General features: G+C 62.3%; 48 protein-coding genes (2 of these 48 running past the window's edge). 38 read left to right on the top strand and 10 right to left on the bottom strand.

What is annotated here, in order from left to right:
* The 6 genes from mtrB to secA form a co-directional block, all read left to right on the top strand.
* Positions 1–1,211, top strand: partial view of an MtrAB system histidine kinase MtrB gene (mtrB, locus tag ACX80T_RS12210; RefSeq protein WP_019481713.1) — the 3' portion only. The gene continues 463 nt to the left of window position 1, outside the view; the window shows 1,211 of its 1,674 coding nt (coding positions 464–1,674); its start codon lies beyond the left edge, outside the window; the stop codon is at positions 1,209–1,211.
* Complete coding sequence (locus ACX80T_RS12205; RefSeq protein ID WP_459304554.1) at positions 1,201–2,937, top strand: LpqB family beta-propeller domain-containing protein; 1,737 nt, start codon at positions 1,201–1,203, stop codon at positions 2,935–2,937. The genes mtrB and ACX80T_RS12205 overlap by 11 nt, the downstream gene beginning before the upstream one ends.
* Positions 2,938–3,041: 104 nt before the next feature.
* On the top strand, positions 3,042–3,920 hold the full coding sequence (locus ACX80T_RS12200) for a ComF family protein (RefSeq protein WP_459304552.1): 879 nt from the start codon (positions 3,042–3,044) through the stop codon (positions 3,918–3,920).
* A 167-nt stretch (positions 3,921–4,087) separates the two neighbouring features.
* On the top strand, positions 4,088–4,822 hold the full coding sequence (gene hpf / locus ACX80T_RS12195) for a ribosome hibernation-promoting factor, HPF/YfiA family (protein ID WP_459304551.1): 735 nt from the start codon (positions 4,088–4,090) through the stop codon (positions 4,820–4,822).
* 35 nt (positions 4,823–4,857) lie between these two features.
* A complete protein-coding gene (locus ACX80T_RS12190) occupies positions 4,858–6,069 on the top strand; it encodes a winged helix-turn-helix domain-containing protein (RefSeq protein ID WP_459304550.1) in 1,212 nt (403 codons plus the stop codon).
* Between the two features lie 95 nt (positions 6,070–6,164).
* On the top strand, positions 6,165–8,906 hold the full coding sequence (secA, locus tag ACX80T_RS12185) for a preprotein translocase subunit SecA (RefSeq protein ID WP_459304549.1): 2,742 nt from the start codon (positions 6,165–6,167) through the stop codon (positions 8,904–8,906).
* 3 nt (positions 8,907–8,909) lie between these two features.
* Here secA and ACX80T_RS12180 read toward each other — a convergent pair whose 3' ends face one another.
* Both ACX80T_RS12180 and ACX80T_RS12175 read right to left on the bottom strand, forming a co-directional pair.
* Positions 8,910–9,386 (bottom strand): Rv3235 family protein, encoded by a 477-nt coding sequence (locus ACX80T_RS12180; RefSeq protein ID WP_459304548.1) that lies wholly within the window; start codon positions 9,384–9,386, stop codon positions 8,910–8,912.
* A 16-nt stretch (positions 9,387–9,402) separates the two neighbouring features.
* Positions 9,403–10,137, bottom strand: a complete 735-nt coding sequence (locus ACX80T_RS12175) for a LysM peptidoglycan-binding domain-containing protein (RefSeq protein ID WP_459304547.1) — start codon at positions 10,135–10,137, stop codon at positions 9,403–9,405.
* A 154-nt stretch (positions 10,138–10,291) separates the two neighbouring features.
* Here ACX80T_RS12175 and ACX80T_RS12170 point away from each other — a divergent pair, with 154 nt between their 5' ends.
* Positions 10,292–10,843, top strand: coding sequence for a hypothetical protein (locus ACX80T_RS12170; RefSeq protein ID WP_019481721.1), 552 nt, complete (start codon positions 10,292–10,294; stop codon positions 10,841–10,843).
* Between the two features lie 5 nt (positions 10,844–10,848).
* Here ACX80T_RS12170 and ACX80T_RS12165 read toward each other — a convergent pair whose 3' ends face one another.
* Positions 10,849–11,088, bottom strand: coding sequence for a helix-turn-helix domain-containing protein (locus ACX80T_RS12165; RefSeq protein WP_024476745.1), 240 nt, complete (start codon positions 11,086–11,088; stop codon positions 10,849–10,851).
* A gap of 225 nt (positions 11,089–11,313) precedes the next feature.
* Between ACX80T_RS12165 and ACX80T_RS12160 the strand changes: the two genes are divergently transcribed.
* Genes ACX80T_RS12160 through ACX80T_RS12145 form a run of 4 tightly spaced genes read left to right on the top strand, consistent with a single transcriptional unit; the run spans position 11,314 to position 19,701 of the window.
* A complete protein-coding gene (locus tag ACX80T_RS12160) occupies positions 11,314–11,973 on the top strand; it encodes a hypothetical protein (RefSeq protein ID WP_459304546.1) in 660 nt (219 codons plus the stop codon).
* Positions 11,970–13,343, top strand: coding sequence for an AAA family ATPase (locus ACX80T_RS12155; RefSeq protein ID WP_459304545.1), 1,374 nt, complete (start codon positions 11,970–11,972; stop codon positions 13,341–13,343). The genes ACX80T_RS12160 and ACX80T_RS12155 overlap by 4 nt, the downstream gene beginning before the upstream one ends.
* Positions 13,344–13,367: 24 nt before the next feature.
* Complete coding sequence (locus ACX80T_RS12150; protein WP_459304544.1) at positions 13,368–18,212, top strand: NAD-glutamate dehydrogenase; 4,845 nt, start codon at positions 13,368–13,370, stop codon at positions 18,210–18,212.
* Positions 18,213–18,225: 13 nt separating this feature from the next.
* Positions 18,226–19,701 (top strand): sensor histidine kinase, encoded by a 1,476-nt coding sequence (locus ACX80T_RS12145; RefSeq protein WP_019481726.1) that lies wholly within the window; start codon positions 18,226–18,228, stop codon positions 19,699–19,701.
* Between the two features lie 158 nt (positions 19,702–19,859).
* On the opposite strand, the gene ACX80T_RS12140 is transcribed toward ACX80T_RS12145, so the two are convergent.
* Positions 19,860–20,108 carry a WhiB family transcriptional regulator gene (locus ACX80T_RS12140; RefSeq protein ID WP_019483052.1) on the bottom strand — a complete coding sequence of 83 codons (249 nt, stop codon included), beginning with the start codon at positions 20,106–20,108 and terminating at the stop codon, positions 19,860–19,862.
* A gap of 423 nt (positions 20,109–20,531) precedes the next feature.
* Between ACX80T_RS12140 and ACX80T_RS12135 the strand changes: the two genes are divergently transcribed.
* The gene (locus ACX80T_RS12135; protein WP_024475680.1) at positions 20,532–20,972 is read left to right on the top strand and encodes a membrane protein; all 441 of its coding nucleotides are present in this window, start codon (positions 20,532–20,534) and stop codon (positions 20,970–20,972) included.
* Here ACX80T_RS12135 and ACX80T_RS12130 read toward each other — a convergent pair.
* Positions 20,883–24,941: an FtsK/SpoIIIE domain-containing protein gene (locus ACX80T_RS12130; protein ID WP_459304543.1), complete on the bottom strand. Its 4,059-nt coding sequence runs from the start codon at positions 24,939–24,941 to the stop codon at positions 20,883–20,885. The genes ACX80T_RS12135 and ACX80T_RS12130 overlap by 90 nt on opposite strands.
* 191 nt (positions 24,942–25,132) lie before the next feature.
* Here ACX80T_RS12130 and ACX80T_RS12125 point away from each other — a divergent pair, with 191 nt between their 5' ends.
* The 5 genes from ACX80T_RS12125 to ACX80T_RS12105 are packed head-to-tail and all read left to right on the top strand — an operon-like array spanning position 25,133 to position 30,328.
* On the top strand, positions 25,133–26,422 hold the full coding sequence (locus ACX80T_RS12125) for a nucleotide sugar dehydrogenase (protein WP_019483055.1): 1,290 nt from the start codon (positions 25,133–25,135) through the stop codon (positions 26,420–26,422).
* Between the two features lie 39 nt (positions 26,423–26,461).
* Positions 26,462–27,097 (top strand): acyltransferase, encoded by a 636-nt coding sequence (locus tag ACX80T_RS12120; RefSeq protein ID WP_459304542.1) that lies wholly within the window; start codon positions 26,462–26,464, stop codon positions 27,095–27,097.
* Complete coding sequence (locus ACX80T_RS12115) at positions 27,094–28,194, top strand: DegT/DnrJ/EryC1/StrS family aminotransferase (protein WP_459304541.1); 1,101 nt, start codon at positions 27,094–27,096, stop codon at positions 28,192–28,194. The genes ACX80T_RS12120 and ACX80T_RS12115 overlap by 4 nt, the downstream gene beginning before the upstream one ends.
* Positions 28,195–28,196: 2 nt before the next feature.
* Positions 28,197–29,183 carry a Gfo/Idh/MocA family oxidoreductase gene (locus ACX80T_RS12110; protein WP_459304540.1) on the top strand — a complete coding sequence of 329 codons (987 nt, stop codon included), beginning with the start codon at positions 28,197–28,199 and terminating at the stop codon, positions 29,181–29,183.
* 2 nt (positions 29,184–29,185) lie between these two features.
* A complete protein-coding gene (locus ACX80T_RS12105) occupies positions 29,186–30,328 on the top strand; it encodes a glycosyltransferase family 4 protein (protein WP_459304539.1) in 1,143 nt (380 codons plus the stop codon).
* A gap of 19 nt (positions 30,329–30,347) precedes the next feature.
* Here ACX80T_RS12105 and wecB read toward each other — a convergent pair whose 3' ends face one another.
* Positions 30,348–31,400 carry a non-hydrolyzing UDP-N-acetylglucosamine 2-epimerase gene (gene wecB, locus ACX80T_RS12100; RefSeq protein ID WP_459304538.1) on the bottom strand — a complete coding sequence of 351 codons (1,053 nt, stop codon included), beginning with the start codon at positions 31,398–31,400 and terminating at the stop codon, positions 30,348–30,350.
* Between the two features lie 120 nt (positions 31,401–31,520).
* Between wecB and glf the strand changes: the two genes are divergently transcribed.
* The 4 genes from glf to ACX80T_RS12080 are packed head-to-tail and all read left to right on the top strand — an operon-like array spanning position 31,521 to position 36,327.
* Entirely contained in the window at positions 31,521–32,708 is a 1,188-nt protein-coding gene (glf, locus tag ACX80T_RS12095) for a UDP-galactopyranose mutase (protein ID WP_019483060.1), read from the top strand.
* A complete protein-coding gene (locus ACX80T_RS12090; protein ID WP_459304537.1) occupies positions 32,705–34,705 on the top strand; it encodes a glycosyltransferase in 2,001 nt (666 codons plus the stop codon). Before glf ends, ACX80T_RS12090 begins: the two co-directional genes overlap by 4 nt.
* Positions 34,706–34,708: 3 nt before the next feature.
* Positions 34,709–35,599: an ABC transporter permease gene (locus ACX80T_RS12085; protein WP_459304536.1), complete on the top strand. Its 891-nt coding sequence runs from the start codon at positions 34,709–34,711 to the stop codon at positions 35,597–35,599.
* Between the two features lie 2 nt (positions 35,600–35,601).
* Complete coding sequence (locus tag ACX80T_RS12080) at positions 35,602–36,327, top strand: ABC transporter ATP-binding protein (protein ID WP_459304535.1); 726 nt, start codon at positions 35,602–35,604, stop codon at positions 36,325–36,327.
* 10 nt (positions 36,328–36,337) lie between these two features.
* Here ACX80T_RS12080 and ACX80T_RS12075 read toward each other — a convergent pair whose 3' ends face one another.
* Together ACX80T_RS12075 and ACX80T_RS12070 are read right to left on the bottom strand one after the other, a co-directional pair.
* On the bottom strand, positions 36,338–38,299 hold the full coding sequence (locus ACX80T_RS12075; protein WP_459304534.1) for a DUF6541 family protein: 1,962 nt from the start codon (positions 38,297–38,299) through the stop codon (positions 36,338–36,340).
* Between the two features lie 22 nt (positions 38,300–38,321).
* Positions 38,322–39,476, bottom strand: a complete 1,155-nt coding sequence (locus ACX80T_RS12070; RefSeq protein WP_019483065.1) for a glycosyltransferase — start codon at positions 39,474–39,476, stop codon at positions 38,322–38,324.
* A 107-nt stretch (positions 39,477–39,583) separates the two neighbouring features.
* Between ACX80T_RS12070 and ACX80T_RS12065 the strand changes: the two genes are divergently transcribed.
* From ACX80T_RS12065 to ACX80T_RS12050, 4 genes are read left to right on the top strand one after another with little or no spacing between them, the layout of a single operon-like run.
* Positions 39,584–40,249, top strand: coding sequence for a glycosyltransferase family 2 protein (locus ACX80T_RS12065; protein ID WP_237715291.1), 666 nt, complete (start codon positions 39,584–39,586; stop codon positions 40,247–40,249).
* Positions 40,250–40,254: 5 nt separating this feature from the next.
* Positions 40,255–40,662 (top strand): DUF2304 family protein, encoded by a 408-nt coding sequence (locus tag ACX80T_RS12060; protein ID WP_459304533.1) that lies wholly within the window; start codon positions 40,255–40,257, stop codon positions 40,660–40,662.
* A 13-nt stretch (positions 40,663–40,675) separates the two neighbouring features.
* Positions 40,676–42,475: an ABC transporter ATP-binding protein gene (locus ACX80T_RS12055; RefSeq protein WP_459304532.1), complete on the top strand. Its 1,800-nt coding sequence runs from the start codon at positions 40,676–40,678 to the stop codon at positions 42,473–42,475.
* Positions 42,476–42,522: 47 nt separating this feature from the next.
* Complete coding sequence (locus ACX80T_RS12050; protein ID WP_459304531.1) at positions 42,523–43,707, top strand: glycosyltransferase family protein; 1,185 nt, start codon at positions 42,523–42,525, stop codon at positions 43,705–43,707.
* A gap of 102 nt (positions 43,708–43,809) precedes the next feature.
* Here the strand turns inward: ACX80T_RS12050 and ACX80T_RS12045 are convergent, their stop codons facing one another.
* Positions 43,810–45,726: a GH25 family lysozyme gene (locus tag ACX80T_RS12045; protein WP_459304530.1), complete on the bottom strand. Its 1,917-nt coding sequence runs from the start codon at positions 45,724–45,726 to the stop codon at positions 43,810–43,812.
* A 247-nt stretch (positions 45,727–45,973) separates the two neighbouring features.
* Here ACX80T_RS12045 and ACX80T_RS12040 point away from each other — a divergent pair, with 247 nt between their 5' ends.
* From ACX80T_RS12040 to ACX80T_RS12005, 8 genes are all read left to right on the top strand, one after another.
* Positions 45,974–47,200: a CpaF family protein gene (locus tag ACX80T_RS12040; protein ID WP_459304529.1), complete on the top strand. Its 1,227-nt coding sequence runs from the start codon at positions 45,974–45,976 to the stop codon at positions 47,198–47,200.
* Entirely contained in the window at positions 47,197–48,054 is an 858-nt protein-coding gene (locus ACX80T_RS12035; protein ID WP_459304528.1) for a type II secretion system F family protein, read from the top strand. The genes ACX80T_RS12040 and ACX80T_RS12035 overlap by 4 nt, the downstream gene beginning before the upstream one ends.
* Complete coding sequence (locus ACX80T_RS12030) at positions 48,051–48,992, top strand: type II secretion system F family protein (protein ID WP_459304527.1); 942 nt, start codon at positions 48,051–48,053, stop codon at positions 48,990–48,992. Before ACX80T_RS12035 ends, ACX80T_RS12030 begins: the two co-directional genes overlap by 4 nt.
* A gap of 83 nt (positions 48,993–49,075) precedes the next feature.
* Complete coding sequence (locus ACX80T_RS12025) at positions 49,076–49,267, top strand: hypothetical protein (RefSeq protein ID WP_459304582.1); 192 nt, start codon at positions 49,076–49,078, stop codon at positions 49,265–49,267.
* Between the two features lie 58 nt (positions 49,268–49,325).
* On the top strand, positions 49,326–49,688 hold the full coding sequence (locus tag ACX80T_RS12020; protein WP_019483075.1) for a TadE family protein: 363 nt from the start codon (positions 49,326–49,328) through the stop codon (positions 49,686–49,688).
* Positions 49,654–50,097 carry a TadE/TadG family type IV pilus assembly protein gene (locus ACX80T_RS12015; RefSeq protein WP_024476772.1) on the top strand — a complete coding sequence of 148 codons (444 nt, stop codon included), beginning with the start codon at positions 49,654–49,656 and terminating at the stop codon, positions 50,095–50,097. Before ACX80T_RS12020 ends, ACX80T_RS12015 begins: the two co-directional genes overlap by 35 nt.
* Positions 50,094–50,570 (top strand): pilus assembly protein TadG-related protein, encoded by a 477-nt coding sequence (locus ACX80T_RS12010; protein WP_459304526.1) that lies wholly within the window; start codon positions 50,094–50,096, stop codon positions 50,568–50,570. The genes ACX80T_RS12015 and ACX80T_RS12010 overlap by 4 nt, the downstream gene beginning before the upstream one ends.
* An 89-nt stretch (positions 50,571–50,659) precedes the next feature.
* Positions 50,660–52,249, top strand: coding sequence for an FG-GAP repeat domain-containing protein (locus tag ACX80T_RS12005; protein WP_459304525.1), 1,590 nt, complete (start codon positions 50,660–50,662; stop codon positions 52,247–52,249).
* On the opposite strand, the gene ACX80T_RS12000 is transcribed toward ACX80T_RS12005, so the two are convergent.
* The gene (locus ACX80T_RS12000) at positions 52,184–53,323 is read right to left on the bottom strand and encodes an NAD(P)-binding domain-containing protein (protein ID WP_459304524.1); all 1,140 of its coding nucleotides are present in this window, start codon (positions 53,321–53,323) and stop codon (positions 52,184–52,186) included. The genes ACX80T_RS12005 and ACX80T_RS12000 overlap by 66 nt on opposite strands.
* A gap of 220 nt (positions 53,324–53,543) precedes the next feature.
* Here ACX80T_RS12000 and ACX80T_RS11995 point away from each other — a divergent pair, with 220 nt between their 5' ends.
* The 5 genes from ACX80T_RS11995 to ACX80T_RS11975 all read left to right on the top strand — a co-directional run.
* Positions 53,544–54,674: a carboxylate-amine ligase gene (locus ACX80T_RS11995; RefSeq protein WP_459304523.1), complete on the top strand. Its 1,131-nt coding sequence runs from the start codon at positions 53,544–53,546 to the stop codon at positions 54,672–54,674.
* 57 nt (positions 54,675–54,731) lie between these two features.
* Positions 54,732–55,850 carry a peptide chain release factor 2 gene (gene prfB / locus ACX80T_RS11990; RefSeq protein ID WP_019483080.1) on the top strand — a complete coding sequence of 373 codons (1,119 nt, stop codon included), beginning with the start codon at positions 54,732–54,734 and terminating at the stop codon, positions 55,848–55,850.
* A gap of 159 nt (positions 55,851–56,009) precedes the next feature.
* A complete protein-coding gene (gene ftsE / locus ACX80T_RS11985; protein WP_019483081.1) occupies positions 56,010–56,714 on the top strand; it encodes a cell division ATP-binding protein FtsE in 705 nt (234 codons plus the stop codon).
* Positions 56,711–57,625 (top strand): permease-like cell division protein FtsX, encoded by a 915-nt coding sequence (gene ftsX / locus ACX80T_RS11980; protein ID WP_024476767.1) that lies wholly within the window; start codon positions 56,711–56,713, stop codon positions 57,623–57,625. The genes ftsE and ftsX overlap by 4 nt, the downstream gene beginning before the upstream one ends.
* 28 nt (positions 57,626–57,653) lie before the next feature.
* Positions 57,654–57,671, top strand: the start of a protein-coding gene (locus ACX80T_RS11975; protein WP_019483083.1) for a M23 family metallopeptidase. 1,494 nt of this gene lie beyond the right edge of the window; 18 of the gene's 1,512 nt are visible here — the first part of the coding sequence; its start codon is at positions 57,654–57,656; the stop codon falls past the right edge of the window.

The following is a 57,671-nucleotide window of genomic DNA, read 5'->3' as shown; positions in this document are numbered from 1 at the left end:
GGTCCGCCACGTCGATCGAGTCGACTTCAGGGGAGAGGGTGCCGGGGCTGGCGTTCGGCACCAAGGTGACCCTGCCGCCAGGGCAGACCGAATATGCGCTTTACCTGATCTACGACCTGTCCTCGATGCAGGCCACCCTTGACTACATTCACGGGGTGATCTGGATTGCTGGCATCGTCCTGTTGCTGATCATTGGGGCGATCGCCTGGTTCGTGACCCGGAGCCTGGTCGGGCCAGTCAGCCATGCTGCAGTGGTGTCCGAAAAGCTGGCGGCCGGCGAATTGCAGGAACGGATGGATGTGAAGGGCGAGGACGAGGTGGCGCGGCTTGGTGCGTCGTTCAACCATATGGCGGAGAGCCTTCAGGATCAGATCACCCAGCTCGCACAACTGTCGCAGATGCAGCAACGCTTCGTTTCGGACGTCTCCCACGAACTTCGTACCCCGTTGACCACGGTGCGGATGGCCGCCGAGGTGCTCCACGACGCGCGCGCCAATTTCGACCCGGTCAACCGCCGATCCGCCGAAATCCTGTACAACCAGGTGGAACGATTCCAGGCGCTGCTCGCCGATCTACTGGAAATCTCGCGGTTCGATGCCGGCGCCGCGGTGCTTGAAGCGGAATCCGTCGACATTTTCCAGGTGGTTCGGCACGTGATTGACGGCGCCCAGCCGTTAGCGGATGCGTGCGGCTCCGAGCTGAGCATTATCTCCCGCGAAACCGAATGCCTGGTCGAAGTGGATCCCCGCAGGATTGACCGGATTCTCAGGAATCTTGTGGTGAACGCGCTGGAGCATGGCGATGGGAAGCCTGTCTCGATCTATATTGCCTCGAATCCGGACGCCGTCGCCGTCGCAGTTCGTGACTACGGCATCGGCATGACTCCGCTTGAAGCGTCCCGGGTGTTCGATCGGTTTTGGCGGGCCGACCCGGCCCGGGCCCGAACCACCGGCGGGAGCGGCCTTGGATTGTCAATTGCCACCGAGGATGCCCATCTCCACGGAGCCTGGCTGCAGGCCTGGGGCTCCCCGGGTAAGGGCGCCTGTTTTCGGCTGACGCTTCCCAAGCTCAGGGAGTCCGTTCTCAAGGTCTCACCGTTGCCGCTGCCGCCAAGGATGGGCGGGCTGCCCGACCGTCCGTCGGTCGGAACATCCCCGGACTCGCTGCCGCAGCTAACCACACTGCCAAAGGAGTCCCACGATGCCCGCTAACAGGCGTCCGCTGAGCCGGTCACTGGCCCTTTTACTGTTGCCGATCGTGCTGGTGGTCAGCGGCTGCTCGTCCATACCTACCTCTGGTCCAGTGGGAGTCATCACCGCTGACACCGGGTCCGACACCACTGACCCACTGATTTTCAATCCACCCGGCCCCCGGCAGGATGCTGATCCGGAATCCCTCCTGAACTCCTTCGTGGACGCCGGCACGGGTGCCGCCGGCGACTACGAGATCGCACGGGACTACCTCACCGACGAGTTCGCCGCCCAATGGCGGCCAGAAGAGCGCATCATCATCTACGGAGCTGACCCGCAGATTTCTGCGTCACCGACTGACGGTGTCTACCAGATCCAGCTCGAAGTCGAGGGGACCATCAACGCCGAAGGTATCCGTACGGGGGCTCCTGCTACCACCACTGAAAGCCTCACCGCGAAGCTCGAGCAAAATGCCGACGGGCAGTGGCGTATCACCTCGATCCCCAACGGCATCATGATTTCTTCGAGCCAGGCTGAGCTGTTGCTTGAAACATACAGCCTGTACTTCTACAGCAGTTCCTTCGAACATTGGGTGCCCGACGTCAGGTGGTTCGTAAACCGGGCAGCCATTGCCACGAATATTGTGGAGGCGATGCTTGACGGTCCGGCTCCATACTTGCAGGGGTCGGTGACCAGCGCGTTCCCGGAAAGTACCACCCTCGGCGTCGAATCGGTGCCCATCGTGTCGGGGACGGCAACCGTCGAGTTGTCCCCCGATGTGTTGCAGGAAACCAGTGACCTGATCCGACAACAGATGCAGCAGCAACTCCGGGAGAACCTGGCCGGGTTGAACACGGTCAATTCGGTGCAGATGACTGTCGAAGGGCAGCCGGTGTACCTTGGCGACGAGGGCAATGTCCCCCACCCGAACCTGGTAATCCCAGTCGGCGATCCGGCTGTCGGCAACAAACAGATTGTCGTCTCCGGCAACGAGCTATTCCTGTACCAGACGGAAGAGACGGTTCCCATTGAAGGCGTCCCATCGGTGGCGGCACTGGATCCCCAGGACCCGGCAATGACCCTGTCCGGGGCGGACTTTGCGTTCCTCAACGGAAACCGGACACGGCTTTACACCACCGGGCAGGATCAGGAAATCATCACCGCTGCGACCGGACGAAGGCTGACTTCTCCCAGTTTCGACCCGAACAACTGGGTTTGGACGGCCAGCACCGGGCCTGAAGGCCTGGGATCGACGGTTACCGCGGTTCCTCCCGGCGGGTTGCAGGACAGCGCGGTGTCGGTGACGGCACCCTGGCTAGCTGATTCAGTGGTGCTGGAACTCAGGGTGTCGAGGGATGGGTCCCGGGCCCTGGTCGTGACCGAGCAGGAGGGGCTAAGCCGCGTTTTCCTTGCCGGGATCGTGCGCAGCAACGACCGCACCCCGCAGAGTCTTGGTACTCCGCGGGAGCTTTTCGCCAGCGGTCCGGTCAATACCGCGAAGTGGGTCAACGAGGACACCGTCATCGTCGCCGAGGCCTCCGCAGAGGAAGTGGTGACCCCTGAATTTCTTGGTCTTGACGGGACTGTCGATGCGCTGTCGTCCCTTGAGGGCATTCTGCACATCAGTGCGGGCACCGGGCCGACGGCCATCTTCGCCGGCACCTCGGAGGGGGTCCGGAACCGGGTTGGGGATACCTGGTCGAACGAGCCGGTGGAAGGTGTCCAGGATCCGGCGTTCCCGGGCTGAGCTCTGCACACGGGCGCCGATCTGCCCAGGCTCGGCGACTGATTTTGTCCACACTCGGCTACGAAGGCGACGTCGGGGACTGGCCGAGGTGGCAAAGTCAGGGCATGAACGGATTCCGATCCGCGCCGCTGTGGAGGGGCGTCGCCGGCCGCCTCGATGCGGTCCGGATGAGGCCGGACGTGCAGGGCTTCACCGGTGCCATCGTGGGCTTCTGGTCGCTCCTGTTCCCTACCGAGTGTGCTGTATGCGGGCGCCTCTTGATCCCACTTTGCCCCGAGTGTCTCACCGCAATCCGCAAAGCGACGGTCCGCCCCCTCAGGGTTGAACGAGGTGCGCCCGCCTTGCCTCAGGTGCCGGGGCGCATGGAGTCAGCCACAGGTTTCGGTGACCCACTGCCGGTCACAGCAGGAGGCCATTACCGGTCCGCACTCGCGCGGTTGGTGCTTGCCTACAAAAACCATCACCGCACCGATGTGGGCAGACCCCTGCAAACGGCGCTCGCTGGAGCGCTGCACTCGGCCGTGGAGGGGCTCCGCCATGGCGGTGAAACGGCACAGATTCTTCTGGTGCCGGTGCCTGCAAAAGGAGCGTCGCTGCGCCGCCGCGGGTACGATCCTCTCGGCCTGCTCCTTGACGGGCTGGTTCGAAGAGGTGAGCTGCCCGCAGGCTGCCGGCCCGCCAGGTTGGTGGGGTACCGGGGCATAACCGTCCGACTGGGGTCAGCGCTCGCTGGCCGAGGTGGGCAGCAGCAGCAAAAGGGTCTCGGATCGGCCCAGCGACGCGCCAATGTCCGCCTCACCATGACCCTGCGGCGGGGCCAGCATCTGGTCCCCGGGGCGGTGTGCCTGGTGGTTGATGATGTGCTGACCACCGGGGCGACGATTGCCGAAGTGACGCGGGTTCTGCGGTTGGCCGGAGGGGAGGTGGCCGGGGCGGTAGTGGTTGCCGCCACCGAGCCGCCGTCGCGTGCCGAAGGAATGTAACGAACAAAATTTGCGGAAAAAAACAACCGCCGAAGGATGAATATCAGGGGTGGGTGAACTAACGTGAGGTATGGGTATCTCGAGGACAATTAGATATCCGTCGACAGCGGCTGGAAGCACGACTCCCCGGCCGCTGTTGTGTCACCTAAGGGATTTTGGAGGACACCATGGAGTTTTTGATCAGTGGTCGAAATCTGGCAGTTTCGGACCGTTTTCGTGAGTACGCCGAGGACAAGATCGACAAGATCGAGCAGCTTGGCGACAAGGTGCAGCGGCTAGAGGCGAAAGTTACCAAGGAGCCCAGCGCCCGTAATGCGGATAGCGCGCTCACCGTCGAACTTACCGTCCTGGCGAAGGGCCCCGTGATCCGGGCCGAGGCATCAGCAGCCGACAAATTTGCAGCCTTCGACCTTGCCTACAGCAAACTGCTGGAGAGACTACGCCGTGCCAGAGACCGGCGGAAGGTCCACCACGGCCGCCATACCCCCATGGCCGTTCGTGAAGCCACAGCTGATCTTGAACCCGCCAGCACCACAGCCCCTTTGTACCTCGAAGTGCAGTCCACCCAGGCCCCGCAGGAAGCCCAGGACAGCGTCGTCGACAGCTACGAGATCGAGAATGACATCCCGGCCGGCGACTCGCCGGTACTGATCCGCCGGAAGGTCTTCTCCGGCACTCCAATGACACTCGAGGATGCAGTCGACAACATGGAACTGGTGGGGCATGACTTCTACCTCTTCGTCGACTCGGCAACCGGTGCACCCTCAGTTGCCTACCGCCGGCAGGGCTGGACCTACGGCGTCATCACCCTCGACGCTCGGTGCGCTGAGGGAACTGAAGATCCGCGCGAGGAACTCCTTGCCTACCGGGCACGGGAAGCGGCGGCCTCGGCGTCGGCCTGAGCCGGCAGGGGAGAGGACCCCAGTAAGGTCAAAGAGTGACCACAGTCCTCTCCCTGTCCCAAGCCCGACGCATCGCGCTTGAGGCACAGGGACTGGCACGGGTAAGGCCCGTCGGCCCCGCTACGGCGAGGCAGGTGGGCCTTGCCTTTGCCCGGCTGCAGCTGCTGCAGATCGATTCGGTCAATGTCCTCATTCGCAGTCACTACCTTCCCCTGTTTGCCCGGCTGGGTCAGTACGACCGCGACCAGCTCGATCGGCTAGCCAGCACACACCCCCGCCGGATGGTTGAATACTGGGCGCACGAAACCAGCTTCATCAGACCCACGCTCTTTCCCTACCTTCGTCCGTTGCAGGAGCGCCGGTGGGTTGGGGCTCATTCAGTGCCCGAGGGGCTGAGGGAATCGCTTCGTTCCCGCATTCGCGACGTCCTCGCAGTCAGCAGTCCTCTAACCGCTCCACAACTGCAACAACGGTTGGGACATATTGAGACTCGGGCCACGGACCAGTGGGGCTGGAACTGGAATTCGGTGAAACGGGTCCTGGAGGACATGTTCGAACGGGGTCAGGTTTCTTCGGCCGGGCGTAGCGCGTCATTCGAGCGCAAATATGCACTTACGGAGCGGGTCTTCCCGGACCCCGGCGCGGCGTTGGCAATCGTCCACCGAACCGAGGCCCACCTCCACCTGACCGAGCTATCGGCCCGCGCGCTCGGGGTCGGGACGTTGAAATGTTTTGCCGACTATTTCCGGCTCCCGCTGAAACCGACAGCGGGTGCCATCGAATCGTTGATTGCCAGTGGAATCCTCAAGCCCGTCACCATCACAGGGTGGAACAGGCCAGCCTTCCGCCATGTGAACTCGGTATTGCCACGGAAAGCCGAGGGAAGGGCGTTGCTCAGCCCCTTCGATTCGATGGTGTTCGAACGCCGGAGACTCTCGGAACTGTTCGGATTCCATTACCGGATTGAGATCTACACTCCCGCTTCCGCGCGACGATACGGCTACTACGTGTTGCCGTTCCTATTACGTGAAGCGATGGTAGCGCGGGTGGATCTCAAGGCCGACCGGGCTGCGGGAAAGCTTCTGGTGCGCGGCAGCCATAGCGAGTCCGGCGCGCCAGCAGATACCGTCGTCGAACTGGCGGCCGAGCTACGGCTCATGGCCACCTGGCTTGGGCTCGATGACGTAGTCGTCGAGCCCAATGGTGATCTGGCCGAGGCCCTGAAACTGGCAGTTTCCCACGAATAGCACCCTCTGGCGGCACCAGTTCGACAGGATAAGTCGTCTCTCCCGTAGACTGAACAGGCCAGATTTCGGCGCACCTAGATTGGGAGCAAATACCAGTGCCATCACTTCTTGAACGAGTCCTCCGCACCGGCGATAAGAAGACACTGAAGAAACTCCGAAATTATGCTGACGCCATTAACGTCCTGGAGGACGAGTTTCGCGAGATGAGCGACGACGACCTCCGGGGGGAGGCCGACAAGCTCAAGCAGCGTTATGCCGACGGTGAGACACTCGACGCACTACTGCCCGAAGCGTTCGCGGCCGTCCGTGAGGCATCGGCGCGCACGCTGAAGCTGCGGCAGTTCGACGTACAGCTGATGGGCGGTGCGGCCCTGCACCTGGGCAATATCGCCGAGATGAAGACCGGTGAAGGTAAGACGCTGGTCGCGGTGGCCCCCGCCTTCCTGAACGCGCTCACTGGCAAGGGCGTTCACATTGTCACCACCAACGACTATCTCGCCGAGTACCAGTCCGAGCTGATGGGACGTGTCTTCCGGTTCCTCGGGATGACCAGCGGTTGCATCCTTTCCAAGCAGGATCCCGCGACCCGCCGCGAGCAGTACAACGCCGACGTCACTTACGGCACGAACAACGAATTCGGGTTCGACTATCTGCGCGACAACATGGCGTGGAGTGCGTCCGAACTGGTGCAGCGCGGCCACAACTTCGCCATCGTCGATGAGGTTGACTCAATCCTGATCGATGAGGCGCGTACCCCGCTGATCATTTCGGGACAGGCCTCCGGGGACGTCAACAGGTGGTACACCGAGTTCTCCAAGGTGGTCAAGAAGCTCACCAAGGACACCGATTATGAGGTCGATGAGAAGAAGCGCACGGTCGGAGTGCTCGAAGACGGTATCGAAAAGGTCGAGGACTACCTCGGAATCCAGAACCTCTACGAATCGGCCAACACCCCGCTGATCGGGTTCCTGAACAACGCCATTAAAGCCAAGGAGTTGTTCAAGAAGGACAAGGACTATGTGGTCCTCAACGGTGAGGTCATGATCGTCGACGAGCATACCGGCCGTATTCTCGCGGGGCGGCGCTATAACGAGGGCATGCACCAGGCCATCGAGGCCAAGGAGGGTGTGGAGATCAAAGCCGAGAATCAGACCCTCGCCACGGTCACCCTGCAGAACTATTTCCGGCTTTACGGAAAACTCGCGGGGATGACCGGTACAGCCGAAACTGAGGCCGCCGAGTTCATGGCCACGTACAAGCTTGGGGTCGTGCCCATCCCCACCAATCGGCCCATGGTGCGTGCCGACCTGTCGGACCTGATCTACAAGAATGAGATTGCCAAGTTTGACGCCGTCGTCAAGGACATCGTCGAACGCCATGAGACTGGTCAGCCGGTCCTGGTGGGTACCACGAGCGTGGAGAAAAGCGAGTATCTTTCGAAGCAGCTCGCGAAAGCTGGCATCCGGCACGAGGTGCTGAACGCCAAGAACCACTCGCGTGAAGCCTCGATTGTGGCCCAGGCCGGCCGTAAGGGGGCCGTTACGGTGGCGACGAACATGGCCGGTCGTGGCACCGACATCATGCTCGGCGGCAACGCCGAGTTCAACGCCATCGCCGAACTGGAGAAGCGGGGGCTGAGCCCGGCGGAAAACCCCGACGAGTATGAGAACCAGTGGCCCGACGCGCTGATCGCCGCTCGGGACTCGGTCGAGGCAGAGCACAACGAGGTCCGGGAACTAGGTGGCCTGTATGTGCTCGGCACGGAGCGCCACGAGTCGCGTCGTATCGACAACCAGCTCCGCGGTCGCTCCGGACGCCAGGGCGATCCCGGGCGGTCGCGTTTCTACCTGTCGCTGACCGATGACCTGATGCGGCTGTTCAACTCCGGTGCAGCCGAACGAATCATGAATTCGTCAACCATGCCCGACGACGTCGCCCTGGAGTCCAAACTGGTCTCCAAAGCAATCGAGAGCGCTCAGGGACAGGTGGAGGGACGGAACGCCGAGCAGCGCAAGAACGTCCTGAAGTACGACGACGTCCTCAATCGTCAGCGCGAAGCCATCTACGGGGACCGGCGCCGCATCCTCGAGGGCGGTGACCTGCATGAAAAGGTCAGTTTCTTCCTGGAAGACGTCGTGACAGCGATGGTTGACGAAGCAACAGCCCAGGGACACGGCGATGACTGGGACTACGAGCAGCTGTGGACCAACCTCCGTACGCTCTACCCGATCAGCCTCACCATTGACGAGGTACTTGACGAAGCTGGCGGCCCGTCCAAGGTCACCCGGGATTTTCTTCACGCCGAAATTCTGTCGGACGCGAAGGTCGCCTACCAGGCCCGCGAAGAGGCCCTCGGGGAGCAGACCATGCGCGAACTGGAACGCCGGGTGGTCCTTTCGGTTATCGGTCGGAAATGGCAGGAACACCTGTATGAGATGGACTATCTCAAGGAAGGCATCGGACTGCGGGCGATGGCCCAGCGCGATCCGCTGGTCGAGTACCAGCGTGAAGGGTTCATCCTGTTCCAGGCGATGATGGAAGCGATCCGGGAGGAAAGCACCGGTTTCCTGTTCAACCTGGACGTTGAGGTAGCTGCTCCCGCGCCCACCGGGCTCCCGGGAGTGGCTGATGGTCGGGGCCTGGTGCAGGGCCCAACCATCAAAGCAGCTGGCCTCGACGCCCCGGAAAGGCCAGCAACCCTGAACTTCTCGGCGCCGAACGCGCAGGGCGAGGTCGAAACGCGGGTGGAGCGGCGCTCCGGTACGGCGAAGACGGCCGAAGCCAATGGCGGTAACCGGGCCGAAGCCCGTGCGGCTTCGAAGCGCAAAAAGAAGTAGCACCTAGCCGATCTCGAGGGCAGTCACCCTCCAGTGCCCGCGTCGTCGCTCCAGTCTGAGAGCGACGGCGCGGGCTCTGTGGTTTTCACAGGCAACCGCGGACGCTTCGTAGACGGTTTCAGTGATGCGACAGATCCGCACGGAGCGCACCGAAACATTCCGGTGCAGCAGATGGTCGGGGCGCCCAGTGGATGCGCCCCGGTTGAGGCTACGGACCAGATTGGCGCGAAGTTGGAGACGTTCGTAGCTGGGCGGATCCAGCCATTCGGCCAGCTGCTGTAGTGGCCGGGAGCCACCGAGGACTTCGAGGGATGCCTGCACCACTGAACGGGTGATGCGTTGTACCTGGGTTGCTGCAGCGAGCTCCTCAATGGTTGGTGTGGGGGCAGAGACCTGGCGATCGGGACCGGATCCGGTGAGTGAATCGGAGGTCGGGTCGGGGGCCAGGGGAGGACGGACTGGTTGGGTCTGGGTTAACATGATGCTCCTGGCGTGGCTACCGCGCGGTGGGAGGGACCCGGAGCAACTGGCCGGGAATGAGTAGATGGGGATCGTCGCCGATCACTCCACGATTCTCGAGATGCCATCGCGGCCAAGCGTCGGCAATCTCGACATCTGTGGCGAACGGTCCGAGGTGGGCCGCAGCGATAGTCCACAGCGAATCACCGGGGCGAACGGTGATCACCGGAAGGCCGGAATCCGTGCCCGCTGGTGCTGCGGCCCGAGTCTGGCCCCGCAGCAACGGGAGGCCGTCGACGGGTGCCGGGAGAGGTTTCCACTGTGGTCTGACGGTGGGCGGTTCATCCCGCCGCGGCTCCGCACCGGATGTAAGTACCGAATCGCCCGGGGCAGACGCGATCGGCGCAGTGAGTAGGCGACCTGGAAGTTCTCCGCCCAGCGCCGCTGGTACTCCGCTGAGAACGTGCAGACCCATCATGGCGGCGGCAAGCCTTCGCATGAAGCCAGGGGTGAAAAGCCCAGCCACCCTTGCAGCCTTTCGGAAGCCCGCTCCTATCAGCAGCTCACTCAGAAGGGCGAGAGCCAGCGTGACGACCCACCACCCAACCACCAGCACCCCAGCGCTGGCCGCTGCCAGGCCGAGCAGCCCTTCAATTCGCTGGTACCCGGTGAGCGGTCCGGCGTTGGCGAGAATCACTTGACCGCACGCGTAAAGCCCCACCCCCAGCAGGGGGATGCTCGCTGCAACAGCTTTTTCGCTGAAAGTTTTCACCTTTTCTCCTGAACGCTGGGCTACCCTCAGTAGGTTGTTTGTTGTTGTTTGATGCTGTTTAGTCTTATTTAAATCTGCATAGGTAGTTTGTACACCTTAATGTTGTTCGGTGTCTATCCTTGACCCGGCTTGCAGGGAGTCCTAGGCTGGCCCGGTGCGGTGGGAATCCTTGTTCCAGGACCTTGAGGCCCAGTTCGCTGCGGCCCGCTTGATCGCCGTGGAGGGCGAAATTACCGAGCGGTCTCGACTGGAATTTGCGGCTCTTACGGCGATGGACCGCCTCCGGGGACAGCAGGGTGTCACCCTGCGAATTCGGACTCCCAGCGGAGCCTTGTTCAGTGGCATCGTCCGGCAGGTCGGATCTGAATGGCTAGTATTGGCGACCGGATCCGGCGCCGCGATGATTCCAGCCATCGCGCTGAGTACCGTCGAGGGTATGGGCAGACAGGCCGTCGCCGAGCCCTCCGTGGTGGCTACGAGGCTGGGATTAGGCTCTGTCTACCGGGCCTTCGCCAGGGACCGAACCCTGCTCACGCTGCAGCTTGCTATTGGTGGGGTTCGGTTAGACGGCACTATTGACCGGGTGGGGAAGGACTTCCTTGAGCTCGCAACGGTGCCGCTCGGGGAACAGCGGCGCAAGGGCAGCGTCGCGGGTGTGGTCCTGATTCCGTTCAGTAACGTTGAGGCGGTGCTGTCCCGCCCCTGATAGCACTAGTGAGTGCTATCTTCCCGGGCGTGGCCGAAAGAGCTCTCCCGCACCGCGGCGGCCGACTTTTGATAGGCGCGGGCGATGAATTCTTCGAGGATGTGAGACTCCACCCGCCACTGACCGCGGCCACCGATCTGGATGGCCGGTAGCTCCCCGGACCGGACCAGGGCGTACGTCTGAGACGACGAAATGTTCAGCACCTCACCAACATCAGCGAGGGTTAGGAACCTCTTCTCGGCCACGTCTTCCGCCTTTCGTCCCATGTTTCGCAGGACCTTTGCACCTTCGATACCGCTGACTTCCAATCTTGCCATCACCGCCCGCGATTTCACCGGATTATCCACAGTTTGGAAGCATTTGGCTCCAAAGGATTTATTTTGCGGCAGTCGTCCACGAGAATTGCTGGATCAGGTCAAAAATATCCGGGGGCTGGACGGTTGGGCGGCCGGAGTCTGTAGGAGGCCATCGTGAGCCTATTGGCAGTTACCCCGGAACGAGATGAGCCCCCGGTCCGGTTGAGGAAGCCGTCGTGGAAGGATCCGCGGCTCCTGGTAGGCGTCCTGCTTGTGCTGGCGTCCATCGCCGCTGTTACCGCCGTGGTGAGCAGCGCCGATCAAACCACCGGCGTCTACGCGGCCCGCTCGGATATACCAGTGGGTGCGGTGGTAACCTCCGCCGACCTGACAGTTGTTGCGGTGCGGTTGGATGATCTCCAGCTGGCCTATCTCGGGGTCGATGAGGGGGTCCCCGAAGATGCAGTTGCCACCCACTTGCTGCGGGCGGGTGAGTTGGTGCCGCGGGCCGCCCTGGGCGCCGCCGATGAGCTGGACCGCAAACCAGTGGGCCTGACCATTGACGATCCGCTGCCGGCCGGAACCGCCACCGGGTCACGGGTCGATGTCTGGGTGTCGCTTGAGGGGGAGGGGGGCACCTGGGAACCCCCTACCCAGTTACTGGAAGCTGCTGAAATCTCGGAGTTGACGGTGTCCGAGTCAGCGCTCGGCGGGGGAACCGGATCAACCCTGGTTCATGTTCTCGTAGGCGACGAGACGCTACCCGAGCTGCTGGCCGCACTGCTGAACGAGGCGCGAATTGCCATCGTCCTCAACCCTGGCGGCTCGCCGTGAATCTTCCCGTGGTTACTGGCGGGAGCGCTGCCCGGGAGTGTGTCACCGGGTTGGAGAACCTGCGGGGCCCGGTCACGGTGGTCCGTTGGTGCAATAACCTCGCGGAGGTCATCGCGGTATGCCAGACCGGGCTTGCGCGCGCAGTCATCCTGTCGGCGGACGCCGGGGAGCTGACCTCTTCACTGATCGATCGGTTCGATAACGCAGACGTCGTCGTCGTCGCCCTGGCTGACGACGACGACAGCCGGAGCCGCCTCGAAGCGCTGGGCATTCGCCACACAACAAGCGATGTCGCTGCCGTCACCCTCGCATCAATAATTGAAGCAGCCGTGGAGGCTGCCGGTGATCAGCAGCGTGGCTCCCGCAGCCTGCAGGCCGGTGGGATGTCCTACACCGATCCCACGCCTGCGCTCGATTCCGACGTCGATCCCGAGGGCTCCCCCACGGCGGAGGTGACGGCTACCGGCACCGGGCAGATTTTCGCGGTCTGGGGGCCGGCGGGGTCGCCCGGCCGCACCACGGTGGCAGTGAATCTTGCGGCCGAGCTCGCGGCTGACGGACGGTCGGTGTTGCTGATCGATGCGGATACCTATGGAGCCAGCGTTGCTGCATCCCTGGGCCTCCTCGACGAATCTGCAGGAATTGCGCAGGCCTGCCGGCTCGCGGATCAGGGGTCGCTTGACCGGGCAGGGCTACGCCGGGCCATCACGGTGGTAGCAGTGCGGGGCTCTCGGCTTGGCGTCCTGACGGGCGTTACCCGGGCCGACCGCTGGACCGAACTGCGGCCGGCGGCGCTGGCCCGGGTGCTTGAGCTCGCTCGCGAAGTTGCCGATGTGACGGTTATCGATTGCGGGTTCTGCCTTGAAACTGATGAGGAGTTGAGTTTCGACACCGTCGCACCCCGCCGGAATGCGGCCACGCTCTGTTGCCTGGAAACGGCAGACACGATCTTCGCCGTGGGCGCGGCAGACGCCGTCGGGCTGCCACGCCTGGTCCGCGCGCTCGCGGACCTGACAGCTTCCGTGCCGGGAACTGTCCCACGGGTGGTCCTGAACAAGGTTCGGGCGGCCGCCGTCGGCCGGGGACCGGAGCGTCAGCTCCGCGAAGCCTGGGACCGGTTTGGTCCAGCCCAGCAGGTGGAAGCCTTCCTGCCAGCGGACTTCACCACGGTCGACGCTGCGCTTCTGGGAGGTTCAGTATTGCTGGAATCTGCACCCCGATCACCCTTACGCCAAGGGATCGCAGCGCTTGCCGGTGTACCGATTGAACAACTGCGGCGCTGGCCATTTGGAGCAGGCCACAACGAAGTGAAGTTTTCCCGCAACGGCGTTAGGCTCATGGGTAACGGGCCGCAACGGAGCGGCCTTTAATATTCGTTTTATGGAGGCGTTTTCATGTCGTCTGGATCCAGCATGACGGACCAGCCAAGTTCCGACACTTCTACCGGAGAGTTCATCAGTCACTACTATGAACATCTCGCTGAAGAGGACGCCAAGGCACACACAGCTGAAGCGCTCAAAGAGCGCGCCCTGCGACACCGTGGCCTCGCCGAAAACCGCCAGGTTGGTGAAGCGGCGGTAGACATCTTCGACCAGTCCGACGCCAGCGTCATCATGATCGTGACCGATGACATGCCGTTCCTGGTTGACTCGGTGGCCGCCGAGCTGGTGCGCCATCAGGTGGCCATCCGGCTCGTCATGCACCCCACCTTCATCGCCACCCGGGACCGGGCAAGTGCTGCGCTGCACAAATTGCAGCGGGTACCGTCCTCGGCAGGTGTGTCCAGCGGTGATACAGCAGCTCTGCCCAACGTCTCACACTTGATCGCCGACGGCGACGTTGCAGCCCACATCGAGTCATGGATTGCCGTCGAAGTAGGCCGGATCCTCGACGACAACCGTCGCCAGAAAATCATTGCCGGGCTGACCAACGTTCTCGGCGATGTACGCGCAGCGGTAGAAGACTGGCCCGCCATGCGGAGCAAGGTCCGCGAGATCGCCGCGTCCCTCGACTCCGTTCCAGGTGGCGCCGACATCCCCGACCTTGACCAGGCCCGGGAGTTGCTTACCTGGCTGGATGCCGGAAACTTCACCTTCCTGGGGTTCAAGGAATATGACCTCCTGACCGACGACGACGGCCAGGACGTTCTGCGGATCGCAGACGGGAACGGACTGGGGCTGTTGAGGCACCCCGTCGGCGGACGTCAGGTCCAGCAACTTACCAGCGCCGGCAAAGCCAAGGCCAGGGAGAAGCGAGCCCTGGTCATCACCAAGGCGAACTCCCGCTCGACGGTCCACCGTGCCGCCTACCTCGACTACATTGGCGTCAAACGATTCGATGCGCAGGGGAACGTCAATGGCGAACGCCGGTTCATCGGACTCTTCGCGACCAGTGCGTACACCGGCTCGGTGCGCGGCGTGCCGATTGTGCGTGACAAAGTCAATGCTGTCCTGTTGCAGTGCGGCTTCCCACCCGACTCGCATTCGGGCAAGGATCTCCTGTCCATTCTCGAGACCTACCCGCGCGACGAGCTTTTCCAGATCGAGGTCCAGGACCTGATCACGACGGCGATGGGGATCCTGAAGCTCCAGGAACGTCGCCGTACACGGCTCTTTCTGCGACCAGATATTTACGGCCGATTCATGTCGGCACTGGTCTTCCTGCCACGTGACCGGTACACCACCGGGGTGCGCCTGCGGATTGAGCAAGAACTGCGACAGACTTTCAAAGCCGAATCCATCGACTACGAGGCGCGGATCAGCGAATCTGCCCTTGCGCGGCTGTTCTTCCGTATCAGGCTGCCGCGGGGCGTTGAGGTTGCACCGGTGGAACCGGCAGCGCTTGAGCAGCGGCTGGTGGGCGCCGCCCGGTCCTGGTCCGAAGGTATCGATGAGGTGGTCCGTGGACGGTTCGACCGGCGGACTGCCGAGGACGTCTCGGGTTTGTGGGCTGAAGCTTTTCCGGCCAGCTACCGGGTCGACTACGAGGTGGAGGACGCCCTTCAGGACATCGAACGTTTTGAACGGTGCGAGAAGAACTCCCCAGCCGCGCCGGTCATGCACGTGTATGTCCCCGAGGGAGCAGGCGAACGACTGGAGGAGGACGCCCGACTAAAGCTCTACCTGACGGAGCCCAAAAGCCTGAGTCAGATCCTTCCGTTCCTCCATAACCTCGGACTCGAGGTGCTGGATGAACGCCCATTCGAGGTTGAGCGCTCCGACGGCAAGGAATTCTTCCTGTATGACCTGGGCCTGAAGTACCCGGCGGGCATTGACCCTGTTCGCACCGGCCGGCTGCTCGAGGAATCGTTCGCCGCAGCTGTGGCCGGGTCTTCCGAGTCTGACCCGTTCGACCGGCTGGTCCTTCGCGAAAACCTCCACTGGCGCCAGGTGGTGATCCTGCGCAGCTATGCCAAGTACATGCGGCAGATGGGCAACACCAACTCCTACGGTTTTGTCGCGGACACCCTGCTCGCCAACGCAGCGGTCAGCCGCGCACTGGTGATGCTCTTCGAAGCCCGGTTCGACCCCGACCTCAGCGAAGCCGAACGGGAGTCACTCACCGACAGTGCGCGGGCCACCCTGGAGTCCGGGCTGGAACAGGTTCCCACGCTCGACGCCGACCGGGTCCTGCGCACCTTCGGAAACCTGATCGGCGCAACCCTGAGAACCAATTACTTCCAGGACAAGCGCCACGTCAGTTTCAAGTTCGACACCTCGGCCATCGACGGGGCACCCCACCCTCGGCCGAAGTTCGAAATCTGGGTGTACTCACCGCAGGTCGAAGGTGTCCATCTGCGGTTCGGCAAGGTCGCCCGCGGAGGGTTGCGCTGGTCTGACCGTCGCGAGGATTTCCGGACCGAGGTGCTCGGTCTGGTGAAGGCGCAGACGGTCAAGAACGCGGTGATCGTTCCGACTGGCGCCAAGGGTGGTTTCTTCGCGAAGCAGCTTCCCAATCCTGCGGTGGATCGTGCTGCCTGGCTGGCTGAAGGACAGGCAAGCTACCGCACTTTCATCCGGGCATTGCTCGATATCACCGATAACCTGGTGACAGGCGACGACGGCGAAACCGTCGTCCCTCCGCCCCGCGTGGTGAGGCATGACAGCGACGACAGCTACCTGGTGGTGGCAGCTGATAAGGGCACAGCCGCGTTCTCCGATATCGCCAACGAGCTATCGGCCGAATATGGTTTCTGGTTAGGGGACGCCTTCGCCTCAGGCGGGTCGGTCGGCTACGACCACAAGCAGATGGGCATCACGGCCCGCGGCGCGTGGGAATCGGTGAAACGGCACTTCAGCGAGTTCGGCGTCGACACCCAGGCCGAAGAGTTTACGGTGGTGGGCGTCGGCGACATGAGCGGTGACGTCTTCGGTAATGGCATGCTGCTGTCCGAGCACATTCGGCTCGTTGCGGCGTTTGACCACCGGCACATCTTCCTCGACCCGACCCCAGACGCGGCAGCATCATTCGCCGAGCGGAGTCGGCTGTTTGACCTCCCACGGTCAAGCTGGGAGGACTACGACGCGGCACTGATCAGCGAGGGCGGTGGGATCTACCCACGGCAATCCAAGACTGTGCCCATCTCGGCCCAGGTACGTGCGGCTCTTGGGCTGGATGAGTCAGTAACCACGCTGAGCCCGCCAGAGCTGCTCCGTGCCATCCTCTGTGCGCCGGTGGATCTCCTGTACAACGGCGGCATTGGCACATACGTCAAGGCATCCAGCGAAACCCATGCAGAAGTCGGGGACAAGGCCAACGACGCGATCCGCGTCAATGGCAACCAGTTGCGTGCCCGGGTTGTGGGTGAGGGCGGAAACCTTGGGATGACCCAGTTGGGGCGCATCGAGGCTGCACTGGCTGGTGTGGTGCTCAACACCGACGCGATCGATAACTCGGCAGGCGTCGATTGCTCGGACCATGAGGTCAACATCAAGATCTTCGTTGACCGGATGGTCCGGACTGGTGCGCTACCCGCGGCGGAACGCGCTGAATTCCTGCACTCGATGACTGACGAGGTAGGACGGCTGGTCCTGAAAGACAACATCGACCAGAACGTTCTGCTCCTGAACGATCGGCAGCGTGTTCTGGAATGGAGCCCCAGCTTTGAACGCCTCATGGATTGGCTGGAGACGAACGCGGACCTGAACCGGGAACTTGAAGCGCTGCCCACCACGCAGGAACTGCGGACCCGCGTGGAGAGCGGACAGGGGCTTACCTCACCCGAGCTGTCGGTGCTGGCAGCCTACGTCAAGATTGAACTGACCAAGGCCCTCACCAATAGCGATCTGGCCGACGACCCGTGGTTCGGCAGCACTCTGAGGGAGTACTTCCCCAAACAGCTGGCAGAGCGCTTCGACAGCCAGCTCGATACTCACCCGCTGCGGCGCGAGATTATCTCGACGGTGATCGCCAACGACATGATCAACCTGGGCGGTATCACGTTCGCTTTCCGGGTGATGGAGGAGACCTCGGTATCAGGGCCGGTGATTGCCCGGGCGTTCGTTGCGCTGCGCGAAATCTACGACCTCGATGCTTTGGTGGACGCGCTGGGCGAACTTCCGGCGAGTTTCCCGACCGAACGATGGGCAGCCGTGCATCTGGACATGCGTCGGCTACTCGACCGGGCCGTCAGATGGTTCGTCAACAATGTCGGGCAGGGCACGTCAGTGGCCGACGACATCGAGACATTCAAGCCGCTGATGGACCCGCTGCGTACCCATCTTGTTGACTACGTGCGTGGGAGGGACAAGGAGCGGGTCAACGAGTGGTTTGCCCGCGCAGAAGAGTGGGGTTTGCCGGACGATATTGCCCGGCACTGGGCCGAACAGTTCGAGTCTTTCGGTCTGCTCGATGTCGCCCTGATCACCCAGCAAATCGACGAACCAGTCGAACGCATTGCCCAGGTCTACTACGCCGTCTACGACAGGTTTGCTGTCGACAACCTGTTGGAGCGGATTACCACCCTTCCGCGCAGGGACAGGTGGCAGGCACTGGCCAGGGCAGCATTACGGGACGATCTGTACTCGGCGATTGCCGATATGACCGTCTCGGTGATGAAGGCTTCGTCGAGCATGGAGGGGGCAGAAGCAGGGGATCGGCTCGTCGCCTGGGAACAGCAGAACGCCGAAATGCTTGAGCGCGCCCGTCACATGTTCGCCGAGATCAACCGCCTCGAACGCGACGACATGGCGTCGCTGTCGGTTGCGCTCCGGTTGCTCCGGTCGATCGTCCGACGGTAGGGCCGGGAAGCTCGTGGCAATATTCACTGATCCGATCCGTGAGTACGCGCATTTCGGACCAGGCGATGCGGAATGGTTGCATCTTCTGGTCGGGGATTGGCAGATGGTTGCTGATCTAGCCTTCGCCGACCTTGCGCTCTGGTTTCCCCTGGACGACGGTGGGTACGTAGCGTTGGCCCATGTAAGGCCGTCCACCTCCCACACCGTCTTTCACACGGACTTCGTGGGGGAGCGGATCCGGGCCGATCTGCTTCCGCTGGTCGACAAAGCGTGGATGAGCCAAAAGATGGAACGGTCCGGGGATACGAACTGGACCACCGAAATGGCTATGCGGGTCGAAGCGGTGCCGATGGTGCGGAACGGTCGGACCCTCGCGGTGGTCACCACACATATGGACCTCTCCAGTTCCCGAATGCCGTCGCGGCTTGAACTGACTTACCGCCAATGCGCTCACGATCTCCTCCGGATGGGCACGCTCGGACTGTGGCCGGATTTCGCAACCCCCACCGGTTCCCGGCGCGGGGCCCCACGCGTTGGCGATGGTTTGATTCGGCTGGACGTCGAAGGAGTTATTCAGTATGCGAGCCCGAACGGCGTCTCGGCATTCAGGAGGCTCGGCGATGTTGAGACACTGGAAGGCAGGTCTTTAGCGGAGATAGTCACCTCGCTTCTCACCGACCGGCGCATGGTCGATGAAACCCTCCCGCTGGTGGTTACTGGCAGGATGCCCTGGCGGACGGAAATCGAATCACGTGGTGTGAGCCTGTCGCTGCGGGCCATTCCCCTGCGCGACGAGAAGGACCGGTTCGGCGCCTTGGTGCTGTGTCGGGATGTCTCTGAGCTGCGCCGCAGGGAGATGGAGCTGGTTTCCAAAGACGCCACCATCCGGGAAATCCACCACCGGGTGAAGAACAACCTGCAGACCGTTGCCGCATTGCTGCGGATGCAATCCCGGCGCATGGTGAGCGACGAAGCCAAGCAGGGGCTGGAGCAGGCGATGCGCCGGGTAGGGACTATCGCCCTGGTGCACGAGACCCTTTCGCAGGGACTATCCCAGAGCGTCGACTTCGACGAGCTGATCGCACGGCAATTCCGGCTGTCGGCTGAAGTAGCGTCCCCCGCCCACGTAGTGCGTACCGAACGCGCCGGGTCATTCGGCGAACTGCCCAGTGATTTCGCCACGCCGTTGGCCCTGGTGATCAATGAACTGGTCACCAATGCGGTGGAGCATGGGCTCGCGGAACGAACCGGTACGGTGTGGCTTCTCGCCAATCGACGGACGGGCAGCGACGGCGACGAAATTCTGAACGTCACGGTCGCCGACGACGGGATCGGCCTGCCCTACGAAAACCACAAGGAGGGCCTTGGCCTTCAAATCGTCAGGACCTTGGTCACCAGCGAGTTGGATGGCACCATCGAGTGGGCGCCACGGGAGGGCGGCGGGACAGCCGTGTCTATTGAGCTGGGATTGCATGACAACCGCTCATGACAGCAGTCGCTCATAGCAGCAGTCAGCCCATCACAGCGGTGATTCTCCACAGCATTGATTTTCCACAGCATTAGGTAATAGGAACGGATCGCCACCCCGGGGGTGGCGATCCGTTCCTATTACCTAATGCTGGTCAGCGTTCGTGGCCCCGACGGCAGTTAGGACGCGCGACGAGCCCGGGCGGCGCGACGTTTGAGAGCGCGGCGCTCATCTTCACTCAGTCCACCCCAAACACCGGCATCCTGTCCCGATTCGATAGCCCACTGAAGGCAGGTGTCAACCACCTGACAACGACGGCAAACGCTTTTGGCTTCTTCGATCTGAAGAAGGGCAGGCCCAGTATTTCCGACCGGGAAGAACAGCTCCGGGTCCTTGTCCAGACATGCAGCGCGGCTACGCCAATCCATGTACGATCACTTTCTCCTTCGGCGATCCGTGTTTGTGAAAACATTCACGAATGGCCACATAGTAAAGGGGCCAGTACGGCCCCCGGTTGCTTCTTCCTCAAGGCTGCCACGTTAAATCGAAGCAAACAAGAGGAAACAAGCGGTAAATTGTGCAATGTGGTGAGTTATACATCACAGCCATTAGCAGCTGGCACGGAAATCAATGCGTCGCTTTGATTCGACTATGTCGGGTGGCCGCCTCCGTGTCAAGACCTCGGATGCTCGGCAGGATCATCATGACTAGGCTTGAGAAACCACAAGCCTCGACGGCTGGACCAAAGAATTAGGGTGCAGAAATCGTCATGGCGATTGACTAGATGATATGGATACGTTTATGCAGAAATTGCAGCTAAAACGAACGACTTTCCCTCGGGTGACACGCTGATGGCGGGCGCAACTGGCGAGGCAACACCCGAACCTCTTCCCGCCGGTGCTCGTCCGGCCGGAGCTAAAGTTATTGCTGCGATTCTGTTGGTGGAGGCGCTCGGACTGCTCGCCGCCGCTGGATGGTACCTGTACGGGCTCCTCACCAGCACACCCACCTCGCTCGGCGGGGCAGTCTTCACCATGGTATTCCTCGTGGTGCTCGCGATCTGGCTACTTGCGGTCAGCTACAACCTCCTCCGCGGGTACCGCTGGACTAGATCCGCTGCGCTGGTGTTCCAACTCTTCATGATCGTGATCGCCATACCCACGCTGTCAGCCGGCGTCGTGATTGTGGGTGTGGCCCTGTTGCTACCGGCGGCGGCCGTCGTGCTGCTCCTGTTCACCAAACCAGTTGTCGCCCACACCACGCGTACGGCAGACAGCCCCAAGGTCCTTTAACCAGGGGGGGAGCGCAACCTGGACCTCAAGTGGGTCACCGTGGCCCAGCTGAAACCCACGCCCCGGGGTGGGGCAATCATCACAGTCCAGTCGTACGCCGAAAAAATCTCCATCAGATGGTTGACGGGGGGAAAGGACCATTCCCGCCCGTGTCGATCGTGCCTGGGCTGCCAACGGGATTCTGGTGACCGCAGGGCCGTTCAGGGCCGTAAGAATGAGCCGATAGCCCGCCGCGACCAGCACAGCGAGATGGCGGTGCGTCTCGGGTGCGAGCCGATCGGCGTCATCAATCAGGAGAAGAGCATCGGATGGCTCATCACCGGCACGGTGGGCCAGGGCCAGGTCCCTCCAGAAGGAGTCCGGCTCGGCCTGCGAGCCCGGGCCCAGACATACCGTGCCGGTGGGTACCGACGCCGCGATGCGCTGGAGGAGGGTGGTGCGCCCTGAACCTGCGCTGCCCAGGACAAGGAACACCGAACCCCTCGTCGGCTCAAGGTAAACCACTCCCAGCTCGTCGCCGCCGACGCCGATTGGTACGCGCAGCGGACCCCCAACCGGGGCCCTGAACAGGTCGCCGGACGCGCGGATTACCGAGGGAATGGGCAGCACCCGGAAGGGCTGCGTCGTCGGCTGTGGCCCGGTGGCAGGGTTGACGGCGGGTCCGGTTATTCGTCCGAGGGCCACCTGTCCCAGGGCGCCCGCTGTGGTCCCGATCGGCCCCTGAGCCAGGCAGCGCCCTGGTAGATCTTCCGTCGGCGAATGGGCTGGCCACGTCAGAATCGTTTCTCGGCCCGCGCCCAGAGGAAAATACAATCGATTGGGAATTTGAGTAAAAAACTGGGAAGTTGTCAGCTCACGTCCGCCGGCAGCCACCAGGGTGATGCCAGCAGCGAGACCGTCCCGGGCAATGTCCTGCAGAAGTCCTTCGGCCCAAGCCCACCGACTGTTTCGGAGCGCTCCCGCCCAGCGACCCCACCCGGAAATCACCACAACCAGCTCAGGGTTGGGGGGAGTGCCGTCGTCGGACCCGGGGGAACGCGAAAGCCGGGTGATGACCTGCTCGGATATCAGCTTCAGAACGCGTGCAGCTCGCTTGAGCTCCTGCGGGCCGACATGCGCGCCTACCTGGGGCGCCGGGGCCGCCCACCCGAGTCTCCCATCGCCGTCCAGAAGATACAGGTGATGATCCGGTACCCGGTGCACCAGCTGATCCACGAGGTGTACCAGGGCATCGGTGGTCCCGCCAGGCGGGTAGCCGACCAATGCGAGATGTGATTGCTCAACAGGGGACCACAGGAGTTGACGTTGGGACTGCTGCTCCGGTAGATCGAGCAACCCCAACGGGACGGTGCCCGGGGGGCTGGGCGGGTCGGGAAGTGGTGGCACTATTGCGGGTAGCTCTGGCAGGACCGGATAGTGCAGCGGAGCGCCCGGTTTCATGGCCGTGGCAGCAGCCAGCACAGTCACCAGCCGTGTGGCCAGCTCGGGAGCTATGGGTGTGGGAATCACCGTCCGCTGGCCCTGCACCGGGGTGGGGCTTGCGGCCTCTGGCTGCCGGAGGTAGCTGGCCAGGGCGACAACTCCAGCGCCGGTCGCACCCTCGTTTCCGGGCGCTCCTGTTGATGCAGTCTGAAATTCGATCGGGTTCCCGGACCCCACTTTTAGAAGGGCTCGTCCCGGTGCATCCACTGGGATGGCGGCTGCCGCCGTGGATCCGATGAGATCGTGAGACTCAAGCGCTGATCCGACCCGGAGCGCCATGGTGGCGGTCACGTTGGCCCTGATATCCGGCGATAGGGCACCTTGAGGGCGTTGGGTTGCCATGATCAGGTGAATGCCCAGCGACCGCCCGAGGGTGGCAACGCGCATCAAATCCCCCATCGCACCGGGAACATCTTCCACGAGCATTCGAAACTCATCGATGACCAGAACCAGGCGGGGGAGCACTGGTCTGTCGGGGTCCGGCCACTCGCGGATATCACCGACGAGATATCGTGCGAAGAGTTGCTCCCGTCGCCTGATCTCTGCCAGCAAGGACTTGAGGGCCCGCGCTACTGCAGCCGCCGACAGATCGGTCAGCAGGCCCACGGCATGCGGCAGGTCGGAGAGTATCCGCAGCGCGGCACCACCCTTGAAGTCAATGAAGAGAAAGTTCACGTCGCTGGGACTGTGGTGGAGCGCAATGGAAAGAACCAGGGATCTGAGGAGTTCTGATTTTCCCGACCCCGTAGTCCCCGCAATGAGCAAGTGTGGTCCGTCCGAGACCAGGTCAAAGATCAGTGCGCCCGCAGCGCTGGGGCCAATCGGCGCGGCGAGGCCCGGCTCGGGCCTGGCCCAGGTGCGGATCACCTGCTCAGGTGCGGTTGGTACGAGAAGGGCGAGGCTGGTCCGGCTAAACGGGATTGGGAACTCTTGGCCGATACCAGCCACTGCCGCAGGACAATCAGCGAACCCCCGGATCGCCCGCGCGCGGGCAAGCCTGCCGAACGACCGGTTACCCACCAGGTCCGGGCGGAAACTGCTCGGATATCCTTTGGCCAGCAGGTCGGCTTGACCGCCGCGAAGATCAATGCGCATCCCAGACCGGTCCGGCCCCGGGGGTAACTCCTCCCCAGGGCCGACCCCAAACCTGAAAATCGCAGCCAACCGTCCCCTCGGCGGATTCCAGAGGGCACTCGATCCGAACAACAACACCGGTACCGGGAATTCGGCCCGGGAAAGTTCGGCGAGCGCCGTGTCCGTATCAGCCAGCACAATCCCAGGAAGAAAGCGTGCGTCCACCGGCAGTTCAACGTCGGTTCCAACACAGATCGCGGCACCGGGCGAATGGCTTAGCTGAAGCAGCAGAGATCGAGCCAGTCCCAGCAGGTGGAGTCCGGACCCCGAAATGCTGATCTCCGGCACAGGAAATACTGTTCCATTCGAAGCTAGTTCAATAACCACCGGAACATCAGTCAAAAGCGGAGGAGCCCAAAATCCGCCTGCCGGCTTGACCACCAGGTTCGCGTGCTGGGTCCCCTCCCCAATCCTGACGAAAACCGGGATTCCGTCCATTCCGCGGCGTACTGCCTGATCGGGATAGGTTGATGCGACGGCCTGTAAGGCCAGCCAGCCGACGTCGCACACGGCCCGCCGTCGATCTCGGTCCTCCTCGGCTGCCCGGGCTAGGGCGGCAGCGAAACCACGGCGTGCACGGCGGCGCGCCACCAGCGGAGCCAAGCCGACCCCGGCCGACAACACGCTGAAGCCCAGAAAAAGCCACATCCCGGTGGTCAGGGCTAAACCGATTCCCAGAGCGAGCGGAACGAGGGCGGCAGCCACCATCGCCGGGTTTGCGGTGACAGAGCTCGGGCGCGCTACCTCGAGGGGCTCTGAAAGATGGGGAACCGGCTCGCCCGGCGGGGGCTGATCTACCAGTGAGAGACGGCAACGGCTACCCCCTAGTCTGATCCTGGATGTGACCGAGACAGTAGCTTCACTTACCAGCGAATCATCAACCCAGGTCCCATTGCCTGAGGAGACGTCCCGCAGCAGGACACGATTCCGTTCGACGGTCAGCAGCGCGTGGACCCGCGACACTTCAGGATCGTCAAGGACAATGTCAGTTCCCGAGCGTCCGACCGAGTACGTACCGCGGGTGAGTCCTACCAGCTGGCCAGCATCCGGCCCGGAACAAACGACAAAGACCAGGTGTGGCGGTAATGTTCCGCCCCGGGGCCGGTCCGGGCAGGGGACCGTGCCGCCTGCCACGACCACCGCCCCAGTCACCAGGGGTGCCACGCCGAGACTCAGATCCTCCAGCGACTGACCCGCGACGGTGCACGCACCAGTTTTGTACCCAGCGAACAGAGCATCTCGGAGCGCCAGGGTCGACCTAATCAGCGAGGTGTCAACGACCAGCTCAATCGTCCTGCCCTGTGGTGGCGCCGAAGGGCAGGGCGCCCAAACCAGTGTGAGGTGAAGCAGCATAGGCCCGGACCTTCGGCGGAATCCAACGATTTCTGTCACCGACGCTATCGGCCCAGGGCAGGCCGGGCGGCCTGACGAGGCGAAAAGTGGACAAACGCAGATCAGGCGTTTTTCCCTGTGTGCCTATAGGCTTGACTACTGGGTCCGGCTGGACATGTTCTTTACCTGCCACTAGAGAAGGTCATTGTTTCGTGAAGATTGCTGTTATTGCGCTTGGGAAAATCGGGCTTCCGCTCGCCGTGCAGTTCGCGTCCAAGGGCCACGAGGTGGTCGGCGTGGATGTGAACGCTCAGGTAGTTGGGTTGGTGAACCAGGCGGTTGAGCCGTTCCCGGGCGAAGCCCATTTGCAGGAGAAGCTTTCGGAGCTGGTTCCGGCGGGGAAGTTGCGGGCTACCACTGATTACGCGGATGCGGTGCCTGGTGCTGATGCTGTGGTGTTGGTGGTCCCGTTGTTCGTTGATGAGGATGCGAAGCCTGATTTCGGTTGGATGGATGCGGCGACGAATGAGCTGGCGAAGCATTTGACGCCTGGCACGTTGGTGTCGTTTGAGACGACTCTTCCGGTGGGTACGACCCGGACGCGGTGGAAGCCGATGCTTGAGGCTGGTTCAGGTTTGGTCGAGGGCGTGGATTTCCATTTGGTGTTCTCCCCAGAGCGGGTGCTGACTGGTCGGGTGTTCGAGGATTTGAGGAAGTACCCGAAGCTGGTGGGTGGGTTGTCCCCGGCCGGCGCGGCGACGGCTGTTGAGTTTTATGAGGCTGTCCTTGACTTTGATGACCGTCCCGATCTGCCTCGGGGGAATGGCGTCTGGGATTTGGGTTCCGCTGAAGCGTCGGAGCTGTCGAAGCTGGCTGAGACCACGTACCGGGATGTGAATATCGGGTTGGCCAATCAGTTTGCCCGGTTCGCGGCGACGACCGGGATTGATATTTATCAGGTGATCGATGCGTCGAACTCGCAGCCGTATAGCCACATCCATCAGCCAGGTATCGCGGTGGGCGGTCACTGCATTCCGGTGTATCCGCGGTTGTATCTGTGGAATGACCCTGACGCGACGGTGGTCCGTGCCGCGCGTGAGGCTAATGCTGGTATGCCGGATTACACGATTGGGCTTCTGGAGGGCGCGTATGGCGACCTTCAGGGTGCACGGGTGGTGGTGCTTGGCGCCGCGTACCGCGGTGAAGTGAAGGAGACAGCGTTTTCCGGGGTGTTCGCTGCCGTTGATGCGCTCAAGGCCCGTGGAGCTACCGCGTTGGTGCATGATCCGATGTACACGGATGAGGAACTTCAGCGTCTGGGTTTCGAGGCGTACCACCTGGGTGAGCCGATCGATGCCGCCGTGGTGCAGGCCAACCACAAGTCGTATGCGTCGTTGGGCCCGGCTGATCTTCCTGGGGTGAAGGCATTCATTGATGGGCGTCGGGTGAGTTCGGCTGAGCACTGGGACGGTGTGCTGTACCGGGTCATCGGCAAGGCCTGATCCTTTGCGACACGCGCTTCATAACGGAAGAAGGACTCGATGAGTTTCATAGCTGACGGCGCTGATGTGTCCGCCCAGGCCACCCTGGGTGAGGGCACCAAGGTGTGGCACCTGGCGCAGGTACGTGAGGACGCGGTCCTGGGGGAGAACTGCATCGTGGGCCGGGGCGCGTATATCGGAACCGGTGTCCAGGTTGGCGCGAATTCGAAAATCCAGAACTACGCGCTCGTCTACGAGCCGGCGTCGTTGGGTCATGGGGTGTTCATCGGCCCGGCGGTGGTGCTGACCAATGACACATATCCGCGGTCGGTGTCACCGGATGGTGAACTCAAGAGCGCCCACGACTGGACACCGGTCGGCGTCACCATCGGCGACGGCGCGTCGATTGGCGCCCGCGCCGTCTGTGTGGCACCGGTGACGATCGGTGAGTGGGCCACTGTGGCCGCAGGCGCCGTCGTGACCAAGGATGTTCCGGCATATGCCCTGATGGTGGGGGTCCCGGCGAAACGGGTTGGCTGGGTCGGTAAGGCCGGCCACCCGCTGCGCAACGAGGCGGGTACCTGGGTGTGCCCGGCCACCGGAGAAAAGTACGAAGAAACCACAGCAGCAGTGGGTTCAACAGCAGCGGGTTCAACAGCGAGTTCAATACTGAAACCAGTAGGGGTAGAGGCATGAGTAAAGGGTTCATTCCGGCAGCGAAGCCGATTGTAGGGGACGACGAGCGGGCAGCGGTGGATGCCGTACTGCTTTCAGGGATGCTCGCGCAGGGCGCCGAGGTGGCGTCCTTCGAGACCGAGTTCTCCGACGTCCTGTTAGACGGTCGGGCGGCTGTGGCAGTGAATTCCGGGACGTCCGGGCTGCACCTGGGATTGTTGGCTGCGGGGGTGGGCCCTGGGGATGAGGTGATTGTGCCGTCCTTCACATTCGCCGCGACCGCCAACTCGGTGGCCCTGACCGGTGCGACACCGGTCTTCGCCGATATTGAACTAGATCATTACTGCCTGGACATTGCCCACGTGGAGTCGTTGATCACCGACCGCACCAAGGGCATCATGCCGGTGCACCTGTACGGGCACCCCGCAAATATCGTTCAGTTCCGGGACCTGGCCGATAAGCATTCAATCGGTTTGTTCGAAGACGCGGCGCAGGCTCATGGTGCGGGCCTGGACGGCCGGAAAGTGGGCACGTTCGGGGACTTCGCGATGTTCTCGCTGTATCCGACGAAAAACATGACCTCGGGTGAGGGTGGCATGGTGTCCACCGGCGACGCGACCATCGAACGGAACCTGAGGTTGCTGCGTAACCAGGGGATGGAACGCCAGTATGAGAACGAGCTGGTGGGCTTCAACGCCCGGATGACCAACCTGCATGCTGCAATCGGGCGGGTCCAGTTGACCAAGGTGACGGGTTGGACGGCTCAGCGCAAAGCTAATGCCGCGTTCCTGGATGCGAATCTCACCGGGGTCGGCACCCCTGTTGTGGCTCCGGGAGCCGAGCACGTCTACCACCAGTACACGGTGCGGGTCGATGGCGGCGCTGCTGCCCGGGACAAGCTCGCCTCCGCGTTGAAGGAGGACTACCAGATCGGTTCGGGAGTGTATTACCCGATCCCGAACCACCGTCTGCCGTCCTTCATGCGTGAAGAGGACCTGCCCAACACGGAGATCGCGGCTCAGGAAGTGCTATCCCTGCCGGTGCACCCGTCGCTGGACCAGGAAGACCTGGAACGCATCGTTGAAGCGGTCAACGCGTTGACCACGGCAGGAGCCTGAGCATGGTTGATCTGAAAGTCGGTTTGATCGGGCTCGGCATGATGGGACGCCATCACGCCCGGGTGATCCGGGAAGTTGAAGGCCTCGAACTCGTCGCTGTCGCTGATGCGTTCGGCGACCCGCACGGTGTCGCCGGGTCCCTGCCGGTCTGCGGCTCGGTCGAAGAGCTCATCAACCAGGGCATCGACATGGCTGTGTGCGCGGTCCCGACTGGTCTCCATGAGGAAGTCGGGTTGGCGTTGGCGGCCGCGGGCATCCACACCATGGTCGAGAAGCCCATCGCGTCGACCATCGACGGCGGGCAACGCCTCGTGGACGCGTTTGAAGAGCGCAATCTGGTCGGAGCGGTCGGCCACATCGAGCGGTTCAACCCTGCGTTGCAGTCACTGCGGGCCAGGATTGAGAACGGCGACCTGGGGGAGGTCTACCAGATCGCCACCCGCCGTCAGGGCCCGTTCCCGTCCCGCATCGCCGATGTCGGCGTCGTGAAGGACCTCGGCACCCACGACATTGATCTGACCGCCTGGCTCGCGCAGTCACCCTTCGCATCAGTCTCCGCGCTGACCAGCACCCGGTCCGGTCGCCCGCACGAGGACATGGTCACCGCGTCGTGCCAGCTGGAAAACGGCGTGATCACCTCCCACCTGGTGAACTGGCTCTCCCCGATGAAGGAACGCCTCACCGTGGTCACGGGGGAAAAGGGAGCGTTCGTCGCTGATACCCTCACCGCCGACCTGACGTTCTTCGAAAACGGCACCATCAACACCGAATGGGAAGCCGTCTCCAACTTCAGGGGAGTCTCCGAAGGCAACATCACCCGCCTCGCCCTGACCAAACGCGAACCCCTCAGATCCGAACACGAGGCCTTCAGGGACGCCGTGCTGGGCACCTCCAACAACATCGTCACCATGCGCGAAGGACTCAACACCCTCCGTGTAGCAGAGGCCATCATCGAATCGGCCACCACCGGCGCAACGATAAAGCTCTAGGTATGCCGCTTAGAGTCCTTGTCGCAACGCGTATCTATGCCCCGGAGACGGGTGCTGCCGCTTTTCGGCTGGCGGCAATGGTCAAAGCACTGGAAGGCCGGGGACATCGAGTAACCGTGCTGACGACGTCAGCGCCCGGGTCGCGAAAATCCTCCCCGACCGTCCGGCGGTGGCCGGTCCTGCGTGATAAGTCTGGGGCGGTGCGCGGCTATGTCCAGTACGCCAGCTTCGACATTCCGCTGTTCTTCCGACTGCTTACTGCACCGGCCTTTGACCTCATTGTGGTGGAGCCCCCGCCCACCACCGGTGTGGTGGTCAGAATTGCCGCCGCACTACGCCGGCGCCCTTTCGTCTACTTCGCCGCCGATGTCAGTTCGGTAGCCGCGGAAGGTATTGGCGTGTCGCCGGCAGTGGTGCGGGTCCTCCGCGCCGTTGAGCGCTGGACCCTGTCAGGGGCCCGAAGGATCCTCACTGTGTCCGAGGGAGTCTCTACGGCAGTTGCCTCCCTGATTGGCCCATCGGACCGGATTATCAATGTGGGGACGGGCGTCGACACGGAGCAGTTCACCAGCGACGGACCAACCGGCACTGACAAGGGCAGGTACTTCGTCTACGCAGGAACCATGTCCGAGATCCAGGGCGCCGGTGTTTTCGTTGATGGGTTCATCGCGATCGCCAAGGAGTTCCCTGACGTTCGGCTCGTGATGCTGGGACAGGGAGTTGAAGGTGATGCTCTCCGAGAGCGTGCCCAGGCGGCTGCCGCGCCGATCGAATTCAGAGGGAACGTCGACGGCGGTCAGGTGTCGGCAGCGCTCAGGGGCAGCGTTGCCGGGCTCGCTTCGGTGAGACCGTCTCGAGGGTACGATTTCGCGTTCGCCACCAAGGCGCTAGTCAGCTTAAGCTGCGGTACCCCGGTCATCTACGCGGGAGTTGGACCGCTGAAGGACATCATCGCCGACGAGGGACTCGGCGTGAGCGTCGAATGGGATGCCGCTGAGGTGGCTGCTGCGATGAGGGCGGCTCTAACCTGGCCGCAGGACCCCGCCGAACGGCAGCGCATTTCACAATGGGTTGAGGAAAACTACTCGTTGACCGGCGTGGGCGCGAAGGCCGCGGCTGTCATCGAGGCCGCCGCCCGCGACTGACCGGGCTCGGCTGGACCCACTAGGCGGTCAGCGCGTCAACCACAGCTGTCGCGGCAGTTCCCGTACCGTAAGGAACTGCTGAGGTCGGCTCAGGCTGTGGGCGCTGGACGACGTCGGCGAGAGTTTCGAGATGCTCGGACACGAGGACATTCCAGCCCAGCTCGACCGTTTCGACCCATTCAGTTTCGGGGCGGATTGTTGTGCACGGCACCCGCAGCAGGAAGGCTTCCTTCTGCAGGCCGCCCGAGTCGGTAATCACGCCAGCACTGTTCATCACCGCATTGATCAGTCCGGGGTAAGCTAGCGGCTGGCCCACGCGGATGGATCCGGTTTCCAGCTCGATGCCATGGCGCGCCGCGAGATCCACCAGGCGTGGGTGAGCCAACAGCAGTACCGGCTTGTCGAGCTGAGACAGGGACGTGACAATCTGCTGGAGTCGGCCAAGATCGTCTGTATTGTCCGGGCGATGAATGGTGCTCACGTAGTAACCGCCACTGATCATCCCGGTCGGTAGCTGCTCGTTCTGCGAAACCAGTGAATCACGGGTCTTGAACAGGACATCGGTCATCACATCGCCAACGAGCACGCTCTTCGATGCCAATCCCTCAGTGGCAAGATGGGCCATAGCTGTTTCGGTGGGAGCCAGCAGGAGGTCGGAGGCGTGGTCAGTCAGCACCCGGTTGTGTTCCTCCGGCATCCGGCGGTTAAACGAGCGGAGACCCGCCTCAAGATGTGCCACCGGAATGTGCAGCTTCACAGCCGCGAGGGCTGCTGCGAGAGTTGAGTTGGTGTCTCCATAGACAAGCACCATGTCAGGGCGTTCCTGCTCGAAAATCTCCTCAAGCCCGGCGAGCATCGCTCCGGTTTGTTTGCCATGCTTGCCCGAACCCACACCCAGGTTGTAGTCGGGTGCGGGAATGGCCAGGTCCTGAAAAAACACATCCGACATCAGGGAGTCGTAGTGCTGGCCAGTATGAACGATGATGTGCTCAACCCGGCCTTTCATTGCTGCGGCAATGGGGGCGAGCTTGACGAACTGTGGGCGTGCGCCAACGACGCTAAGGATACGCATGGGTTCCACTTTAGCCGTTGCCCAGTGGCCCAAATACAAGGCGCAACCTGATTCTCCGGTAATCTTGTGCAGGCAGAGCGCTGAGTAGCCGGCGCTGCCCCCAACAATTCAGGAGTGTTTGTGAACGTTGACCTCGTTGTCGTAGGGTCGGGCTTTTTCGGCCTGACCATTGCTGAACGGGCGGCCACCGAGCTCGGCCTGAAGGTAGCGGTCATTGACCGTCGCCACCATATTGGCGGTAACGCCTACAGCGAGAAGGAAGCGCAAACGGGTATTGAGGTCCACCGTTACGGTGCACACCTTTTTCACACCTCCAACGAGCGGGTCTGGGACTACGTGAGCCGGTTCACCGAGTTCACCAACTATGTCCACAAGGTGTACTCGAGCCATCAGGGCGAGGTCTACCCAATGCCCATTAACCTGGGCACGATCAACCAATTCTTCAGGTCTTCATACGGGCCAGCCGAAGCGAGGGCATTGATTCAGGAGCAGGCTGGGGAACTGGCGGGGACCGACCCGCAGAACCTTAACGACAAGGGCATCCAGCTCATTGGTCGTCCGCTTTACGAGGCGTTCATCAAGCACTACACAGGCAAACAATGGCAGACCGATCCCCGGGACCTGCCCGCCGAGATCATCTCCCGGCTCCCGGTCCGCTACACCTACGACAACCGGTACTTCAACGACAAGTACGAGGGCCTGCCCGTAGACGGGTACACGGCCTGGATCGAACGGATGGCAGACCATCCCAACATTCAGGTGCAGCTCAACACCGACTTCTTCGATGACAATCACGAGTTCTCCCGGGCAGCCACCCTGGGCCAGGTTCCAGTGATCTATACCGGGCCGGTCGACCGCTATTTCGACTACGCCGAAGGCGACCTGTCGTGGCGAACCATCGACTTGGAAGAAGAAGTTCTCCCGATCGAAGACTTCCAGGGCTGCTCAGTGATGAACTACCCGGATGAAGACATCGCCTACACCCGGATCCATGAGTTCCGCCATTTCCACCCCGAGCGGGACTACACCAAGGACGCGACTGTCATCATGCGCGAGTTCTCCCGGTTTGCGCAGAAAGACGACGAGCCGTACTACCCAGTGAACACCAGCGATGACCGCGCCAAGCTGAGCGCATACCGCGACCTCGCCAAGGGTGAGAAATCGGTGCTGTTCGGTGGCCGGCTGGGCACCTACAAGTACCTTGACATGCACATGGCAATCGGCTCAGCGCTGTCCATGTACGACAACAAACTCAAGCCGCACTTCACGGGCGGTACCAAGCTCGAAAGCGGAGGGGTAGACGCATGAGCGATGCCGTCATCACAACCACCGACGAAGCCGGGGAACCCCGCTGGCAAACCCTGCAGCGCGTCGTCCTGCCCAACCAGAGTGACCTGGATACCGCTTCGCTCTACATGGATACGGGAAGTGCGCTCAGCGTGCAGCTCAACACCATGGACGGCAGCGTGTCGCCCCAGGGCGGCGGATCGGCGCGCAGCGGCGATGCGAAGGAAATTCACGCCGAGGACTTCAAGTCCCGCCGCTCAACACTGGTGAGGTCCGGGGAGCGTGTCTCTTTCGGCACTTACTTCAACGCCTTCCCCGCCAGCTACTGGCGGCGCTGGACCACAGTCCAGTCGGTACGACTCAGCGTCGCCACTACCGGCGATGGCGGAATCAGCGTCTACAAATCCAACGCGCGTGGTTCCCTCCAGCACGTGGAAACCAAGCGGGTCACCGACACATCAGTGACGACATTCGAGCTGTCCCTTGCCCCCTTCGGAGACGGAGGATGGTACTGGTTTGACCTCGTGGCCGGGTCCGGCAGTTTGGTCCTGGACGAAGCCGAGTGGCAGGCACCGCATTCAGTCGGAACCCAGGGCTCGATCACACTTGAGATCACCACGCTGAACAAACCTGACTTCTGTCTCAATAACCTCTCGATCCTGGCAGACCACCCCGAGTCGTTGGCACCCCTCAAGGAAATCCTGGTAGTCGACCAGGGGACCCAGAAGGTTGCAGATCAGCCTGGTTTCGCCGAGGTGGAGGCAGCCCTCCGGGGGAAACTGCGGATCATTAACCAGGCCAACCTGGGCGGCTCAGGCGGTTTTGCCCGTGGCATGTACGAGGCGGTGGAGAACGGTAGCGATTACGCCCTGCTGCTTGACGACGACGTTGTCATTGAGCCTGAAAGCATTGCTCGGTTGCTGACGTTTGCCGATCATTGCAAAACCCCGACCATCGTCGGCGGGCACATGTTCGACCTCTACAACCGAACCGTTCTCCACACTTTTGGTGAGACGGTGAACCCGTGGCGGTTCCAGCCGGACCAGCCAGTGGAAGGGCAGGTTCTGGGTCATGACTTTGTTCGCTCCAACCTCCGTCATACGCCCTGGCTCCATCGTCGGGTCGATGTGGACTACAACGGCTGGTGGATGTGCCTGATCCCGACAACAGTCATCCGCGACATTGGCCTCTCGCTGCCAGTGTTCATCAAGTGGGACGACGCCGAGTACGGCCTGCGTGCCAAGGCCGCCGGTTACCCGACGGTGTCCATGCCTGGTTCAGCGGTGTGGCATGTGTCATGGATCGACAAGGATGACCTGGTGGGCTGGCAGGCCTACTTCCACACCCGCAACCGGATGATCGCCGCGCTAATCCACAGCCCGTATGAGCATGGCGGACGCGTGGTACGCGAATCCGGGTACATGGACATCAAGCACCTGATCTCCATGCAGTACTACACGGCGCGAGGCAGGATCATGGCTCTCCAGGACATCCTGAAGGGACCGGAGCAGCTCCACGAGGTGCTGCCGACGAAGCTCACTGACATCCGGGGGATGTCCAAAGACTTCCCCGATTCCCAGTTCAAAACTGACCCCGATGCCTTCCCGGGCGCGCGGATGGACAAGCCACCGAGGCAGGGACAAGGCTTCCGTGCACCGTCCTACGCCACGCTGGTGCCCTGGGCCGCGAAGACGATCGTCCGCCAACTAAGTAAGCCGGTGCAGGACTCAAGCCGGGAGCGGCCACAGGCTTTCGTGGCGCACCAGGACAACAAGTGGTGGCGGATGTCGCAGTACGACAGCGCCGTTGTCTCAAACGCCGAAGGCAGTGGAGCGTCCTGGTACCAGAGGGATCCCAAAAAGCTACGGGCCATGCTCACTGAAGCGGGTCGGCTGAACGCGGAGATCCTTCGGAGCTGGCCCCAGTTAAGCGCCAGGTACAAGGCAGCTGCCGAGGAGATCACATCCTTCGAGGCCTGGAAAAAGACCTTCGAAGAAAACTCCGAGAAGAGCGGATAGCGGTTGAGCACCAGCGAACTCACCACGCCCGGTCTGGGTGCTGGTCTCCGCGACGTCCTGCGGTCCCGCTTCCTTCTGAAGCTTCTGGTCGCCAAGGAACTGAAGGTCAGATACCGCGGCTCCGTATTGGGGATCCTCTGGTCGTACGTCAAGCCAGGAGTGCAGTTCCTGGTGTTCTGGTTTGCGCTAGGGGTTTTCCTTGGGATGAACCGCAACACCGAGAATTATGCCATTTACCTGTTTTCGGGCATCGTGCTGATCAACTTCTTCAATGAGGCGCTCGGTAACGCCTCCCGGTCAGTGGTGGGCAACGGCGGATTGATCAAGAAGATCTACCTTCCCCGCGAACTGTTCCCGGTTGCGTCGGTGTGGGTGTCGGCGGTGCATTTCCTTCCGCAACTGCTGGTGCTGCTGGTGGCCTGCCTGTTCGCTGGTTGGACCCCGGGCTTCTTCCAGATTTTTGCCGCGGTGGTAGGGTTCGCAATTGTCGCGTTGCTGGCCACGGGTCTGGGGTTGTTTTTCGGTGCCGCCAATGTGTACTTCAGGGACAGCGAGAACTTCGTCGATATGCTCCTGATGATCGCCACCTGGGCTTCACCAGTGCTCTACACCTGGACCATGGTCCGGGATGGCCTGGCAACGGCATTCTCGGCAGGAACAGCGTCGGTGCTGCTGGTGATCTATCAGGCTAATCCGTTGACGATCGCAGTTGAACTGTTTCACTTTGCCTTCTGGCTTCCCACTACATCAGAGATCACCGATCCGTTGATTGCTGCACCGCCGAACCTGCTCGACATGTGGCTCCCGATCGGACTGGGGACTGCCCTTCTGGTGACCATTTTCGGCCAATGGACCTTCCGGCGGCTTGAGGGCCGCTTCGCCCAGGAGTTGTGACAATGACGACTGCAATTGAAGTACGTGGCATTTCCAAACAGTTCGTGTTGCGGCACACCCGCTCCATCAAGGAGGCGTTCGTCTGGCTGGTCAAGGGACGGAAGGGCGACCTGTCCCAGAAGTTTCACGCCCTCGACGACGTTTCGCTCGAGGTGCGCCAGGGCGAGTCTGTCGCCCTGTTGGGGCTTAACGGCTCAGGCAAATCGACGCTGCTGAAGCACATCTCTGGGGTCATGCTCCCGGACAGCGGCACGGTGCGGACCAGAGGCCGGGTAGCAGGGCTGATCGAGGTCGGCGCCGGATTCCACCCCGATCTCAGCGGCCGTGACAACGTTTACCTCAACGGCGCTATCCTCGGAATGACCGAGGAGCAGATCGACGACCTCTTCGACTTGATAGTCGACTTTTCGGAAATTGGTCAGTTCATCGACACCGAGGTGAAGTTTTACTCCTCGGGCATGTACCTTCGCCTTGCCTTCTCTGTCGCAGTGCACACCAATCCTGAAGTCTTCCTTGTCGACGAAATTCTGGCGGTCGGGGATGAGCCATTCCAGAAGAAGTGTATTGCGAAGATTATGGAGCTCGCTGAGGCAGGCAAAACACTGGTTGTCGTCAGCCATGACTTGGATCTGGTGGCGCAGGTCTGCGAGCGGGGAGTGCTGCTTGAACATGGACGAATCGTGATGGATGCGCCCGTTGCTGATGTGGTGTCGAGGATGCGCAACTGAGCCGGATGTCCTAGCGGCAGGCGGTGATTTCGTAGAGCCTTGCTGGTCCCTCGCGGTCGATTAGTTCTACCCCCGGGGCATTGGCGAGGTTGTCCAAGCCTGGGTAGGGGTGCGATCCATCGTGCAGCTCGTCATCGCCGAAGTCCAAGGCATAGAACGCCCCCAGCTCTTGAACGGCCGGACACACCTCCGGAGAAGTGGCTGCCTCATCCAACCGGTTCATAAGCAGTTCCGCATCTCCTGTAGCTCGGCTCGACGCGTGGGTAAGAAGCACGTTCCGGTCACCCAGGGCGTACGCCAGAGAAGCCCCGGTCCAGGGGTTTCCAACCACGAGGGCGTCCTCGGGAACTGACTGGTGCAGCCGTTCGATGAGTGCGAGTTCATCGCTGGTGATCAGTTCCGAGGTGCGGTCCAGGACGTACTCCCCGCGGGCCTTGGCCTGGGCATTCTCAACTGCCTGTCCCTGGCCGAGGAACCCGATCGCGGTGCACCCGATGATGATGATCGCCCAACTGGCCAGCTGTTGGATCCGCCAGTTGGTCGTCCGGCGAACGAACGCTGAAAGAATGGCAGCCCCGCCCAACACTGCGAGGGGGATAGCAGCTACCGGCAGAAGGGCAGCCAGTCGGTTGCTGTCGTTGTACCAGAGACCGGTGAAGAAATGACGGAGTTCGCCTTGTTCGACGCTGGACACGTTGACATACAGCAGGGCGCTGGTGACATAGATCCCGAGCACCCACCAGTACTTCCGGGCGTTAATGGTGGCCGCTAGCCCCACCAGGGTCAGTACGAGCATGATCCAGTTGATTTCACCGCGCATCGGCGCAATGGCGAGAGCTTCGCCGACGGCGTGAGTGGTGCTCAGGAACGGCGCCCAGAGGGAATTCTGCAGTGACGGGCGGAAGGATATCCAGAAATAGTAGGTGAACCCCAGATAGGCGATAAACAGTGCGGGGGGTGCGATGTGCCGATACCACGGTGCACCCTGGCGGACCAGCTGCCGGGTAGTGCGCCACAGCACCAGGGCGGCGAGAGGTACGACGAATAGGAAGAGAGCGATCATGGTGCTCGGGTGAGCGAGAGCAATAGCCGGCAAGACTGCGAGGAGGCCCATTCCGGCAAGTAATCGGCCGTTCAACGGGTCCTGGACTGCCCCCAGCATCATGCCGGCGAGCCCTATTCCCACCGGAAGAAGGGCGATAGACAGCAAATAGGGGTAGAGAACGCCGAAATCCACCATCAGGTAAGGGAACGTAGGGTAAGCCGCTGCCAGGGCGCCGGTGAGCAAGATCGGGAGGGGCTTCATGCCGGCGATCCGGGTCACCATGAACAGGGCTGACAGAGGCCAGACAACGGCGCCGATGGCGATATTTGCTGCATTTACTGCCACAGCAATCGACGCGCCCGTAGTCAGGGCCACCAGGGAGATCAGGTTATGCCATGCCGCGGGGTAAAAACTAAGCCCAGTGCCCCCATTGGTGAGGTTGCCGAGTGTTAGGGAGGATCCCGACCCCGTATCAAGAATGTACCGAAGTGCGTTCAGATGGAAAATGTTGTCATAGGACTGCGAGATGTTTTCCGGGGCAATGAACATCTGGGTGAAGCGCACCCCAATGATGACTGCGGGAACGAGGACGGCCACAGAGCACAGGGCGCCGGTGATCACTCCGGGGCGGGTTGGCCGATAAATGACCATTAACGACTCACCGCGGGAACGCTGCCAGAGGAACCGGGTCAGGAGACCGCCACCGGCGGTCAGAACTGTCATACCGATCAGCACGGCCGGTGACCAAGTGATGGAAAGGAAGGGAGCGAGGATTGCGCCGACCGATGCCAGGGACACGGAGATGGGGGCCGCGAGAGCCACCGAGGTGAACCCGCGGGCACCGCAGGCCCTCGCCACCAGGAACCCTGGCACCATCAGGATGACGAGAGTCATCAGGATGATCGGGGCTGCCTGCCACCAACTCATCGGTACTTCACCTTTTCCTGGGTCATCGCGCCTGGGGCCGCGAGGCTGTAAGCCGCTGCACCATGGCCCGAATCACTGCTTCGTCTGTTGCGCTGCTCAACTCCGGAGCCGCAGAGTGGGCGTTCCGCTTGTACTGGTTGACTTCCCGCTCTGTGAGCGCGGACAAGGTCCGGGTCAAGTCTTCGGCCGTGAAGCCCTGCGTTACTGCCCCGAGCTGATGGTCCTCGATTAGTTTAGACGTCTCCGGTGATGGGCTGAAAACGATGGCGAGGCGCGCCTGGACAAAGTCGAAGAATTTGTTGGGGAGCATGAAAGCGTGGTTGGTGGTTCGGGGTGGCAGGCTGAACACCCCGACGTCGTACCCGTTGAGGGTGGCAGGTAGGGCGTCCGGAGCAACAGCATCGTGAAAAATGATCCGGTCCTGAGTTCCGGCGGCCGCGCGAAGCGTCTCCCAATATTTTCCGCCGTCGCGAGCCTTCACCAGGTAAAGGTCAAGGCTGAACCGGTCATCAAGGGCTTTGACTGCCTCGATCATCGCCTCGAGGTTCCGGCCGGGCACCGCTGCTCCGCTGTGGACCAGGCGGATTTTGCCGGGCACCATTTCCGACGGTTCCAGGTGACGCAGAGGACCGGAGTTGCGCACCACCTCGACGTCGCATCCGAACCGTTCACGGTAGAGGCGGGCGATCGAGTCGTTGACGGTAATCACCCCGGCTGAGCGCGGCAGATACGTCCGGCACACCCACGTCATGTAGGGCTTCACCAGAAGCTTCCAGGAAAGCACGTGGGATCTCTCCTCTGGTGCCCACTCATGCATGTCCCCGAGGACCGGCGCGCCGCCTGCAACAAGGTGGGCCAGCGGCAAGGCGCGCGCCTCGTTTGCGACCACCAGATCGAACTGCAGATTGCCGATTAGATCGCGGGCTTGCTGAACTGCTGGCGCCTGTAAGCCGGCCGCGGTGAAACGTCGCAGGGCGAGTCCAAGTACTCCCGGGATGGTCTGTGGCAGGGACGGAAGTGCCGAGTCGACCTCTAGATGAGTCGTCGACCCGGGGGGCGCCGAGCCGTAGCTGACCGTTGTTACGGAACCGGACGCCGCAAGCGTCTGAACCTGCCGCAGAACCCTGGAATCAGCGTTGATGTCCGAGAAAGAGATGCAGAGGATACGGAGGGTCATGACCGCAAGCCTAACGGTTCGACCTTGGTTAGCTGCCCCGGAAGGCGGCGTACCCTCGCCGGTGAGGCTGAGGATCTGGCTAAGGAAGGTATGGAATACTTACCTCTGTGAGTCGCTCCTGGGTCGTCATACCAATGTATAACGAAGCCACCGTTGTAGGTGGCGTTATCAAAGGACTCCTCCCATATTTTCCCCACGTTGTCTGCATCGATGATGGCAGCACTGATGGGTCACCTGAAGCCGCAGCGGCGGCGGGCGCCGTCGTCGTCCGCCACCCCTTCAACCTGGGTCAGGGCGCCGCCCTCCAGACCGGCCTTGAGTACGCGTTGCAGGATCCCGCACTCGACGCGGTCATCACGTTCGACGCCGATAACCAGCACCGGGTGCAGGACGCGCAGGAAATGCTCGCCAGGGTCCACTCGGGGGAGCTCGAAGTAGTACTTGGATCACGGTTCCTGGACGGCCGCACCAAGATCTCGCCGCTCAAACGGCTGGTGTTGCGCACAGTGGCGTTCCAGTCGAGGATGTCAACGGGCCTTGAGCTCACCGACGCCCATAACGGTCTCCGTGTGATCAATGCCGAAGTGGCCCGCAGGATCCACCTGAAACAAAACCGGATGGCCCACGCCTCCGAACTCATCCACCAGCTGGCTGAAATCAAGCCACGGCTGGCAGAACATCCAGTTGAGATCATTTATACGGACTATTCCAAAGCCAAAGGCCAGTCCTTACTCAACGGTGTCAACATACTTGCCGATCTCTTCTTCAGGTGAACCCAATGCTCTTTATTGTTCAGATTGTCTTAGTCCTTGCTGTGATCCTCGGCTCACTGGTGCTGATGCGCGGCGGCGCCAACGCCAGCCACCTCGCTATCCGCCGGATCCTCCTGCTAACCTTCGCGCTGATCGCTGTTCTGTCCATTTTCCTGCCGGAATTGCTGACCGGGCTGGCGAACGCGTTCGGCATCGGGCGGGGCACCGACCTAGTCCTCTACGGGTTCATTGTCAGCTTCATGGTCTTCATGGCCTCTTCCGCCCAGCGGCATCGCCACATGGAAGAGTCCCTGACGAGGCTGGCTCGACGGGTCGCGCTCGACGAAACGCCCCGCGTGTGGGAGGCGGATACCGGCACGCCGGGACTGCCCGGAGCCCCTTCAGACGATCCTCCGCGGACCCAACTAAGCTAATCTTGCGGGAGCCATGAAATCACTTATTAGCATTAACCGCCAGCTTCTGGCGGTCCTTCCTCCGAGCGCCCGCCGTTTCCTCCTGCGCTACGCCATCCTTTCCTCGCTGCTTTCCCTTATTGACGTGGTGGCTCTTGGCCTGCTGGCCATTGTCATGTCGAGCATCATCACCGGCAGCACGGTGAACCTTGGACCGTTCGGTCGGATTGACGAGGTCAGCCACTACATCACCGTGCTCGCGGTTTTCTGCACACTCGTGATCATCAAAAGCGGGCTGAACATCCTGCTCCTGCGCTACGCTACCTCCCGGTTCGCCTCCCACGAGGTAGCCATCGGCGACCGGTTGCTGAGCGCCTACATGCGTGCACCCTGGGTGGACCGCCTCAAACGCAACTCGGCGGAACTGGTCCGCTCGGTCGACTCCGGTGTGTCCTTGACGGTTTCAGGTGTGCTCATGCCCTCGATGGGCCTCGCCGGCGAGATCGTGTCGGTGATTGCCGTCGTGAGCGTCCTGTTCGTCAGCAACTGGATCACAGCTGTCACCGCAATCATCTACCTTGGCTTGATCGCGCTCCTGCTCTCCCGCGGCATCTCCAAGCGGGCCGTCGCCAATGGGAGGCGCAACCGCCAGTTCTCATTCAGGACCGTGCGCCTGCTGACTGAAGCGGTTGGCGCGTTGAAGGAAGTCACCCTGCGCGGAGCCTCCCCAGATGTTGAGAAGGCAGTCCACAATAACCGCATCCATTCATCCAAGGCGAGGGCACTGGCGATTTTCCTGGGCCAAGTGCCACGGTTCGTGTTGGAAGCCGGCCTGATTGGCGGCTTCATGTTGGTCGGTGGGGTAGGGCTGCTCACCAGCCCGTCCGGCGTCGACCCGGTGACCAACGCACTCGCCGCCGTCGCTCTCTTCGGTGTTGCCGGGTTCAGGATCATCCCGTCCCTGACCCGGTTCCAGGCCATCCTGTCAATGGTGCATTCAAACTCGCCGTTTGCTGAGCAGGTTCTCGCCGATATCAAGGAGTCCGAGGCCAGCGCTAAGGACCAAGAGGAGCCTGACCAGTCGGAGCTTCCCCAGGGCGTCCCCGATGTGGTGCTCAAGGACGTGTCCTTCACCTACCCCGGTGCTGAGGCGCCGGCCCTGAGTGGCGTCACCATGACCATCCCTTCGGGGTCCCGGGTCGCAGTGGTCGGATCGTCGGGCGCGGGCAAATCAACGCTGATCGATCTGCTGTTGGGCCTCTTGTTGCCCAGCTCGGGCCAGGTGCTGGTGGGGGGAGTGCCAATGCGCGCTGTGCTCCACTCCTGGCGATCCCGCGTGGGCTACGTGCCCCAGGAAGTATCCCTCTTCGATGCCTCGATTGCCCAGAACGTCGCCCTGACCTGGGATCCCGAGCAGGTGGATGAAGATCGGGTTCGCCGTGCATTGGATCGGGCCCAGATGCTTGAGACAGTTCAAAAGCGCCCTGACGGCATCCTCGGCGCCGTGGGTGAACGGGGAATGGCGCTGTCCGGTGGGCAGCGGCAGCGGCTCGGTATCGCCCGCGGACTCTACGCGGATCCGGCGGTGCTGGTCATGGACGAGGCCACCAGTGCACTCGACACCGCCACAGAGGCGGCGGTCACCCAGGCCGTCCGCAACCTGACTGGGAGTGTCACCACAATCACCGTCGCGCACCGGTTGTCAACCATCAGGGACAGCGATGTGGTCTTTTTCTTCGCCGACGGCAAGCTGGCCGCTCAGGGAACCTTCGCCGAGGTCATCGCCCAGATGCCTGACTTCGCCGAGCAGGCTGCCCTGGCCGGGCTCACCTAGCCTGTCCTTCCCATTTTCCTTCAATCAACCAACTCTGGAGTAAAACCATGACCGAGGGAAACCTTCCCGGAGCTCGTCCGCGCATTCTTGTGCTCTCTTTCTCGCCCATCCACCGGGACCCCCGGGTTCTGCGGCAGATCCAGTTCTTTAGCGAGTTCGCTGACGTCCTTTCGTGCGGGTACGGAGCCGCTCCGGAAGGGGTGGTCGAGCACATCGAGATTCCGGTCGAGTTCAAGCCGTGGCGGCCGGACTTCAAGAAGGTGGCTATACTCCTGGGGGCGCGGTTCCACGAACGGCTGTACTTCGACTCCAACCGTGTCAAGCACGTCCTGAAAAACATTCCGGCTGGCAGCGTTGACGTGATCGTCGCCAACGACGCACTGGCCGTCCCCGCCGCTGTTGCCCTGCGGCCGCGCAAGGGTATCCACGCAGACCTGCACGAGTATGCGCCACGCCAGGGCGAGGACAAGCTGCAGTGGAAACTCCTGGTCGGCCCACTGATGGACTGGGCATGCCGCAAGTACGTGACCGAGGCTGACTCCGTTTCGACTGTCGCGAAGGGCATCGCTGAGGAATATGCGTCGGTCTACCGCATTCCTGAGCCCGCCGTCGTGCCGAATGCCTCCTACTATGACGATCGGTACAGCCCGTCACCGGTCCACTCGCCCCTGCGGTTGATTCACGCCGGGGCTGCTGGCCGTGGTAGAAAAATCGAGATCATGATGGACGCCGTCGCCCGCGCCAACGAGTTGAAGCCCGGCAGCGTCACCTTCGACGTCGTCCTGGTTCCCGGCGAACAGGATTACATCGACGAACTGGCTGTGAAAGCGGCAGCAGTGCCAGGCGGGGTTATCAGGATGCTGCCACCGGTGAAGTTCGAGGAAATCGTCGGTCTCCTGCACGGCTACGACATCGGGTTCTACCTCTGCCCGCCAGCAAACTTCAACATGCTGCATGCGCTCCCGAACAAGCTGTTCGAGTTCGTCCAGGCGCGGCTCGCCGTCCTCATTGGCCCATCACCGGAGATGAAGCGTGTGGTTGAGGAGCACGGGTTCGGTGTGGTGTCGAAGGATTTCGACGCCGAGTCAGCAGCGCAGGTGCTCATTGGCCTGACCCCCGAGCAGGTCGCCGAGATGAAGCAGGCGTCACACCAGGCCGCGCGAACCCTCAGCGCCGAGAACGTTGCCGCACCATGGATCGCTGCTGTCAAGAAACTGGCAGGCGTCGCCTAGCACTCCCGCTGTCTGACCGCTACGCGGCCCCCAACAGATCAGGCTCCGTTCCCTTCCAGCTGAAGGGGACGGAGCCTGATCTGTTGGTGCAGGGTCTACCGGCTACTGCAGCCGGGTGCCAGCGAGGGTGAGAGAGGACCAGCCGTGGCCGAACTGGGCCCAGGAGCCCCAGACCCCACCGGAGTTGATCGGGTAATAGTGCAGGGTGCCGTCATGGCGTTTCGCGATGATGCCTCTGCTCCCCGCACCGGCGAAGCCTGAGACACTGTCCATGGTGTGGGTGGTGTGCCAGCCGGTGCCAACCAGGCGCCTTTTCTCATACTGGAATCCGCCGGTCCCTGCACCGCGGTACAACGCCAGCTTGGACGCGGTGTTGCGGGCGAGAAGATCCTGACGACCGTCGCCGTCGAAGTCGGTCATGACAACCGACATGCTGCCGAATCCGTGGCCGATCTGGCGGGGGGACATCAGGGTGCCGTTGCTGTTCTGGGGCCAGTAGTGCAGGCTTCCGTCCGAGCGAGTGCCGATGATGGTGGGCCGCGAGCCCCGCAGCCATGGGCCGACTGTCACCTTCATTCCGCCCCACCCGGACGTCGCGAGGACCTGCGGCGAGTAGAAGCCGCCGGTGGTTCGGCCAGGGTAGACGGTCAGACGGCCGTTGGTCCACTGGGCGAGGATGTCGATGACGCCGTCGCCGTTCCAATCCACGGTGTGAATGGACCGGGTGTTCGACCAACCGTGCCCGATCTGAATCTTCGATGAGACATCGCCTCGTCCGGTGCCCGGGTAGTTGAACAGTTTGCCGTATCGGTCGATGGCGATGATATCGGCCGAGGAACGGATCGAAGGGCCTGCGGGGCGCTGGGGTGCGGCCGGTGCCGACGGTGTCGAGTTGCGGGCGAAGCTCGCAAGGGCCGAGGCGCTGCCGTTCCAGACGTTCCAGTCGCCGACCACTGGACCTTCGCTGGTGTACTGCCAGAGGCTGTACTTGTTCCAGCCAGAGGGGAGGGTGCCCGCGCCCACATTGTTGTAGGAGGCGATGTGCAGTGGATGGTCCGTGAAGGCGGTGGAATTCCCGGTGCAGCGGTTCCACCAGTCGGTGGTGGTGTAGATCATGGGTACGCGACCGGTGCGGTCCAGCATGGTGTTCGAGAAGTCCCGGATCCAGTTGACCATCGCGGTGGTGCTCATGTTGTAGCAGGAGTTGCCGAGCGAGGAATAGGGGTTGTACTCGACGTCGAGCAGCGGGGGAAGGGTCTTGCCGTCGGCCGACCAACCGCCACCGTTGTTAATGAAGTAGTTGGCCTGCGCGGCTCCCGAGGAGATGCTTGGAATGGCGAAGTGGTAGGCGCCGCGGACCATGCCAGCGCTTGCCGAACCCGTGTACTGCTGGCTGTAGTAGGGGTTCTTGTAACTCGTCGCCTCGGTGGCCTTGGTGTAGGCGAACCTGGAACCCTGATTCCACGCCGCCGACCAGTTGACGTTGCCCTGGTAGCTGCTGACGTCAACGCCCAATGTGCCTTGGGGGCGCCACAGGTTCACCGCCGCAGGATCGGTAGCTGCTGCAGGCGCGTCGCTCAAAGTTGACTGGTTCTGAAGTTCCCGGGCGGTTGGGATCTGCGGATCACCGGACTCGGCGATCCGCTCGGCGCCTTGCCCCAGGCTCGCACCATGGGGACCGATCAGTTTCGCAAGTGCTTCAGGATCCGCGGCTAATTCGGCAGCGGTAAGTTCTTCAGGTGCCACCTCTGCGGGCGCCACCTTAGCGGGCACCGGAGTCTCAGCCGCCGGATCAACGATCTCAGGGTCGACGATCTCCGGCTCGACAGGAGCCAGCGTCGTGGGGCCATCAGGAGGACCAGCAGGTGTCAATTCGGGTGGCGTTGCGTCAGCCGGCGCCGAAATGGTCGGTTCTGGTGGGACGGGTTGCGGGGTGGCGATGGCTGGCACCGACCCAGCAGCTAGCGCTGCGGTAAGGAATGCGGCGGCAAGGACAGTAGAGGCGCGAGAGTGGTTCACAGAAAAGTCTCCGAGTAATGCGAGCCCGAGGCGAGAGAGGGCGTCGTCCCCTCGAGGATAGCCCACTGTGACTGATGTGACTACAGATGCAGCTGTTACGGCAAGGCTGATCGTTATCCACAGCGCCCGACCAGGGGGTGGGCGAAGACCCCTGTTTCCCCTATCCTGTAGTGCATTCACCGGTTACACCCACGGTCTCGGGCGTTCCGGCCCCAGAGGCCGGGCTGCCCTGTTTCAAGGGACTCCTATGGACGCCGTACGCATTATCGAGGATGAGGTTCGTGAGCTCATCCGCCGTCGTGGGCTAGATCCGGCCCGGCAGAGTGATGAGGTGTTGCGCCTGGTGCAGGCCGCCGTTGACGATTACGACGAGCGCACCATGCTCGGTACACTCCCACAACTCGGGCAGCGCGACGTGGCGCAGAAGTTTGTGTTCGACGCCGTCGCCGGTTTTGGCGCCTTGCAGCCGTTCTTCGATGGCCCGACAGTCGAAGAGGTCTGGATCAACTCACCTACCGAGATTTTCGTGGCGCGATCCGGTGAATCAGAGTTGACCTCGCTGGTTTTGAGCGAGCAGCAAATCCACGACCTGGTCGAACGCATGCTCAAGTCATCGGGCAGACGGCTCGACCTATCCTCTCCGTTTGTGGATGCTGCACTGCCTGATGGATCACGCCTCCATGTGGTCATCCCGGATGTGACGCGCCGTCATTGGTCAGTCAATATTCGAAAGTTCATTGCCAAAGCGACCCGGCTGGAACACCTCGTCGGGTTGGGGACCCTGTCGCCGCAAGCTGCCCGATTCCTGGACGCAGCCGTAGTGAGCGGGCTGAACATCCTGGTGTCGGGTGCCACCCAGGCCGGTAAAACAACCCTGCTGAACTGTCTCGGTTCGAGTATCGGTTCCCGGGAACGGGTGGTGACGGTCGAGGAGATCTTCGAACTCAAGCTTCCGCTGCGAGACGTGGTGGGGATGCAATGCCGACCACCCAATTTGGAAGGACAGGGGGAGATTCCGCTCCGGAGACTGGTCAAAGAAGCGCTTCGGATGCGTCCCGACCGGCTGATCGTGGGTGAGGTTCGTGAGGCGGAAAGCCTTGACATGCTGGTCGCCCTTAATTCCGGGCTGCCGGGGATGTGTAGCGTGCATGCCAACAGCGCCCATGACGCAGTGACTAAGATCTGCACTCTTCCCTTGCTGGCCGGCGACAACATCTCTAGTGCTTTTGTGGTGCCCACGGTGGCGTCATGCATCGATCTCGTGGTTCACTGCGAACGCTTTCGAGACGGACGCAGGAGGGTCACTGAAATTCTGTCCCTCGGCAGGCGGGTGGAAAACGGCATCATCGAATCATCGACCGTGTTTCAAAGAGTCGACGGTGACCTCGTTGTCACGGCGCTCGCCATGCCCTCCGAAGAAAAATTCGCCAGTGCAGGTTTCCAGATTGCCCGCCTCCTGGAACCAGCGACATGACTACGGTCATCGGGGCAGGACTCGGAACGGGTCTGTTCATGATCTGGTGGTCCTTCTGGGCTGAACCCCGCAAAAGTCGGCAGACTACTCGCCGAAACCGCCGAGTTGACGACCTGCTGCTGCGCGCGGGTATCGAAGCTGTCTCAGCGGGAGGCCTGATTGCCACGTCACTGGGCATCGGAGGGGTGGTCTTCCTTGCGGTGCTCGTCCTCACAGGGTCTCCTCCGATCGCGGCCTGCTTCGGTCTGTTCGGTTCGCTGCTACCCGTGGGCGTCGTCAGGTGGCGCGCGCGTCGTCGGGCGGCTTCACTCAGAGAACTCTGGCCCGACGTCGTCGATCACTTGCGATCAGCCATCCGCGCAGGGCTGTCCCTGCCCGAAGCCATCAGCCAACTGGGCGAGAAGGGTCCTACAGAGCTGCGTCATGCCTTCACCGCGTTCAGCGACGACTACCGCGCGGGCGCCCGGTTCGATGATGCCCTGGAGCGGTTGAAAGCCAGACTCGCTGATCCGGTCGCAGATCGCATCATCGAGGCGCTGAGAATGACTCGGGATGTAGGTGGCTCCGACCTTGGACGGCTGTTGGGCACGCTCGCGGAATTTCTGCGGGATAGCGCCCGGACACGAAGCGAACTGGAAGCCCGCCAGTCTTGGACCATCAATGCTGCGCGGCTGGCCGTTGCTGCCCCCTGGCTCGTGCTGATGCTGCTCGCTACCCGCCCGGAAGCGGTAAGAGCCTATAACACCGCCACGGGTGCCGGAGTGCTAATTGGCGGTCTGGTGGTTTCGGTGGTCTGCTACCGGATTATGCTCCGGATCGGCGCCTTGCCCCAGGACGAACGAGTACTGCGATGATGGACCACCAGGCAGTGGCCATCCTGATGGGCGGCTTCCTCGGGGCTGGTCTTTGGCTTATTCTGGTGCGGGTCCCCTTCTTTCGACCAGCACGATTCGTTGACCGTGTAGCACCGCAGCTGAAATCAGTGGACGTTCGTTCCCGGCTACTGGATGGACCGCCGTCATCAGTGAGCCCATTTGGGCCAATCGAGCGCATCGCACGGCCGGTACTGGACGACGTCGTCCGCTGGCTGGGCCGGTTCAACCCGGCGTCCGCAGCCCTCGCGAGACGCCTATCGCAGGCGGGTCAGGAGCAACAGGTGGCCGACTTTCGGGCCGAGCAAATACTGTGGGCAGCTTTCGGCCTTGGCACATCCACTTTCCTGATGGTATCCCTGGCAATGTCGGGCAGCATCGGCCTGCTTCCCGCTGTAGCCATCGTGATCGGGTGCACGGTGGGAGGCTACGTGTTGCGGGACTACTTCCTGTCGGTCCAGATTCGGAGAAGGGAAGCTAGGATGCTGGCCGAGTTCCCGAGCCTGGCCGAGCTCATGGCCCTCGCGGTCAGCGCAGGCGAAAGCGCGACGGGTGCCCTCGAGCGGATCTGTCGAACATCTAACGGGGAGCTTTCCCGGGAGTTCGAGCGGGTGCTCGCGGAAACCCGAGCAGGGTCGCCGCTAATGACTGCTCTGCAGGATTTTTCGAACCGGACCAGGCTGACACCACTGGTGCGTTTTGTGGATGGCATCACTGTCGCTGTGCAGCGTGGAACTCCGCTCGCCGATGTTCTCCGGGCGCAGGCGCAGGACGTCCGTGATGTATCAAAACGCGAGTTGATGGAAGCAGCCGGGAAGAAGGAGATCGCCATGATGATCCCCCTGGTTTTTGGGGTGCTTCCCCTGACGGTCCTTTTTGCCGTGTACCCAGGCATCGCACTCATCAGCCTTGGCCTGTAATCCACCCACCAGTGTCGACGGAAGAGGAAAAAGTGAAACTGAACCGAATCATTTACCGGATCCTGCAAGCTCTTCACCTGTACCTGGCGCTCGCGCTCACCCGGCTGGTGAGAACGGTGAACAACGCAGCGGATGACCCGTCCGAGCGAGGAGATGTGCCCGGCTGGGTGATGATCACCCTAATGTCCGCGGTACTGGTAGCAGCGCTGCTCGCTCTGGCCGGTCCGGCATTGGAGAACCTTTTCAATGACGCGATCAGTCGCGTCAGCCCCTGATCGGCCACCGGTGAGGAGAGAACCGGACGGTTATACCAGCCACGAGCGTGGGGCAGCGGTGGTGGACTTCGCACTGATCGGGGGACTCCTGACCGTCATTTTCGTTGCGGTCATCCAGCTCACCCTGGTGCTTCACGTCCGGAACACCCTGATTGATGCGGCGTCGTCAGGGGCACGCTACGGAACGCTGGCTGATCGGACCGCAGCCGACGCGCAACAGCGAACTGGAGTCATCATCTCCACTGCACTCAGCGATGGATACGCCGAGCAAATCTCCGTCGACGAAATCAACCAGAACGGATTGTCGCTGCTGGCGGTGACCGTCCGGGCGCCACTGCCAGTGATCGGCCTGATCGGTCCCGCGGGAGTGTTGGAGGTGACTGGTCATGCGGTGCTTCCACGCGAGCCCACCGACAGCTGAACAGGAGAGGGGGAGCGCCGTCGTCGAATTTGTCTTCCTCGGACTCGTTTTGCTGGTGCCGGTGATCTACTTTGTCCTGACCATTGGTCGGTTGCAGGCGGGTTCCTTCGCCGTGGTCGGGGCCGCTGATCAGGCAGCCAAAATTTACGTCACCGAGGAATCGCTGCCTGAGGCGACCTCTCAGGCGCATCAGGCAGCGATCCTCGTCCTGAACGATTTCGGTTTCGACGCGTCGGAAGCGGAGATCGAGGTGAACTGCAACGGCGAATGCCTCACCCCCGGTTCAGGAGTGACGGTCGGTGTCCGGCTCGGCATCAACTTGCCGTTCATGCCGCCCGGACACAGCGTCGACGATTCGGTCGTGGTCGTCGACTCGTCGGCGACACAACTGGTGGAACGGTTCAGATGACCCGCCCTAAGTTCCCTTCGGTCCGGGAAGTTCATACTTCCGGACCCGAGGAGGGGCAGGTCATAGTCATGGTGATCGGATACCTGCTTTTATCCCTGTTAGTTCTGACCGTGGTGCTCGCCGCATCGGCTGTTTACCTCGACCGGCAAAAGCTATTGTCAGTTGCCGACGGCGCGGCCCTGACCGCCGCCGACACCTTCAGACTGGCCGAGCCGCTTCCGGGTGCGGAGGCACCCCTGCCAGCACTGGATGCCACGCTGGTCCGGACAACGGTGCAGGAGTACCTTCACCTGACCGGTGCCAGCGCACGCTTCGACGGGCTGACGATGGACCCGGGGACCGGAGCACCTGACAACAGGACGGCCCAGGTGGTGTTGACTGCGGTTGTCCATCCACCCGTCGTGAACTTTCTCGTACCGGAGGGGATCCCCATCGCCGTGACCGCCGAGGCCCGCTCCGAGTTGACCCGCTGAGACTTCGGAACGATCAAATTGGCGGGAATTTGACCCATCCCAAACCCCTGATCGGCGGTAAAATGATCTAGTTGGATGAGGTGGTTCACATGATGGCTCGCTCGCTCAGACGGATGGCATTGGCGATTGGAACGTCGCTGGCGCTTCTCTTCGGCTTCGTGACAGTTGCACCCCCTGCGCAGGCCGCCCCCCTTTACGGTCACGATATCTCCTGGCCCCAATGCCCGCCCGCGGACGGCGGTTTCGGCCTGCCCATGCCGCCGACGTCAACCCAGTTCGTCGTTATCGGACTCACCAAGGGTCTGCCCTTCACCGAAAACCCATGCCTGGCAAGTCAGGTCATCTGGACCAAAACCAATAACAAGTCGACCCATGGCTACGCAATGGCAGGGTTTCCCACTGCTGCCCAGTTGAATACCTATGGTGCGCGGGGGCCGTGGGCGAGCAGTACCCGTGCGGGTCGGCTATCGAACGTGGGGTACTCGGAAGCACGGTTCGCCGTCGCCAGCATGAACCGGATCGGCTTCCGGCCACCGGTGGTGTGGATCGACGTCGAACCCCGGCCAGCCCAGCCGTGGCCCACCAGCACCACGGCGCAGCAACGCGACAACCGGCTCATCATCGATGGACTGATGCGCGGGCTCCGCGATGCGGGCTTCTCCTACGGCCTCTACTCCTATGCCTCGGGGTGGGCGGAGATCACCGGATCCTGGCGACTTCCCGGGGTGCCGGTGTGGGCGACGGCCGGGAGGCTCGACTATCCCACCGAGGCCCTGGACCGCTGCCGGCAGCCGAGTTTCTCCGGCGGGCGCGTCTATCTCTCCCAGTGGTACGACGACACCCGGGACTACAACCTGACCTGCGAGCCCTACGCCTTCACACCCCTGGCCATCCCCGCATCGACGCTGTCCCGTTCCACCGCCGACTTCAACGGTGACTGGAACAACGACATCCTGGCTCGCGTCACAGCGACCGGTGATCTCCGGATGTACCGCGGAAAGGGAGATGGCACTGCGTGGAGTGGTGTCCGGATCGGCGTGGGCTGGGCTCCAATAAACGCCCTTGAAACCCCGGGAGACTTCAACGGTGACGGTCCCGCTGATGTGCTTGCCCGGGAGGCGGCTACCGGGTATCTGTGGCTGTACCGGGGGAATGGTGTCGGAGGTTGGCTGCCACGCATCCGGGTGGGCCATGGCTGGAATGTGTTCAATTCGATTGTGGGGCCAGGGGATTTCAACGGAGACCAGTTTGTGGATGTTCTCGCCCGGGAACGGACCACCGGCTATCTCTGGCTGTATCGGGGGAATGGGTCCGGGGGGTGGCTGCCGAGAGTCCGGGTCGGCAGCGACTGGAACGCCTTCAACGCCATTGTAGGTCCCGGTGATTTCAATGGCGACGGCAGGGTAGATCTGCTGGCCCGCGACAAAGCGAACGGCTATTTGTGGCTGTATCCGGGGAACGGCACAGGGGGATGGCTGCCTCGCTCGAGGGTGGGGCACGGCTGGAACTCGATGACAGCGGTGATGAGCCCCGGCGACTTTAACGGGGATCGCACCGCCGATGTCCTTGCTCGTGACAGCCGGGGGATTCTGTGGCTGTATCCGGGCAACGGCTCAGGGGGCTGGCTGCCCCGAATGCAGGTGGGCACTGGGTGGAACGGACTGAACCTGATCTTCTGATGCCACGCCAGCCCTCAGGCTCCCCACCTCCCTCAGTCGCTTCACAGCGGCGACTGCGGCCGCCCTGCCCGCGCGGGTAGCGCCAAGTGTTGAGGCCGAGGCACCGTACCCCACCAACAGCACGCGTGGGTCCTTGAGCACATGCACCCCTTTCATCCGGATTCCGCCCCCGGCCTCCCGTAATTTCAGCGGAGCGAGGTGGTCCAGTGCCGGACGGAACCCGGTGGCCCACAGGATGACATCCGCGCGGACTTCTGTCCCGTCTGCCAACAGGACGCCCTCTGGGGTGACAGCCCGCATCGGACCCACCGAGACGAGGATCCCTGCAGCTATCCCGTCTTGATATTGGCGGGTCAGTGGTAGACCAGTGGTCGACACCACGCTCGCAGGAGGGAGTCCGGCCGCCGTTCGTTCGTTGACCCGGGCTTCGACTTCCCTGCCCCATTCGGCATTGAACTCCCGCCCGGTGAAGGACGGCGGACGGCGAGTGACCCAGGACGTTGTGGCGCCGGCGTCGGCAAGTTGGAGCAGGAACTGGACCGCTGACGTCCCCGCCCCCACCACCACCACGTGCAGGCCACGGAAGTGCCGCGCAGATTGGAAATCGTGGGTATGAAGCTGGCTCCCCAGGAACAGCTCCCGGCCGGGGTAAAACGGCCAATAGGGCCGGTCCCAGGTCCCGGTGCCATTGATGATTAGCTCGGCATCCCAGCTGCCTGACTGGGTTACTACTCGCAATGGACCGGCTGGGGAGGGGGACACCACCTCGGTGACCGCCTCGGGGCGGTGTACCGGGAGGTCGAATTGCCTTTCATAGTCGCCGTAGTAGCGACTGACCACCGACGACGCGGGCTCGGTCGGGTCGGGGATGCCAACCTCAAGGCCCGGCAGGTCGTGAATATTGTGGGCAGTGCCGAAGGTGAGTGACGGCCAGCGGTGACGCCAGGCGCCACCGGGGCCGTCATTGGCGTCCAGGACCACGAAGTCCTCATCGGGTTCAAGCCCTTGCCGCCGCAGATAGTATGCCGCGGACAGGCCAGCTTGCCCGGCTCCGATCACGACCGTCCTCAGCATTCTGCCCTCTCACTCGTGCGCGTAGTCTTCCACCGCTAAAACTGACCTCAGGCCTCGCTTATTCCACCCCCATCCACACCAAATGGCTCAAGGGGCGTCAGGTGCCGTTGCCGCGATTGACCCTTGACACCATTTTCAGATTTGAGGAACCTTCTGACTAAGCTCTCATCTTCGAATCCGATGATGATTGGCAGAGCTGACGCCCAGAAGGGGGCAGGCAGTGCAGCCAGCAGACATCAACTCCACCGGTCCCGCGGTAAGAACCTTCGGTGTGGAAGAGGAACTGCTGCTCCTGGATGAACACACCGGCCGGCCGGCGCCGCTCGCGCCGCAGGTGTTGTCCGGCGTCGTACCCGCCGCCGACGACGTCAGCGAACTGACGCTGGAACTGCAGCAACAACAACTGGAGGTCATCAGCAAGCCTTATTCCGCTCTGGGGGACCTGGCAGCAGCAATTCAGGGGGGCCGACGCCAGGCCGACCGCGCGGCCCAACAGGTCGGCGCGCGGGTCGCGGCGCTGGCCACCAGCATCCACCCGACGGCCCTCCGGCTGGCACCAGACAACCGGTACGCCAGGATGAGGGACCTCTATGGGCTTGCGCTCGCCGAACACCTGACCTGCGGATTTCATATCCACGTCTCGATTGAATCCCCCGACGAGGGGGTTGCCGTTCTGGACCGGATCCGGCTGTGGCTGCCCGTCCTGCTGGCACTCAGCACCAACTCTCCGTATTGGAACGGAGCGGACAGCGGCTACGCCAGCTACCGGTACCCCCTGAATTTGCGCTGGCCCACCTCGGGGACCTATGAAGCGTTTGGATCCGTGTCCTCGTACGAGAAGATGATCCGCGCCCGGCTGAATGACGGGGTCATCCTCGACGAAGGAATGGTCTACCTGGATGCGAGGCTCGCCCAGCGGCACCCAACGGTCGAGATCAGGGTCTGCGATGTCTGCCTTTTCAGTGCCGACGCCGTTCTGATTGCCGCCCTGGCGAGGGCCCTCGTGGAGGAAAGTGCCAGAGCCTGGCGGGCCGGTGAACCAGCACCCGGCGCCACGTCCGCCGATCTCCGGGCGGCGAGTTGGACGGCGAGCAGGTACGGGTTTGGTGGACCTCTGGTGAACCCAGTCCTGGGCGGGCTGTGCGAGGCGGCCGACGCCGTGCACCTCCTCATTGAGCGGGTGCTTCCGGTACTGCGCGACTACGACGACGAAGCGACCGTGCTTCGGCTTCTGCACCAGATCGAGCGCCGGGGCACCGGCGCCGACTATCAGCGTGCCATGATGCGCGAAGGTGCCGATGCCCTCATCACCGATGCAGTGGAGCGGACCCAGCAGGGCCCGCTTGACTAGCAGCGGCGCCATCAGCCAGCGGCCGCCGTCAGCGCCATGACGTAGGCTGGTTCAATCATGGCAAACATCGATTTTCCCGCAGAAATCCGCGCGCTCCGCACCAAATACGCCAACATCGAGCAGGTTGCTGATGTTGAAGCGATCCGCACCGACATCGCGGAGCTGAGCGAACAGGCCGGTGAACCCAACCTGTGGGATGATCCTGCCGCCGCACAGAAGATCACGTCGAAACTTTCCCACCGCCAGTCGGCGCTTGAACGCCTCGAGACCCTCTACTCGCGGATCGAAGACCTCGAAGTGCTGGTGGAACTGGCCCAGGACGAGGATGATGAGGCGTCCAGAGAAGAATCAGTGAAGGAACTTTCGTCCCTGAGCGCCTCCCTGGACCGGCTCGAAGTAGTGACCCTGCTGGCAGGCGAGTACGACGAGCGGGAGGCGGTAGTGAGCATCCGTTCCGGCGCGGGCGGAGTGGACGCCGCCGACTTCGCGGAAATGCTGCTCCGCATGTACCTGCGGTGGGCCGAACGCCACGGGTACCCCACCCAGGTCCTTGACACTTCCTATGCCGAAGAGGCCGGACTGAAGTCCGCCACGTTCGAGGTAAAGGCGCCGTACGCCTTCGGCACCCTGTCGGTGGAAGCCGGCACGCACCGCCTGGTCCGGATCAGCCCCTTTGACAACCAGGGTCGCCGCCAGACCTCTTTCGCGGCCGTCGAGGTGATTCCGCTGATTGAGCAAACCGACTCGGTGGAGATCCCCGACAACGAGATCAAAGTCGATGTTTTCCGGTCATCCGGGCCCGGCGGCCAATCGGTGAACACCACCGACTCGGCGGTGCGGCTGACCCATATCCCCACCGGGATTGTCGTGTCCATGCAGAACGAAAAATCCCAGCTCCAGAACCGGGCGGCTGCGCTCAGGGTCCTCCAATCCCGACTCCTGCTTCAGATGCAGGAACAGGAGAACGCCGAGAAGAAGGCAATGGCCGGCGATGTGAAGGCATCCTGGGGCGACCAGATGCGCTCCTATGTGCTCAACCCGTACCAGATGGTCAAGGATCTACGCACCGACCACGAGGTCGGTAACACCTCGGCAGTGTTCGACGGCGAGATCGACGACTTTATCGACGCTGGCATCAGGTGGCGGGCCAACAACAGGGCTGCACCGGCCGAATAGGCGGATTTGGGCGGCCTGCCGGCCCACCAAACGCTCTGCGACACACCGCGACGGTGAGCCAGCAAGGCGCAGCGGCGTGGCTATAGTCTAGTGGCCGGTACTTTCTTCCCCCCAGCAAATGCCCGTGCACTGGCAGTTTCATATGGGCGCAAAGTAGTCATGATTAGATTCGACACTGTCACCAAGGTCTACGACAACAACTCTCGACCCGCCCTCGACGCCGTAAGCCTCGAAGTCGATCGTGGAGAATTTGTCTTCCTGGTCGGGGCCTCGGGCTCCGGTAAATCAACGTTCATCCGGCTGGTCCTCAAAGAGGACCGGGTGTCCCGGGGTGCCGTCTACGTCGCAGGGCAAAACGTTGCCAACATCCCAAGCTGGCGGGTGCCCAAGCTGCGCCGCGGCATCGGTGTGGTGTTCCAGGACTTCCGGCTGCTACCCAACAAGACCGTCTTCGCAAATGTCGCCTTTGCCATGCAGGTGATTGGCAAGAGCCGTGCAGTGATCCGGGAGACAGTGCCCGACGTACTGCAGACAGTGGGCCTGGAGGGTAAAAACAACAGGATGCCCCATGAACTCTCAGGGGGCGAGCAGCAGCGCGTGGCCATTGCCCGCGCCATCGTGAACCGGCCCGGAATCCTGCTGGCCGACGAGCCCACCGGCAACCTGGACCCCACCACGTCGATGGGAATTATGAAAGTACTGGACCGCATCAACTCGAACGGCACCACAGTGGTGATGGCAACCCACGATGACGACATCGTGAACACCATGCGCAAAAGAGTGGTCGAGCTTCGCAACGGTTCAGTGGTGCGGGACGACGCGCAGGGCATCTACATTGGCGAGACCGAGGTGTCGGCGCAATGAGGTTCGCGTTTGTCCTCGGTGAGTTAGGGTCTGGTCTCCGCCGGAACCTTGCCATGGTGATCTCCATCGTTCTGGTCACCTTCATTTCCCTCACCTTCGTCGGGGCTGCGGGACTCCTTCAGCTACAGATCAACCAGATGAAGGGGTATTGGTACGACCGCGTTCAGGTGGCCGTATTCCTCTGCGTGGATAACTCCACCTCACCGAGCTGCGCGGCGGGACCCGTGTCCGACGAGCAACGGGATGATATCCAGGCCATCCTCGAATCCGATTCCTTCAGTGAATATGTTTCGACGGTCGAATACGAGTCCCAGGAAGAAGCCCTGGGCCATTTCCAGGACCAGTTCGCGAATTCTCCAATTGTCGATTCGGTGACAGCCGACCAGCTCCCCGAATCATTCAGAGTCAATCTGGTTGACCCGGAAAAGTACGAGGTCATCAACGAAGCCTTCTCTTCGACCCCAGGTGTTGACGTCGTGAGCGACCAGCGGGAGTTACTGGAACGCCTCTTCACCTATATGAATGTCGCGTCGGCGATCGCCCTGACCATAGCGGGGGTGATGTTGCTCTGTGCCGTGTTGCTGGTGGCAACCACGATCAGGCTTTCTGCGTTTAGCCGCCGGCGGGAAACCGGAATCATGCGGTTGGTCGGCGCCAGCAAAGCGGTCATCCAACTCCCGTTCGTCCTGGAGGGAGTCATCGCGGCGGTGGTCGGCGGCCTGTTGGCAACCGGCACGCTGTGGGCGGTAGCCCACTTCGCCCTCAACGGCGTACTCGCCGAGATGTACCCGGAAACGGCCTTCATCTCCTCGACTGAGGTACTGCTCCTTGCGCCCCTGCTCATCTTGCTGGGTGGAGTGCTGGCTGGGGTGTCATCACTCCTGACCCTCCGACGTTACTTGAGGGTTTAGAGTAATGACCAGGAACGAAAGAGAGCATATGCCTGCTGTAAATCCT

It is taken from the genome of Arthrobacter sp. Sr33, from assembly GCF_054511195.1.
This window is presented reverse-complemented; position numbering and strand designations above follow the sequence as displayed.

Excerpts from the sequence above, each read along its gene's own strand:
- ACX80T_RS12205 (WP_459304554.1), top strand. The coding sequence starts at position 1,201 with ATGCCCGCTAACAGGCGTCCGCTGAGCCGGTCACTGGCCCTTTTACTG.
- ACX80T_RS12200 (WP_459304552.1), top strand. The coding sequence starts at position 3,042 with ATGAACGGATTCCGATCCGCGCCGCTGTGGAGGGGCGTCGCCGGCCGC.
- hpf (WP_459304551.1), top strand. The coding sequence starts at position 4,088 with ATGGAGTTTTTGATCAGTGGTCGAAATCTGGCAGTTTCGGACCGTTTT.
- ACX80T_RS12180 (WP_459304548.1), bottom strand. The coding sequence starts at position 9,386 with ATGTTAACCCAGACCCAACCAGTCCGTCCTCCCCTGGCCCCCGACCCG.
- ACX80T_RS12150 (WP_459304544.1), top strand. The coding sequence starts at position 13,368 with ATGTCGTCTGGATCCAGCATGACGGACCAGCCAAGTTCCGACACTTCT.
- ACX80T_RS12140 (WP_019483052.1), bottom strand. The coding sequence starts at position 20,108 with ATGGATTGGCGTAGCCGCGCTGCATGTCTGGACAAGGACCCGGAGCTG.
- ACX80T_RS12135 (WP_024475680.1), top strand. The coding sequence starts at position 20,532 with ATGGCGGGCGCAACTGGCGAGGCAACACCCGAACCTCTTCCCGCCGGT.
- ACX80T_RS12130 (WP_459304543.1), bottom strand. The coding sequence starts at position 24,941 with ATGCTGCTTCACCTCACACTGGTTTGGGCGCCCTGCCCTTCGGCGCCA.
- ACX80T_RS12120 (WP_459304542.1), top strand. The coding sequence starts at position 26,462 with ATGAGTTTCATAGCTGACGGCGCTGATGTGTCCGCCCAGGCCACCCTG.
- ACX80T_RS12115 (WP_459304541.1), top strand. The coding sequence starts at position 27,094 with ATGAGTAAAGGGTTCATTCCGGCAGCGAAGCCGATTGTAGGGGACGAC.
- ACX80T_RS12110 (WP_459304540.1), top strand. The coding sequence starts at position 28,197 with ATGGTTGATCTGAAAGTCGGTTTGATCGGGCTCGGCATGATGGGACGC.
- ACX80T_RS12105 (WP_459304539.1), top strand. The coding sequence starts at position 29,186 with ATGCCGCTTAGAGTCCTTGTCGCAACGCGTATCTATGCCCCGGAGACG.
- wecB (WP_459304538.1), bottom strand. The coding sequence starts at position 31,400 with ATGCGTATCCTTAGCGTCGTTGGCGCACGCCCACAGTTCGTCAAGCTC.
- ACX80T_RS12090 (WP_459304537.1), top strand. The coding sequence starts at position 32,705 with ATGAGCGATGCCGTCATCACAACCACCGACGAAGCCGGGGAACCCCGC.
- ACX80T_RS12080 (WP_459304535.1), top strand. The coding sequence starts at position 35,602 with ATGACGACTGCAATTGAAGTACGTGGCATTTCCAAACAGTTCGTGTTG.
- ACX80T_RS12075 (WP_459304534.1), bottom strand. The coding sequence starts at position 38,299 with ATGAGTTGGTGGCAGGCAGCCCCGATCATCCTGATGACTCTCGTCATC.
- ACX80T_RS12070 (WP_019483065.1), bottom strand. The coding sequence starts at position 39,476 with ATGACCCTCCGTATCCTCTGCATCTCTTTCTCGGACATCAACGCTGAT.
- ACX80T_RS12060 (WP_459304533.1), top strand. The coding sequence starts at position 40,255 with ATGCTCTTTATTGTTCAGATTGTCTTAGTCCTTGCTGTGATCCTCGGC.
- ACX80T_RS12055 (WP_459304532.1), top strand. The coding sequence starts at position 40,676 with ATGAAATCACTTATTAGCATTAACCGCCAGCTTCTGGCGGTCCTTCCT.
- ACX80T_RS12050 (WP_459304531.1), top strand. The coding sequence starts at position 42,523 with ATGACCGAGGGAAACCTTCCCGGAGCTCGTCCGCGCATTCTTGTGCTC.
- ACX80T_RS12040 (WP_459304529.1), top strand. The coding sequence starts at position 45,974 with ATGGACGCCGTACGCATTATCGAGGATGAGGTTCGTGAGCTCATCCGC.
- ACX80T_RS12035 (WP_459304528.1), top strand. The coding sequence starts at position 47,197 with ATGACTACGGTCATCGGGGCAGGACTCGGAACGGGTCTGTTCATGATC.
- ACX80T_RS12030 (WP_459304527.1), top strand. The coding sequence starts at position 48,051 with ATGATGGACCACCAGGCAGTGGCCATCCTGATGGGCGGCTTCCTCGGG.
- ACX80T_RS12015 (WP_024476772.1), top strand. The coding sequence starts at position 49,654 with ATGCGGTGCTTCCACGCGAGCCCACCGACAGCTGAACAGGAGAGGGGG.
- ACX80T_RS12010 (WP_459304526.1), top strand. The coding sequence starts at position 50,094 with ATGACCCGCCCTAAGTTCCCTTCGGTCCGGGAAGTTCATACTTCCGGA.
- ACX80T_RS12005 (WP_459304525.1), top strand. The coding sequence starts at position 50,660 with ATGATGGCTCGCTCGCTCAGACGGATGGCATTGGCGATTGGAACGTCG.
- ACX80T_RS12000 (WP_459304524.1), bottom strand. The coding sequence starts at position 53,323 with ATGCTGAGGACGGTCGTGATCGGAGCCGGGCAAGCTGGCCTGTCCGCG.
- prfB (WP_019483080.1), top strand. The coding sequence starts at position 54,732 with ATGGCAAACATCGATTTTCCCGCAGAAATCCGCGCGCTCCGCACCAAA.
- ftsE (WP_019483081.1), top strand. The coding sequence starts at position 56,010 with ATGATTAGATTCGACACTGTCACCAAGGTCTACGACAACAACTCTCGA.
- ftsX (WP_024476767.1), top strand. The coding sequence starts at position 56,711 with ATGAGGTTCGCGTTTGTCCTCGGTGAGTTAGGGTCTGGTCTCCGCCGG.